The 56446-nt window shown below is 41.8% G+C and carries 64 protein-coding genes, 7 tRNA genes and 2 pseudogenes (1 of these 73 cut by a window edge); 30 read left to right on the top strand and 43 right to left on the bottom strand.

Annotated elements, in window-relative coordinates; translation table 11 throughout:
* The 16 genes from FTU90_RS10655 to FTU90_RS10580 all read right to left on the bottom strand — a co-directional run.
* On the bottom strand, positions 1–242 hold the beginning of the coding sequence (locus FTU90_RS10655) for a hypothetical protein (RefSeq protein WP_180072619.1). 391 nt of this gene lie to the left of the window's left edge; the window shows 242 of its 633 coding nt (coding positions 1–242); it begins with the start codon at positions 240–242; the stop codon falls past the left edge of the window.
* A 55-nt stretch (positions 243–297) separates the two neighbouring features.
* Positions 298–1773 (bottom strand): DUF935 family protein, encoded by a 1476-nt coding sequence (locus FTU90_RS10650; RefSeq protein ID WP_180072617.1) that lies wholly within the window; start codon positions 1771–1773, stop codon positions 298–300.
* A gap of 14 nt (positions 1774–1787) precedes the next feature.
* Positions 1788–3464, bottom strand: a complete 1677-nt coding sequence (locus FTU90_RS10645; protein ID WP_180072615.1) for a terminase — start codon at positions 3462–3464, stop codon at positions 1788–1790.
* Positions 3461–3952 carry a DUF2280 domain-containing protein gene (locus tag FTU90_RS10640; RefSeq protein ID WP_180072613.1) on the bottom strand — a complete coding sequence of 164 codons (492 nt, stop codon included), beginning with the start codon at positions 3950–3952 and terminating at the stop codon, positions 3461–3463. Before FTU90_RS10640 ends, FTU90_RS10645 begins: the two co-directional genes overlap by 4 nt.
* Before the next feature lie 45 nt (positions 3953–3997).
* On the bottom strand, positions 3998–4639 hold the full coding sequence (locus tag FTU90_RS10635; RefSeq protein WP_180072611.1) for a putative metallopeptidase: 642 nt from the start codon (positions 4637–4639) through the stop codon (positions 3998–4000).
* The gene (locus tag FTU90_RS10630) at positions 4599–5036 is read right to left on the bottom strand and encodes a hypothetical protein (RefSeq protein ID WP_180072609.1); all 438 of its coding nucleotides are present in this window, start codon (positions 5034–5036) and stop codon (positions 4599–4601) included. The genes FTU90_RS10635 and FTU90_RS10630 overlap by 41 nt, the downstream gene beginning before the upstream one ends.
* Positions 5029–5202, bottom strand: a complete 174-nt coding sequence (locus FTU90_RS10625; RefSeq protein WP_180072607.1) for a hypothetical protein — start codon at positions 5200–5202, stop codon at positions 5029–5031. The genes FTU90_RS10630 and FTU90_RS10625 overlap by 8 nt, the downstream gene beginning before the upstream one ends.
* A 5-nt stretch (positions 5203–5207) precedes the next feature.
* A complete protein-coding gene (locus FTU90_RS10620) occupies positions 5208–5375 on the bottom strand; it encodes a hypothetical protein (protein ID WP_180072605.1) in 168 nt (55 codons plus the stop codon).
* Positions 5376–6161: 786 nt separating this feature from the next.
* Entirely contained in the window at positions 6162–6398 is a 237-nt protein-coding gene (locus FTU90_RS10615) for a hypothetical protein (protein WP_180072603.1), read from the bottom strand.
* 200 nt (positions 6399–6598) lie between these two features.
* Positions 6599–7153 carry a hypothetical protein gene (locus tag FTU90_RS10610; RefSeq protein ID WP_180072601.1) on the bottom strand — a complete coding sequence of 185 codons (555 nt, stop codon included), beginning with the start codon at positions 7151–7153 and terminating at the stop codon, positions 6599–6601.
* Positions 7150–7560, bottom strand: coding sequence for a DUF559 domain-containing protein (locus FTU90_RS10605; RefSeq protein ID WP_180072599.1), 411 nt, complete (start codon positions 7558–7560; stop codon positions 7150–7152). The genes FTU90_RS10610 and FTU90_RS10605 overlap by 4 nt, the downstream gene beginning before the upstream one ends.
* Positions 7561–7630: 70 nt before the next feature.
* Positions 7631–7948 (bottom strand): hypothetical protein, encoded by a 318-nt coding sequence (locus FTU90_RS10600; RefSeq protein WP_180072597.1) that lies wholly within the window; start codon positions 7946–7948, stop codon positions 7631–7633.
* Complete coding sequence (locus tag FTU90_RS10595) at positions 7945–8688, bottom strand: ATP-binding protein (RefSeq protein ID WP_180072595.1); 744 nt, start codon at positions 8686–8688, stop codon at positions 7945–7947. The genes FTU90_RS10600 and FTU90_RS10595 overlap by 4 nt, the downstream gene beginning before the upstream one ends.
* Positions 8685–9584: a replication protein gene (locus FTU90_RS10590; protein ID WP_180072593.1), complete on the bottom strand. Its 900-nt coding sequence runs from the start codon at positions 9582–9584 to the stop codon at positions 8685–8687. The genes FTU90_RS10595 and FTU90_RS10590 overlap by 4 nt, the downstream gene beginning before the upstream one ends.
* Before the next feature lie 48 nt (positions 9585–9632).
* On the bottom strand, positions 9633–10112 hold the full coding sequence (locus FTU90_RS10585) for a phage regulatory CII family protein (protein WP_005171431.1): 480 nt from the start codon (positions 10110–10112) through the stop codon (positions 9633–9635).
* A 56-nt stretch (positions 10113–10168) separates the two neighbouring features.
* Positions 10169–10423 (bottom strand): hypothetical protein, encoded by a 255-nt coding sequence (locus FTU90_RS10580; protein ID WP_180072591.1) that lies wholly within the window; start codon positions 10421–10423, stop codon positions 10169–10171.
* A gap of 116 nt (positions 10424–10539) precedes the next feature.
* On the opposite strand from FTU90_RS10580, the gene FTU90_RS10575 reads away from it, so the two are divergent.
* The 7 genes from FTU90_RS10575 (at position 10540) to FTU90_RS10545 (ending at position 15692) form a co-directional block, all read left to right on the top strand.
* Positions 10540–11238: a LexA family transcriptional regulator gene (locus FTU90_RS10575; RefSeq protein WP_180072587.1), complete on the top strand. Its 699-nt coding sequence runs from the start codon at positions 10540–10542 to the stop codon at positions 11236–11238.
* A gap of 74 nt (positions 11239–11312) precedes the next feature.
* Positions 11313–11615, top strand: a complete 303-nt coding sequence (locus FTU90_RS10570) for a hypothetical protein (protein ID WP_180072585.1) — start codon at positions 11313–11315, stop codon at positions 11613–11615.
* Between the two features lie 183 nt (positions 11616–11798).
* Positions 11799–13517, top strand: a complete 1719-nt coding sequence (locus tag FTU90_RS10565; RefSeq protein WP_180072583.1) for an AAA family ATPase — start codon at positions 11799–11801, stop codon at positions 13515–13517.
* Between the two features lie 30 nt (positions 13518–13547).
* Positions 13548–14393: a DNA adenine methylase gene (locus tag FTU90_RS10560; protein WP_180072581.1), complete on the top strand. Its 846-nt coding sequence runs from the start codon at positions 13548–13550 to the stop codon at positions 14391–14393.
* A gap of 96 nt (positions 14394–14489) precedes the next feature.
* Positions 14490–14825, top strand: coding sequence for a hypothetical protein (locus FTU90_RS10555; protein WP_180072667.1), 336 nt, complete (start codon positions 14490–14492; stop codon positions 14823–14825).
* Between the two features lie 205 nt (positions 14826–15030).
* The gene (locus FTU90_RS10550; RefSeq protein ID WP_005104451.1) at positions 15031–15384 is read left to right on the top strand and encodes a hypothetical protein; all 354 of its coding nucleotides are present in this window, start codon (positions 15031–15033) and stop codon (positions 15382–15384) included.
* Positions 15385–15512: 128 nt separating this feature from the next.
* Positions 15513–15692, top strand: coding sequence for a hypothetical protein (locus FTU90_RS10545; protein WP_159137905.1), 180 nt, complete (start codon positions 15513–15515; stop codon positions 15690–15692).
* Here the strand turns inward: FTU90_RS10545 and FTU90_RS10540 are convergent.
* Positions 15689–15859 (bottom strand): hypothetical protein, encoded by a 171-nt coding sequence (locus tag FTU90_RS10540; protein ID WP_171509104.1) that lies wholly within the window; start codon positions 15857–15859, stop codon positions 15689–15691. The two genes, FTU90_RS10545 and FTU90_RS10540, sit on opposite strands and share 4 nt — an antisense overlap.
* A 210-nt stretch (positions 15860–16069) precedes the next feature.
* On the opposite strand from FTU90_RS10540, the gene FTU90_RS10535 reads away from it, so the two are divergent.
* The 9 genes from FTU90_RS10535 (at position 16070) to FTU90_RS10495 (ending at position 20900) form a co-directional block, all read left to right on the top strand.
* Positions 16070–16504 (top strand): hypothetical protein, encoded by a 435-nt coding sequence (locus FTU90_RS10535; RefSeq protein ID WP_180072579.1) that lies wholly within the window; start codon positions 16070–16072, stop codon positions 16502–16504.
* Complete coding sequence (locus tag FTU90_RS10530) at positions 16501–17037, top strand: hypothetical protein (protein WP_180072577.1); 537 nt, start codon at positions 16501–16503, stop codon at positions 17035–17037. The genes FTU90_RS10535 and FTU90_RS10530 overlap by 4 nt, the downstream gene beginning before the upstream one ends.
* 1 nt (position 17038) lies before the next feature.
* On the top strand, positions 17039–18160 hold the full coding sequence (locus FTU90_RS10525) for an ATP-binding protein (RefSeq protein WP_180072574.1): 1122 nt from the start codon (positions 17039–17041) through the stop codon (positions 18158–18160).
* A complete protein-coding gene (locus FTU90_RS10520; RefSeq protein WP_180072572.1) occupies positions 18157–19281 on the top strand; it encodes a hypothetical protein in 1125 nt (374 codons plus the stop codon). The genes FTU90_RS10525 and FTU90_RS10520 overlap by 4 nt, the downstream gene beginning before the upstream one ends.
* A 130-nt stretch (positions 19282–19411) precedes the next feature.
* Positions 19412–19654 carry a hypothetical protein gene (locus tag FTU90_RS10515; RefSeq protein ID WP_180072570.1) on the top strand — a complete coding sequence of 81 codons (243 nt, stop codon included), beginning with the start codon at positions 19412–19414 and terminating at the stop codon, positions 19652–19654.
* Positions 19654–19998 carry a hypothetical protein gene (locus tag FTU90_RS10510; protein ID WP_180072568.1) on the top strand — a complete coding sequence of 115 codons (345 nt, stop codon included), beginning with the start codon at positions 19654–19656 and terminating at the stop codon, positions 19996–19998. Before FTU90_RS10515 ends, FTU90_RS10510 begins: the two co-directional genes overlap by 1 nt.
* Entirely contained in the window at positions 19998–20270 is a 273-nt protein-coding gene (locus FTU90_RS10505; RefSeq protein ID WP_180072566.1) for a hypothetical protein, read from the top strand. The genes FTU90_RS10510 and FTU90_RS10505 overlap by 1 nt, the downstream gene beginning before the upstream one ends.
* Positions 20263–20616: a hypothetical protein gene (locus tag FTU90_RS10500; protein ID WP_180072550.1), complete on the top strand. Its 354-nt coding sequence runs from the start codon at positions 20263–20265 to the stop codon at positions 20614–20616. The genes FTU90_RS10505 and FTU90_RS10500 overlap by 8 nt, the downstream gene beginning before the upstream one ends.
* Positions 20616–20900 carry a pyocin activator PrtN family protein gene (locus FTU90_RS10495; RefSeq protein ID WP_074382946.1) on the top strand — a complete coding sequence of 95 codons (285 nt, stop codon included), beginning with the start codon at positions 20616–20618 and terminating at the stop codon, positions 20898–20900. The genes FTU90_RS10500 and FTU90_RS10495 overlap by 1 nt, the downstream gene beginning before the upstream one ends.
* A gap of 113 nt (positions 20901–21013) precedes the next feature.
* Here the strand turns inward: FTU90_RS10495 and FTU90_RS16305 are convergent.
* Positions 21014–21079 (bottom strand): annotated as a pseudogene (locus FTU90_RS16305) (hypothetical protein); the annotation flags it as partial.
* Between the two features lie 80 nt (positions 21080–21159).
* Here FTU90_RS16305 and FTU90_RS10490 point away from each other — a divergent pair.
* Together FTU90_RS10490 and FTU90_RS10485 are read left to right on the top strand one after the other, a co-directional pair.
* Positions 21160–22368, top strand: a complete 1209-nt coding sequence (locus FTU90_RS10490) for a DUF1615 family protein (protein WP_005096631.1) — start codon at positions 21160–21162, stop codon at positions 22366–22368.
* Positions 22335–22988 carry an HAD family hydrolase gene (locus tag FTU90_RS10485; RefSeq protein ID WP_005096629.1) on the top strand — a complete coding sequence of 218 codons (654 nt, stop codon included), beginning with the start codon at positions 22335–22337 and terminating at the stop codon, positions 22986–22988. The genes FTU90_RS10490 and FTU90_RS10485 overlap by 34 nt, the downstream gene beginning before the upstream one ends.
* A gap of 193 nt (positions 22989–23181) precedes the next feature.
* On the opposite strand, the gene FTU90_RS10480 is transcribed toward FTU90_RS10485, so the two are convergent.
* Together FTU90_RS10480 and FTU90_RS10475 are read right to left on the bottom strand one after the other, a co-directional pair.
* A complete protein-coding gene (locus FTU90_RS10480) occupies positions 23182–24276 on the bottom strand; it encodes an acyl-CoA desaturase (RefSeq protein ID WP_005096627.1) in 1095 nt (364 codons plus the stop codon).
* A gap of 14 nt (positions 24277–24290) precedes the next feature.
* Complete coding sequence (locus tag FTU90_RS10475; RefSeq protein ID WP_218945097.1) at positions 24291–25355, bottom strand: flavin reductase family protein; 1065 nt, start codon at positions 25353–25355, stop codon at positions 24291–24293.
* Positions 25356–25508: 153 nt separating this feature from the next.
* Here FTU90_RS10475 and fabR point away from each other — a divergent pair, with 153 nt between their 5' ends.
* The gene (gene fabR / locus FTU90_RS10470; protein ID WP_005096625.1) at positions 25509–26189 is read left to right on the top strand and encodes an HTH-type transcriptional repressor FabR; all 681 of its coding nucleotides are present in this window, start codon (positions 25509–25511) and stop codon (positions 26187–26189) included.
* Positions 26190–26555: 366 nt separating this feature from the next.
* Here the strand turns inward: fabR and FTU90_RS10465 are convergent, their stop codons facing one another.
* The 5 genes from FTU90_RS10465 to FTU90_RS10445 all read right to left on the bottom strand — a co-directional run bounded on the left by FTU90_RS10465 (position 26556) and on the right by FTU90_RS10445 (position 32353).
* Positions 26556–27356: an alpha/beta fold hydrolase gene (locus FTU90_RS10465; protein ID WP_005096624.1), complete on the bottom strand. Its 801-nt coding sequence runs from the start codon at positions 27354–27356 to the stop codon at positions 26556–26558.
* A 139-nt stretch (positions 27357–27495) separates the two neighbouring features.
* Positions 27496–27741 carry a PAAR domain-containing protein gene (locus tag FTU90_RS10460; RefSeq protein WP_159137914.1) on the bottom strand — a complete coding sequence of 82 codons (246 nt, stop codon included), beginning with the start codon at positions 27739–27741 and terminating at the stop codon, positions 27496–27498.
* A gap of 145 nt (positions 27742–27886) precedes the next feature.
* Positions 27887–30724: an RNA polymerase-associated protein RapA gene (gene rapA, locus FTU90_RS10455; protein ID WP_180072564.1), complete on the bottom strand. Its 2838-nt coding sequence runs from the start codon at positions 30722–30724 to the stop codon at positions 27887–27889.
* Between the two features lie 143 nt (positions 30725–30867).
* Positions 30868–31512 (bottom strand): RluA family pseudouridine synthase, encoded by a 645-nt coding sequence (locus FTU90_RS10450; RefSeq protein ID WP_159137915.1) that lies wholly within the window; start codon positions 31510–31512, stop codon positions 30868–30870.
* Between the two features lie 133 nt (positions 31513–31645).
* Positions 31646–32353 (bottom strand): phosphopantetheine-binding protein, encoded by a 708-nt coding sequence (locus FTU90_RS10445; RefSeq protein WP_159137916.1) that lies wholly within the window; start codon positions 32351–32353, stop codon positions 31646–31648.
* A gap of 248 nt (positions 32354–32601) precedes the next feature.
* Between FTU90_RS10445 and FTU90_RS10440 the strand changes: the two genes are divergently transcribed.
* From FTU90_RS10440 to FTU90_RS10430, 3 genes are read left to right on the top strand one after another with little or no spacing between them, the layout of a single operon-like run.
* Positions 32602–33204, top strand: coding sequence for a PAAR domain-containing protein (locus tag FTU90_RS10440; RefSeq protein ID WP_159138062.1), 603 nt, complete (start codon positions 32602–32604; stop codon positions 33202–33204).
* Positions 33205–33206: 2 nt separating this feature from the next.
* The gene (locus tag FTU90_RS10435; protein ID WP_005171502.1) at positions 33207–33749 is read left to right on the top strand and encodes a type VI secretion system amidase effector protein Tae4; all 543 of its coding nucleotides are present in this window, start codon (positions 33207–33209) and stop codon (positions 33747–33749) included.
* Entirely contained in the window at positions 33749–34123 is a 375-nt protein-coding gene (locus FTU90_RS10430) for a hypothetical protein (RefSeq protein ID WP_100355069.1), read from the top strand. The genes FTU90_RS10435 and FTU90_RS10430 overlap by 1 nt, the downstream gene beginning before the upstream one ends.
* A 52-nt stretch (positions 34124–34175) precedes the next feature.
* Here FTU90_RS10430 and FTU90_RS10425 read toward each other — a convergent pair whose 3' ends face one another.
* From FTU90_RS10425 to FTU90_RS10410, 4 genes are all read right to left on the bottom strand, one after another.
* On the bottom strand, positions 34176–34592 hold the full coding sequence (locus tag FTU90_RS10425) for a heme-binding protein (protein WP_005171507.1): 417 nt from the start codon (positions 34590–34592) through the stop codon (positions 34176–34178).
* A 165-nt stretch (positions 34593–34757) separates the two neighbouring features.
* On the bottom strand, positions 34758–36059 hold the full coding sequence (gene hemL / locus FTU90_RS10420) for a glutamate-1-semialdehyde 2,1-aminomutase (protein WP_159137917.1): 1302 nt from the start codon (positions 36057–36059) through the stop codon (positions 34758–34760).
* Between the two features lie 38 nt (positions 36060–36097).
* Positions 36098–36718, bottom strand: coding sequence for a thiamine phosphate synthase (gene thiE, locus FTU90_RS10415; protein ID WP_179999552.1), 621 nt, complete (start codon positions 36716–36718; stop codon positions 36098–36100).
* A 796-nt stretch (positions 36719–37514) separates the two neighbouring features.
* Positions 37515–37898: a DUF962 domain-containing protein gene (locus tag FTU90_RS10410; protein WP_005171513.1), complete on the bottom strand. Its 384-nt coding sequence runs from the start codon at positions 37896–37898 to the stop codon at positions 37515–37517.
* A 335-nt stretch (positions 37899–38233) separates the two neighbouring features.
* Between FTU90_RS10410 and FTU90_RS10405 the strand changes: the two genes are divergently transcribed.
* A complete protein-coding gene (locus FTU90_RS10405; RefSeq protein WP_180072562.1) occupies positions 38234–39691 on the top strand; it encodes a CYTH domain-containing protein in 1458 nt (485 codons plus the stop codon).
* 130 nt (positions 39692–39821) lie between these two features.
* Positions 39822–41276, top strand: a complete 1455-nt coding sequence (locus FTU90_RS10400) for a CYTH and CHAD domain-containing protein (RefSeq protein WP_180072560.1) — start codon at positions 39822–39824, stop codon at positions 41274–41276.
* A gap of 7 nt (positions 41277–41283) precedes the next feature.
* Here the strand turns inward: FTU90_RS10400 and FTU90_RS10395 are convergent, their stop codons facing one another.
* Entirely contained in the window at positions 41284–41916 is a 633-nt protein-coding gene (locus tag FTU90_RS10395; protein ID WP_005096604.1) for a hypothetical protein, read from the bottom strand.
* 112 nt (positions 41917–42028) lie between these two features.
* Here FTU90_RS10395 and FTU90_RS10390 point away from each other — a divergent pair, with 112 nt between their 5' ends.
* Both FTU90_RS10390 and FTU90_RS10385 read left to right on the top strand, forming a co-directional pair.
* Positions 42029–42430 carry a DUF3144 domain-containing protein gene (locus tag FTU90_RS10390; RefSeq protein ID WP_005096603.1) on the top strand — a complete coding sequence of 134 codons (402 nt, stop codon included), beginning with the start codon at positions 42029–42031 and terminating at the stop codon, positions 42428–42430.
* Positions 42431–42547: 117 nt separating this feature from the next.
* The gene (locus FTU90_RS10385; RefSeq protein ID WP_180072559.1) at positions 42548–43612 is read left to right on the top strand and encodes an amidohydrolase; all 1065 of its coding nucleotides are present in this window, start codon (positions 42548–42550) and stop codon (positions 43610–43612) included.
* A 371-nt stretch (positions 43613–43983) separates the two neighbouring features.
* Here FTU90_RS10385 and FTU90_RS10380 read toward each other — a convergent pair whose 3' ends face one another.
* Positions 43984–46755: a pitrilysin family protein gene (locus tag FTU90_RS10380; RefSeq protein ID WP_180072558.1), complete on the bottom strand. Its 2772-nt coding sequence runs from the start codon at positions 46753–46755 to the stop codon at positions 43984–43986.
* A gap of 142 nt (positions 46756–46897) precedes the next feature.
* Positions 46898–47719 (bottom strand): PhzF family phenazine biosynthesis protein, encoded by an 822-nt coding sequence (locus FTU90_RS10375; RefSeq protein ID WP_074382957.1) that lies wholly within the window; start codon positions 47717–47719, stop codon positions 46898–46900.
* A 154-nt stretch (positions 47720–47873) separates the two neighbouring features.
* Between FTU90_RS10375 and FTU90_RS16110 the strand changes: the two are divergent.
* Both FTU90_RS16110 and gloB read left to right on the top strand, forming a co-directional pair.
* Positions 47874–48217, top strand: a pseudogene (locus tag FTU90_RS16110) (flavin reductase); the annotation flags it as partial.
* Positions 48218–48332: 115 nt separating this feature from the next.
* Entirely contained in the window at positions 48333–49067 is a 735-nt protein-coding gene (gloB, locus tag FTU90_RS10370) for a hydroxyacylglutathione hydrolase (protein ID WP_180072556.1), read from the top strand.
* Positions 49068–49082: 15 nt separating this feature from the next.
* Here gloB and FTU90_RS10365 read toward each other — a convergent pair whose 3' ends face one another.
* The gene (locus FTU90_RS10365) at positions 49083–49355 is read right to left on the bottom strand and encodes a hypothetical protein (RefSeq protein WP_074383176.1); all 273 of its coding nucleotides are present in this window, start codon (positions 49353–49355) and stop codon (positions 49083–49085) included.
* Between the two features lie 437 nt (positions 49356–49792).
* Between FTU90_RS10365 and FTU90_RS10360 the strand changes: the two genes are divergently transcribed.
* Positions 49793–49996 carry a hypothetical protein gene (locus FTU90_RS10360; RefSeq protein ID WP_005096596.1) on the top strand — a complete coding sequence of 68 codons (204 nt, stop codon included), beginning with the start codon at positions 49793–49795 and terminating at the stop codon, positions 49994–49996.
* A 160-nt stretch (positions 49997–50156) separates the two neighbouring features.
* Here FTU90_RS10360 and FTU90_RS10355 read toward each other — a convergent pair.
* The 9 genes from FTU90_RS10355 to FTU90_RS10315 all read right to left on the bottom strand — a co-directional run bounded on the left by FTU90_RS10355 (position 50157) and on the right by FTU90_RS10315 (position 54107).
* Positions 50157–50241: transfer RNA gene (locus FTU90_RS10355), tRNA-Leu, on the bottom strand.
* A 37-nt stretch (positions 50242–50278) separates the two neighbouring features.
* Positions 50279–50352: transfer RNA gene (locus tag FTU90_RS10350), tRNA-Trp, on the bottom strand.
* 33 nt (positions 50353–50385) lie between these two features.
* Positions 50386–50470 (bottom strand) — tRNA-Leu (locus tag FTU90_RS10345).
* A gap of 405 nt (positions 50471–50875) precedes the next feature.
* Positions 50876–50961, bottom strand: a tRNA-Leu gene (locus tag FTU90_RS10340).
* Positions 50962–51363: 402 nt separating this feature from the next.
* Positions 51364–51448: transfer RNA gene (locus FTU90_RS10335), tRNA-Leu, on the bottom strand.
* A gap of 37 nt (positions 51449–51485) precedes the next feature.
* Positions 51486–51559, bottom strand: a tRNA-Trp gene (locus tag FTU90_RS10330).
* 33 nt (positions 51560–51592) lie between these two features.
* Positions 51593–51677 (bottom strand) — tRNA-Leu (locus tag FTU90_RS10325).
* 107 nt (positions 51678–51784) lie between these two features.
* Positions 51785–52609, bottom strand: coding sequence for a protein kinase (locus FTU90_RS10320; protein ID WP_005096595.1), 825 nt, complete (start codon positions 52607–52609; stop codon positions 51785–51787).
* Positions 52596–54107 (bottom strand): DUF3336 domain-containing protein, encoded by a 1512-nt coding sequence (locus FTU90_RS10315; RefSeq protein ID WP_180072554.1) that lies wholly within the window; start codon positions 54105–54107, stop codon positions 52596–52598. The genes FTU90_RS10320 and FTU90_RS10315 overlap by 14 nt, the downstream gene beginning before the upstream one ends.
* Before the next feature lie 188 nt (positions 54108–54295).
* On the opposite strand from FTU90_RS10315, the gene FTU90_RS10310 reads away from it, so the two are divergent.
* Positions 54296–55168 (top strand): ATP-binding protein, encoded by an 873-nt coding sequence (locus tag FTU90_RS10310; protein WP_100358063.1) that lies wholly within the window; start codon positions 54296–54298, stop codon positions 55166–55168.
* A gap of 61 nt (positions 55169–55229) precedes the next feature.
* Here the strand turns inward: FTU90_RS10310 and FTU90_RS10305 are convergent, their stop codons facing one another.
* Positions 55230–56276, bottom strand: coding sequence for a hypothetical protein (locus FTU90_RS10305; RefSeq protein ID WP_180072552.1), 1047 nt, complete (start codon positions 56274–56276; stop codon positions 55230–55232).
* Positions 56277–56446 lie beyond the last annotated feature (170 nt).

The raw sequence follows: 56446 nt of genomic DNA, 5'->3' as shown, positions 1-56446 counted from the left end.
GCAATGACTTCCTTTCCCTTTTGCGCATGCCATATATGATAAATGATATAGGCAATTACAAATGGCGATAATAAGGTTATTGCATCCTTGAAAGTATCATAAGCATCTTTCCCATTAAAAGAATGCTCAGCTAATGGATATTCACTTTTAAGAAAAAAAGCGAACAAAAAATAAAAAGACAAAAAAATTACCACTCCTATTACTGCATTTTTTAAACCTTTTTTTAAATTATTAGTGCTCATAAATCCCCCTTAATTTAGAGGGATATTAAGTTAAAGATCAAAGATAAACTAGCCTTCACTTCCCATTCTGCGCCGTCACATACCCCAACACATCCGCTGCATACAAAGCTTGATCTAGATTAGCCGTGAATTGCGTCTGAGTTGCATCAGGTATCAATTGCATCAAGTTATAAGCCAAGCTTTCAGGGCCATCAGACTTGAATACCAATTCCTTGACCTGATCCGGTTTTAATAGCTGCAATTCATCCTGTGCATCAGTCAGTTCTTCAACTTCTTGCTGCTCTGGTGAAAGCTTGTTTGCTGATGCCTTAAAGCTGAATGCCTGACGCGGTAAAGCGGTGAATTGAGTATTAGCTGGAATCTGCTCTGAACGCATTTTAAAGTGCTCAGGCTTGATGCCATAAGTCTCCATTACATACTGATCAGTAAAATCAACACCCAACTCTTTCAGCTTTAAGTCGCGCTCAACTACTTTTACATTCAGGTCTTGCTCACCACCCAGAATGATCGTGTGCTTTTCAAATCCATTTAGATAACAGATTGCATCGACAATATCCTGAAAGGTCGGGGTGATCATGCGTAAGTCTGAGTTACGCTTATCCATGCGTACATTTTCATGCACTTCACCCAGTGCGCGACTCCCCGTGCCATCAGTTCCCGATGTGAGCGTCTGACCCAATACAACCTTTTGAATACGGCGCGTTAAAACAGTATCAAATGCCTCAAATGCCGAACTACCGGCACCCGAGAAGTTTGTACCCACTGTATTTACATCATCTTCAGATCCAATCGAAATAACCGACTGCGAGTGAGCATTCAGTAATGCCGAGGTCATGGCATCAATATCATCTTGGGTTCGACTGTTGCCACCCACCTTGCCCACAAGTAACGGAGATCCGAATCGCTCCAAGAACTTAACCCAAAACTTAGTGGAGTTTGTTCTAAAGAACCATAACCAGTACAGCTTAGACAATAATGGATCGCCATAAGGCTGCTTGAATGAGGGCTTGCGTCGAGTCAAGAAAAACTTTAATGGCCACTTCTGAAATACACTGATTTCTGTATTGGTCTGTGGCTCACGATAAATTAGTTCGCCGTTGTTCTTTGGTTCAAACCACTCAAGCGGCTTCACCTGGATGCCATTGAGTGTGAACCTACCACCCTCAAGAATCTTGTAATTGGCCTCCATGACTGAATAGCCAAATGGACACGCTTCCCACGCACCAGTAATAATTTCATTGTGCCAGTAAGCAACCTGCTCTTTTAAGAACTCAGTTTGCTCCCCGTGATCTTCTTTGAATCGCCATGGTGCATTAATGACTGAGTCAAGGCGGGTTTCCATAGCTTGGGATATTTCATCGTCAGCCATAAGTACAGATAAACGCTGACGGGTAACACCAGCCTTGCGCAGAACCTCATCAACATCAGCCGCACGCCCCATACTGAATGCCAGTTTTTCAACAGCAACTTCGGTTAACAAGCCTGCTGCTTTTGGCTTGGTCTCTTTCTGCTTGTTTTTGGATTTTGCCATATTAAAAACCTTGATTAAAAACTACGTGAGCCACCTCCACCCGGCCTTAAGCGTTCAGGCGGCTTGATATCACTAAAGCAAATCATGACGCCGTCCGCTCGGTTTGGAGACAAGGCCCCGTCCGGTTGCTTATTGACTAGGATTTTGCCTGCACCATTTTTTGTATAAGTGGGTTGTGATAACTCTCGCTTGAGCTGTTCAAGCTCATGCTTGTTTATGTCTTTGGCAGAGAGCGAAATAAGATTGTCTGGGTCATATTGCATACCCTGTAAGGCTCGATAAGTATTCTGGAATCTGATACGCAATGACCACCACATCTGAGCTTTAAGATTGGCAAAGAAGTCTACGTTTTTACGCGCCTCCACCATTTCCTGCTCAGGGTTGTGTACCGCGCCTGAGCCACGGAATGGATTTGCTTCAATCTCCGGAATACCTTTGGATCTGTTTTGCTCATTAATGACTCGGGCATCACCACGTACACCAGCACCAAGACCATCGGCATCGTAATAAAACGAGTTCAAACGTAGATCAAGACAAGCATCAATAGCTTTCTGAGTCGTGCCAAAAATGTCATCACCAACGCCTGACCAAGTATCCAAATACTGCAGTACGATGCCATGACGTGCGGCAAAAGAGTTTTTATCCTTACCCTCATCTGCCACATCAAGCGCACCCATACGTTCGCCTGAAGGCTGAATATTCAAATTAAGATGAGCATCAACTGCAGCTTGCACCCATGCTGATGGAATCAACACACCTTCTACCGAGGCGGCATAGTCAATATCAACCTCTTGAGCTAAAACAATATCGTCTAGTGTGGCCAATTGTTTTTCATACCAGGGATGAATTAGCTTGCCATTAAATTCGACCTGCCAATTCTTATCTGGGTTATCACGCCATGCCATTGTGAATACGGCGTAACGTCCACTAAAACGATCCTGGTGAAACTTATCCCCAATACCGTTTGGAGTGGATCCCTTGATGTGTACGTTGGTGTTTTGAGAGATTGCGGCGTCTACAGCTTCTTGTCTCTCTACAAATGCCCATTCATCCAGAAAGTACATTGTGGTACGACCACCACGGCCAATGTTGTCACCAGCTTCACCAGTGACGGTTGCGCCGTTGTCCGGGTTAATGATTCGCATGTAGTTGTCATGCACTTTCTCAACAAAGCCTTTAGGCTTCATCCAGTCCGGCAACTTGGAAAACATATCCCTGAATTTGTGCAGTAACGTTTTTGGATCGCCTTTCTTATCAACCAGATCTTCTTTACGGCTACCGACGCCACCAGCAAAACCTTCAACGAATAACCACCGGTGCAAATAAAAGCCCAGGACTACATAGCTCATCCCTTCATCACGACTTTTTTCAATTAAGCCATGGGTCTGGGTACTTTCACGTTCAATCAGCCAATCAACGAGTTCGACCTGACCTGGACGCAAAACAAAAGGAATATTCGCTGGCAGTCCAAAAGGCATACCCCGTGGATCATAAGTCCATACCCAGTGATTAAACCAATGAGCCGGATCATTCTTACATCTGTAGATTTCAGCTTCTCGACTTAGTTCATTCTGCTCTATCAGCATCCGGTAGTAATAACGCCGTTTCATTTCTTCAATAATTTCAGGCAGACGCGTATTGATCGTCCACTCTTTAATTAGTGGCGCTATATCTTCGATTGCATAAGTCATAACTTGCCATTAATTGCTAAACGCGAAAGCTCTTGCGCCGTCATGCCAGCAAGCTGTTCAGGTGTATATTGAGGAAGATTTTTAGTTTCTTGCTGAATAGGTCCGCCGTCTGGACCAGTAATTTCTTGCTTTGTCACACGGCCATCTGTTTCTTGGAATGCTTGCTTGAGTAAATTCTGCTTGGCGCGTTTGTTCTTGCCAGAGTCTTCATACATCTTTTGAAGCTCCATAAGCCGAAACGCTTTATTTGCAATCGCAATATTCTCAATATTTGCTCTGAAGTCTCTGCGCGTATCCTCAAATAGCTTCTTTAAAGCCTTACTGATTCCCCTGCACGTGGCTTTGGTTGGATCATAAGAGGCTACCTGCTGACGATCAATTTCAATCCCATATCTCTCCCTTACAGCATCTACTACTTGTTGAGGTGTTTCAAAGCAGGCAAGAGACTGAACTATAAACATTTTTACAGGCTCTTTTAGGGTTGCCATAAACTCACCTTTGTAAGAGTACGTAAGGGTAACTAGGCAAAAAAATCAACCAATCACACAGTTACCACAACACGCAGCAATATTTGTTTCAGATACAAACGGCGCATTCCTGGCAATTTCCAGAAGCCGTTTTACAGATTCGTCTGCACCCCACCGTTTAGTCTCACCAAAGAACACTTCGACATCGTGGCCAGCCAGGTAATGCTTAGGCAGTCCGGTCATATCGCTATAAATGATTTCCCCATCTTCATCCCGTTCAACTCCGATGTGATATAGCTCATGTTCAATCAGTCGACAGAATTCACGATCCGAAGCCTGTTCACAGAATGCTGCATCAACCGTAATCAGGTATTGAGGCACAAAGCCAAACCAGTCCCGCATCTGCTGTTCCTGTCGTGCTTTCTTCCAGCCGCCCTGGTTAAACATGACCTTTTCACATTGCCCCAGCACCATACGTTTTTTCGCTACGGCGGCAGATGAAGCCCAGGCGAATGCAAGGAACTCTTCATTGTCATGCAGTAATTCAGCAATATGATCATGATCCGGGTTATGTAACTCACCACCTAAAGTAAGCCAGTTATTCATGACCCATTCTTTAAGCTCTGGCGCAGGTGCCAAGCGAATGGCTTCCTCTTCCTCAGCCTGATCAATCAGCTCCGTCGGCGGGAATGGTCTGAACTGTTCCATAAGATGCCTTTAAATTTCTAAGCCAGGTAGTTGCACGGCCCATGTTGATGTCACTGGTTTCAAAACGCTGATATCGATAACCCATTTCTTCAGCATGGTCATAGCGATCTATACTCCAGGCTTTTGTGGCTAATTTACCTTTTCGACCACCAGACCAAGGCCCACCAGCAATTTCAATTAATGTGAGATAGCCAACCAGGTGCAAATCGAAACGCCAGTGCCTCGTACTTTTAAAGTGAAAATATTCTTCGTATTTGATTTCCATCCGATCCAAGATTTCTTTTAATCGATCGAATGCTTCTAGGTATTTTTCACCAGCTTTGGGTAGGGGTCTGACACGCGATTTCTTTTTTGGCGGGATTTTTTGGGTGAAAAGTTTATAAGCCTTTTCATCCATACAAAGTAAACCGTAAATTATTAATACGCTCTTTCAGCTTAATCATGATGCCGTCAATTGCCAGTAACTCATTTCGAGTCAGCCCGGCCCGACTGAGATTCTGATACTTAGACAGCTCAGTACTGCAAAATTCTAAGTCTTGTTTCGCTTGTACTTTGTCTGTCATAAACATCACCAGTCTTGCTCTTCTTTATCCAGCTTCTTTACTTCAATGCATTTATAAGTTTTTTCACCAACGAAAAATCCACCAAGTCGCTCACATTCATTTGCTACGTAGATATGTGTATACCAGCTGCAAATAACCCAAGCCACGATAAAACCAAGTAAGAATTGCCACACATTCACCACCAATAAGAAAAGAAAAACCCCACTCAAATCTCCAGAATTGAGCAGGGCCTTATGTGCCGTAATCCGTCCGGCGAATTATAAATAAAAAAAACCTGCTTAACTCTCCCAAATTAAGCAGGCTCATATCAGGTCAACAATCTCTTTCATTGTTTTTATACACCTGTATCTTAGCAAATAATTTATCTAACTAAATATAATTATTTGCTTCTTTAGACCAAGGGATAATCACCCAACCTCTTTCAAGCAATCACGGCACTCTTTCTGGTTATCACTGATCTCAGTTACACCGTGTAGGCCGAATAAACATAATAAGAATCGGAGCATTGCTTTTCTCCATGCAAAAAAAAGCCCACTCATGGAAAGACGATGTGGGCTTATAAACTAAGGACCTTGGAGGATCATTCAGAAACTACAGCGGTTTCTGGTAGCTATTTTGTACACTATTCAAATAATATTCAGTGGCTAAATATACCAATAACTAAAATATTATAAACTTAATCAATATTTTAGAAAAACTTAATTAATGATTTATTAAATACTAAAAAGCCATCTTCGCGTGGCCAGACGCTACTCACAATCACACACACCTAACATGCACGGTCTGCTTTACTTGCTTTCAATCCTCTTTAGGTCGGGACGCTACTCCCTAGTCTAGATTCCCGAAGGAAGTTTACTCAAAGGCATGTTCCACTGGTCAGCACTCCAGCAGGAATGGGTTGCCTTTTTACAGGCAATAAAAAAGCCCACCATTTGGCGAGCTTTCCTTGATGCTTAAACCTATTTTTGACATTTCACTTCAAACTGGTATTCGTCTTGAGTGACCTTAATTTTAATATTTTTATATTTTCGTTTGTTTGGATCCATTGCCGAGCCAGCCACTTCCTCAAAAAAGCTACGATCATTCATTAGCTCGCCATACGCTTTATAGCCTAATAAAATCTTTTCAGGCTTTTCGCCTTCAGCCACTAATTTACCGAGAGTATCTTCTAGTTTTTTAACAGTTAAAATCGCCATTTCAATTAGAGCTCAAAAACAAAAAGGCATTATCGCTTATTTTCATGAACAAACAATGTCAAAAAAAGCCCACCTTTCGATGAGCCTTTACTAGTCTTTCCTAGCAGCCATCTTTTGACCTAACCATACTTGGTCTCGGTTGAACCGTAATACGACCAGTATAGAAAAAGAATACCTGAATCAGAAAAATATTACTAGCTTTATGCTTCAAATTCTTTGTAAGTATTTTTCTTATACTTTTTAATAGCTTTGGATGCTTCATCTATTGCGGAATCAATTGCCAATGCCATCAGTTTTTCGTACTGCTTCCATGTGCAATCATAAGCCTTCAAGCTCATCTCAGATTCTCTAACGCCAGCCGCAAGATGCAATCGCCCTTTAGCTGTGAAGTTGTCTTCAAAGGTTGGCTCTAAGGCAAACTGAATTACCATAAAGGCCACACGCTTGGCCAAATCTTTAATCTTGATTCCCTCCGGTTCACGACGTTTATCTTGGACCGCATTTAAAATCATGATATTTGCCAAATGTTCCTGTGCATGATCAAAGTCAGCTTTTGCCGCTGGGCCAAATACGATAACTGAAGCAATTGCCTTCGCCAGAGCGGTATCCATTGAAGCAATAGCCCCCAATTTATCCTGATACGTTAAAGGCTTCTCATTAGTCCCATGCACCACAGGCTCAAAGTTAGGTGACTTTGCTGTAGTACCCCGAATCAACCATTCAAACTGTTCAAATTTTTCAACCACTGCATTCATCCTAAATCCCCTACCATCTTCTCTATCTGTTGTATCGCTAAACCTGACTTCACTTGATCCGTACTAAACCGTATTACTTGAAAACCCATCATTGTTGCGGCGTTATATTTTTCCATGTCCCCAATGTAGCCTTTGCCTCTTGTATGCCTACCACCACTCCAGATCCCACCTTCCACTTCAACCAATATTTTTTTACCCACTAAATGAAAATCTGCTTTCCACTTACGCTCTGGGTGAAACTTAAATTCCTGCTCAAAATCTATTTTTAAAGCTTTTAACGCAGTGGCCAGTTTTACTTCACCTTCGCTTTGTACTTTTTCGCCTTTCACCTTAGGACGCTTGGAGCGCCCTTTCGGTTTGGTGGCTTTAACCATTTTTTTGTATTCAGCAATTGAGTAGCTGGTCATTCACCCCAAACCCTCAATACAACAGCGGCAATAGCCATGAAAATAAACATCAGCGCTTTGTTTAGATCCTTCATACGGCAATTTCACCCTTTACATTCATAATGTCTTTGGCATATGCAGTTGCACGGTAATGACTCTCTGATACACGCTCCAAATAACCACCTTTGACATGCTCCTGAAGCAGGCTGTAAATAGTGGTTCTATGGAAATCAAAAACAGCTTCTTGCAAGTCCTTCACTGAAAATGGCGTAGTGGCATAACAAGCAAAAAGCATCAAACTTATCTGATCTTCAAAGCTAACTTTCCTATGGATTTTTGACTGATCATCAGAATCAATTTGCTTAATCTCGCCACCATTTTTCAAAAATTCTTCAATTGTTGTATTCACACCCCACCCCCTACACGCTGATCTGTCCAATTGCATTCAACTACGGTTAATCCACCCTGTTGAAAACGAGACCAAAGACGATCACCCAGATCCTTTTGCAGTTCAGCCAATGTGAGATTCGAAATCAACATGGTTGGCTTCATACGGTCATAGCGTGCATATAAAACTTTGTGAACCAACTCGCGGCGTTTATCACGGTCATGCAATCCATATTCATTCAGGATCAACAGGTCATACTGGGTGAAGTCATAAATCACAGATTTCTCTGTAGCGTCCGGCTGCTCCCACGCATTCATGATTCGCTGTGCCATATCCTCACTGGTGATGTAACGCGCATACTTGCCCTTGTTGAGCAGTGTTCGAGCCGTAGCGCAACTCAGATGGGTTTTACCGGTGCCTGTAGGCCCTACCATCACAAAATTATTCTTGTGGCCATTGATCATGTTCTTGGCGAATGAAACAACATGGTTTAAAGCGTTTTGGTGTCCAGCATGTTTGACCAGGTAATTCTTAAAACCTGATGTTGCATGACGCTCTGGAAGCATTGCCCCAGCAAAGTGTTTTTCACGTACGGTACGATCAATTTCAGCCTGTGCTTGTGCGAGTTGTTCTTCATGGAACTCAACGGCGCATTGTGGGCACTTCTGAAAAGGGCCTGCTTGTACCATGGCGGTTTTGTGTTTCGAGCAGATCGCTTGTGTTTGTTTTAATCCCTGAGTCAGCATCGACATTGCGTTCATACAAAGTCCTCCGGAATATGGACTGGTGAATCAACTGGTGCGTGATATTGCGATGCTTGATCTGCCCAGGCTGTATTCACGTCAAGATTAGAATTTGGTTTTTCAGAGGATTGATACGTTTTTTGAGTGAACTTTCGCTTGATCCACTTCACGAAGTTTGAATACATCTGGGTATCTGTAATCAAGCCTGCGTTCAAACGTGGTTCGTAGTGAGCATTCACTTCAAGTAAAATCTGATTCACCAGCTCTTGGGTCATTGGGGTTTCACCTGATCGCTGTAACCAAGAATTCAGAGAATGTAAATCTGGTGTCCAGAGATTCAGAACCTGATCAACTGAATTTTCTTGCGCGTTTTTCTCTTTAAAGTTTTCTTTAAATGTTTCTTTAAGTGTTTCTTTAATAGGGTCCCGTTCAACGGTACTAGTCCCGTCACCTTTCGCGGTACTAGTCCCGTCCCGTTTGGTGGTACTAGTCCCGTCACCTTTAAGGGTACTACCTTCATTTGGTACTAGTCCCTTTTCGCGGTACTGGTCAGGAGTAAATTGATATTCACTTAGACAGCCTGTTGTTCTCTCAACTTTGATCAAGCCGAGCTCTTCCAGATCACGAATACATGACATAACCGTATCGCGTTTTTTGATACCGCAATATTTTTGAAATTGAGTGATAGCAATTGGGTGAGATGCGCGGTCAAATCCAATGGTTTGACGCATGACAAACATTAAACACTTAAACGCCTTATCGTTTAACTGGGCCATGATCTGACCATCAATTAAACCATTTGGCATCTTGGTGTAGCGCTCTTCTTTATTCGACATAGCTTTGCGCTCATTTTTTGGGAAATGAACTACTTGCCCTTGAGGTAGCGGTGGTTCATATGCTAAATTTGATTTCATATTCAATGCCCTCTAAAGTTTTGAATTGATAAAGCCTGATCTCAGAAATCAGGCTTTTTCTTTTTGTGTGAATTTATGCATTTGCTTGCTTAAAGCCATATCCGCCGCTTTAGCGTTTTCAATAATGCGATTAAGAATTTCGCTCGCTTCCGCATATTCTTGTGGCGTCACCATGCCATCTTCTAAAACCTCATAAACCTTTTGATTGGCTTTTCCAGTTTCAGAATTCATTTGAAGTAATGCCTCTACGATAGTCATCTGACGATGTGTGCCTTCTCCACCTGCCGGCATAAGAACAAAACCAAGCATATGAGCCCAAACTTTCAGAACTACCGGGTTTTGGGTCAAAAGCATGATTGCTTCAAACTTCTTAAGACTTGGATCATGGTTTTCCATATTTGGATTGCCATAGTTACAAATCGTCTTGTGAGCATCACCGGTGACTTGCGCTATGTCCTTTGGATCAAATCCTTCAGACTGATTAATCATCTGATGAATCGCTATTCTCGTTTCTTTCTTTAGAATCATGTGAATCCCTGTTTTTGTTCACGTTTATTTAAAATGATTACTGACTGATAATTGGTTTAAGCAGTTAGCGATAAGGCTTGATTTCTGATGTAGTTAAAATCAGCCTCTGGGCACAGTAAGTCGCACTTAACAGCACCATCACTTTCCTTATCGATTTTTATTGCTAATAAAGCACTGCATTTGCTATTGCCGTACATGATTTGATGCAAGTACCCAATTGAGGTTTGGCAGCGCTTTGCGAATGCTTTTCTTTCGTTTGGGGTTAATCGATTGAGAAAACTTTTTAGTTCAGCTGTGTGAGCAGAAGACATCTTAAATCTCCTAATTAGTAATATTTAGTAAATACTAATTTTTATCACTTAATAAGTCAATAAAGATTTAGTGTTTGCGAATTTACTTTTTACTAAAAACTATATGAAATACCGCTATGGACATAATTTCTTTAAGACGCGCTAATTTACGCCAGGCTATTGATGCCAAGATTAAATCTGAAGGGTTCTCTTCGGATGCTGCTTTTTGCGAGCATTACGATCTGAATCCAAGCCATATATCTCAACTTGTGAAAGGTCATGGGAGTTTTGGTGAGCGCGCAGCTCGAAATTTAGAGAAAAAGGTCGGGTGGGAAACTGGAACCTTAGATCAACAACCTCCTAAAAATTTATTTGGGGGTGAAAGCCTAGCGAACGTACCGAGAGTTAAAGCACGCATGGCCCCTGTTCTATCTTGGGTCCAGGCTGGTAGCTTTACCAATGTTGCAGCAGTTGATATGAGCGAAGTAACTGAATGGCTGCCCTTGCCAGAAGATGAGTGCTCAAACTGCTTCTTTCTTAAAGTCCAAGGCCTGAGTAACTTCCCTGATTTTATGGAAGGCGACTACATCGTTGTAGATCCAGATGCATATTATGGGGATATGCAGTCTGGTGACATTATCGTGGTCCGTCGCGGTGATGATGCTACTTTCAAAAAACTGGTTATCGAGACAAACGGTAAAAGATACCTTCAGGCTCTAAATCCAGAGTTCAAGCCAAATATTATTGAATTAGATGATCAATGCCTTTTCGTTGGCCAGGTAGTTGACTGCGTTCGCTATGTTTATCGCGCAAGACCAAGAGTTAGAAAGAATTAAAAAAGCCGCTATATGCGGCTTGGGTTCTATCAAGATGTTGAACATGATAAAAAATCCCGAAAAAGGAAAACACAATGATCGCAACACTCAACAAATCTAAAACTGCGCTAACGATTAATCGTCAAGAGTTTAAGTTGGCATTAGGCAAAATTGGCACAGGAGTTGATAAACAAATAGCCTCGCTTAAAAAAGCCAAGCAAAGCTATGACGCTTCTGAAATAGCACGCGAGGTCATTAGTGAAGCAAATATCTTTGAAGCTATTATAGAAGGCTTTAACGAAGCAGAAGAGACCAATCTAAAGCTGACTGATATAACCAATCTTGAAGTGGCACAAGGATGGATAGATGAGTTTTTAGAAAAGTATTCTGCGCTATAAACCCTAAATCAATTTTTGTCGGCTGGATAAATAAAAAAGCCGCTATATGCGGCTTTTGTTAGAACGGCAAGGTTGTTAATTCAGATTGAAGTATTTGATTAATAGCATTAAATCTAATTCAATACACAGGTTTAAATATGTTGAATTATCTCCCTTTAATAATTTTTTATAAAATGTGCTGAAATGAGTAAGAATATAACTTTGATTAAAAAACTAAATGTCCTTAAATTTAGGGCTCTCAATAACCTAGATATAAATTTAGGGCAGAGAGTCACAGTCATTTGTGGGAAAAATGGTACAGCTAAGTCCACTATCTTGGGCTTATTAGCTCAAATTTTTGGTTTTGAAAGAGATTATATTAAGCAAGTCGATTTATCTTATAGCCCACTTCACCTGAGTTCCTTTAAATCTAGATTTAGTGATCATTTTCGCCTTTCTGAAAAATTTGACTTTGCCGGGGAGCTAGAAGCATCTTATGAAATATATGATGCCTACTTTAGAGCAAATATTTCTCCAAAGTTGAAATTCTATAAATTGAAAGACAGGCCCTTGCCTCGCGCTATCGTGCGAAACAACATTACAACAGAAACCGCAACCAATGAAAGTCGTAATGTAACCCACCCAGTTATTTATTTAAGTTTAAATAGGCTTCTTCCTATAACAAGTCGAACAGACTATAAAACTAAAGATTTAGATTTTTTAAATATTAATTATCAAGAATTTATACGCACAAATAATCAACTCTTATGTAAAACAACAGGCACACAAATCACGCCAACAACTGGCTCATTGGATTCAGTTGTTGTACATGGTGATAACTATAATCATGAAGCAATTTCCGCCGGCGAGGATAATGCTGGGCAAATTATTCAAGCACTATTTTCATTTAAAAGGCTTAAAGAAGAATATCCTGATTACCATGGTGGTCTATTATTAATTGATGAGGCAGATGCTGGTCTATTTCCCGGGGCTCAATACCAATTAAAGGAAATTCTTAATCGATATGCCAAAGAGTTAAACATCCAAATTGTCGTTACTACTCACTCTCCAATCTTAATTGAGGAATACCATAAGTTAGCGAAAACTGATCCTAAAAATTTCAAAACTATTTATCTTTCTAACAAGATGAATAAAATTGAGGTTTTTGAAAACTTCTCTTGGTCTGATATATATGCAGATATTAGCGTAAGAATGAAAGAGCTTAGTCGAGAGCTAGTGTTTCCTGAGACCAATGTATATTTTGAAGACAGTGAAGCACTAGCTTACTTTAATGCTCTAATAATAAAGAAGAAAATTAGAAAGCCACTAAAAATAATGAATGGAATTTCCATGGGATGTGGAAACTACTTAGAATTAATCCGCCAAAAAGTTCCTGAATTTTCAAAACTAAGTTTATTAATATTGGATGGTGATGTACCGCACAAACAGGTGGCAGGTCATAAGAATATTATTAAGCTTCCTGGCGATATTCCCCCGGATCAACTTTTATTTGAGTTTTTATATAAATTGCCAGAAGATCACATATATTGGAATAATGAATTTAGATTTACGAAACTGGTTTTTATTGGATTGCCAAGTGTATCTAAAATATTTCAAGATTTATCTCTAGCAAGTCAGGCTGATGAGGGCTTCTGCTTAAAAACCACAATAATGGATTTCAATTACAATAGCTCAGAAGATGTCCGTATAAGAACATTATTCAAAAACTTTTTTAAATCGGATCAAATTCAAAAACTTATAAGTAACGGTGTGAAAACAAATCCTTATAGGTATATGGTTGCTCAGGCACCTGATATACAAAAGGATTTTAATGATAGGGTCATAAGTGCGACTAAGCATGTTTTAACTAAAAATAAAGGTGTTGCATCGAGTCTAGTGGAAACTTGGTATGAAAATGCTTAAACTCTTCTTACGACCTGTGGAGTCAGCATTTTGAGCATCTATCATACGCCACTCCGCTATCCTGGTGGTAAAGGCAAATTTGCACCGTTTGTTAAAGATTTAATGAAAACAAATAACCTTTCTGGTGATTACCTTGAGCCTTATGCAGGGGGAGCTGGTGTTGCTCTAGATTTATTATTTAATGGGTACTGCAAAAACATACATATCAATGACTTTGATGTAGCTATTTATAATTTTTGGAAAAGCATTACTGAAGATACTGAAAATTTTCTAAAAAAAATAGTTGATACCAATGTAACCATAGAAGAGTGGTTTAAACAAAAAGAAGTCTTGGCCAGCCCTGAAATTCATTCAACCCTTGAACATGGTTTTGCTACATTTTTTCTCAATCGAACTAATCGCTCTGGGATCTTAAAAGGTGGGGTCATTGGTGGAAAGGCTCAGTCTGGTGAGTACAAGCTTGATGCTCGTTTTAATAAAGTAGATCTTGTTAAACGAATTGAAATGATTGGCCAATTTGCTAAACATATTAATGTCTACAATAAGGATGCAGTTGAGCTATTAAATAACGTCGATAGCTTACTACCCTCAGACTCTCTTATCTATTTAGACCCCCCTTACTATGTCAAAGGCCAAGGCTTATATAGAAATTTTTATATGCATGAAGATCATGTTCAAATACGGAAGGCACTAGATTCAGTAAAAACAAACTGGATTGTTTCTTATGATAACTGTCAAGAAATTAAAGATATTTATACTGGGTATGCGCAAGATGATTATTTCTTGAATTATAGTGCATATCATAAAACCAAAGGCTCAGAAGTCATGATCTATGGTCCTTCCATTAAATCGATTGATATTCCAGTCAACAACTAGACCTTAATGTCGCATAAACAACTCACCCCAGCGGTGGGTTTTCTTTTCCCTAAACTTGCTTATAATTCAAACTCCAATAACAATAAACCTATAACTATGAAATACATCACACTTACCACCCTACTCTTATCTTTGACTTTGTCCGGCTGTCAGAAGCAACCAGATGAAGATGTAGATCCGATTGCCACCGCTACAGCTTTTGAGAACTCAGATAATATTCTTAGCAAATACCTGGAAAAGTTAGATTCAGAGTTCACCACTCAAGATGTGCGGGTAAAAATCTTATGCAGAGACTACCCGCGTGAGTATGAAAAGAACTATATGCCTAACTTGTTGAAGCTATCACCCGGTGAATACTCTGAAGTTGCACTTTTGGCTGATATGGATTTGGTTTTGGATCACTACAAAGAGAAAGATGCTATTCAGTGCTAAAGCTTTCTTACTTCTGAAATATTAAATCTTTATATTGGACTTAAGACCTCTCATGACCAGGTCTGTAATAACTAAGTAAAGCATCACTAACCCGCTATCCGCGGGTTTTCTTTATGTAAGGTAAGTGTAACCTTGTCTTTAAATGTTACATTATAACAATTAATATAAAGATACCTATGATTCATAAATAGAAAGGTAAGTATCAATGAAATATTTGTTAGGTGCAGCATTGTTAGGATTAGCAATTACTGGCTGTACTTCAAATCCAAAAAACGAAGTGGTACAAGAAAAAGTTGTGAGCAATACTCCGGCTGAAACTCAGGTAATTAACTTTACCGGTCCAATGGATCTTACAGTTGAACTGAAATCTTCGGATAATTTTGAAACTGCAGAAATGACTGATAATTCTGGCAAGGTTTATCACCTTAAACGAGCTATTTCAGGAAGTGGTATGCGTTTGGCCAATGATGACGGCGTTTCAATTCACTTCAAAGCTGGTGAAGGTATTGTAGAGTTTATGAAAGACAAACCTATCAGTATTACTGAATACAAAAAATAAGATTATTGTTGCAGGACAACCCACCCAGCGGTGGGTTTTCTTTTTAATATATTCAAATTTTCCCTGATATTATGAGCTTAAGACTTTGTGCCAACATTGATCTTAAACCATAAATATCGGAGAAAAATATGCCTTCAATTGAAGAAAAACGCTTAGCTATTGAGATGGCTAATAAAATTATACAAACACGTATCGACCTTAAAAACCCTGCTTACTATAAACAGAATAACCAAGCAGGTGATATCGCGTACTGGAAAGAGGTTTATGAAGAGTGCTTGAAGGTGGTATCACCCAACGATCAAATTTAAACTTTTAATTTTTCAATTAATTCAGCTTGTTGAATAGCCGTGTGTTGCTTGCCGTCAAAGACAAAGGATTCAGCAATGCGGATATATTCTTGTATTAGGACTGGGTCACACACACTAGAGGATACATATGTTTGATATAGATTCGCTCGAAATTCTTCTCTAGTCATCTCAATAAACTCCAAACAACCCATCCCTGTGATGGGTTTTCTTTTGTCTATTAAATCATAATATTTAGCAAATGCTTAATTTTCACTAAATAAATTTAGTAAATACTATTGACTTAATATTTAGTAAATACTAAATTATATCTCGTAGACATTAAAAAAGCACTCAAAGGATTCGAAGTCTTGAGTGCTTTACTTACAGCGAGATCAATTATGAACACAAAATTAACTCCACACAATAGCTTCAAGGTAACTCTGTTTACCGCTGCCTTAACTGTAAGCGCTTTAGCGGTCGCTTTTCATACGGACTTAAATGTTGGACAACCTGCTCCAGCGCAAAACATTCAGTCTGAATACGGCATTATTTCACTAAAAATGCATGACCAAAGTCGTGGTGAAGCAATTCTTAATCTGGATGGATTCCGTTTAAATATCTCTTCATTTGAAGTTCAGGCTTATCCAGATAGCTACGGCGTACCTGGTTCAGAGTTTACTGCAGTCGAAGTAACAGAGCTGGGTGAAATCAATGTATTTGACGCCAATGGCAATCCATATAAAGACTTCACTGATCATCAGGATCACCGCGAAATCAACTCAATGATCACTAGCTACATCATGAAGCATCGTCTGGTGGAGGTTCAGTCATGATCTTAAATTCTGCTGATCAAATCTTTGAAGCGCTTTTGAATGGTCAATCGGTCTACTGGTGTGAATGCGGCTCTGATGACTGGTCTCCTCTAAATGATCGAACTCAAATTAATTTTGTAGATCTTTACACTGGTTTCCTGCAATTCAAAGCAGATGAGCTACCTATAGTTCCAATGCCGATTGAGCTCAACTCAACTCATCGCTACTTCTCTGAATACATCAAGACCTTTGAAGGACTCGAAATATATCGAGTGGGTAAAACGCGTGTGAGCTATTTTGCTTTACGCATCAAAAGCTCTGGAACTATTGCTGACTATTTCTGTAATACGCAGATCTACTCCATTCAGCCTAATGGCTCGTTGAAGAAGATGGATAAATCTCTTACTCCGAAATGGATTTTAGATGGACTGGAAAATGCGCGTGTTGCTATGCGCAAAAACAAGCGTCATCAAGTTTTAGAAAGTACCGGCTTCTTTGCATCGGAAGACTATAAGAACTTTAAACGTAATAACCGTACTGCAGGAGCACGTTGAGATGGCGATTAATATTATTCCAGCGAATCAAGCGCTGCTAGTCCAGGCAATTATTGTTTACCTGTATGCCGATCCTGGCTTAGGTAAAACATCTATCGGCTTTACGGGTGATAAAGCTATTTCATTCGACTTTGACAAAGGTTCTCACCGTACTGGTGAACTTCGTCGCGGTGCTGTAGTTCAGGCTCACCAGTGGTCTGATGTTGCAAACCTCACAATGGCCGATCTTGAACCGTATAACACCATTGTGATTGATACCGTTGGGGCAATGCTTGAAAGCATCAAAATACATTTGATGCTCAATGCGACCAATAAACAGAAAGATGGATCGTTAAAGCTTAAAGCCCAGGGCTTGGCCAACAACATCTTTAAGCAGTACGTGAATACGCTGATCGCATCTGGAAAGGATGTGGTGTTTATCGCCCACGCCTCTGAAGATCAAAGCGGTGACCAAGTAATTTATCGCCCTGATCTGGGTGGTAAGAACCGAAATGAGTTATATCGCATTGCTGACATCATGGGCTATTTGACTACAGTCACCACTGGTGAGGGGAAAAATGCCCGTGTTATTAGCTTTAAGCCTTGCCCTACTCATCACGCTAAAAATGCAGGTGGTTTAGGTGGCGATACTGGTGAAGTATGGGTGCCGGATCTAAAGACCAGTCCTACATTTCTGGCCGATCTTATCAAACAGGCTAAAGACCATATCAACACCCTGACACCTGATCAATTGGCCGCAATCAAGGCTCAAGAAGATCTAGAAAACTGGGTACAAAGCTGTGGTGAGGCCCAATATGCGAGTGATCTAAATCAGCTCACTCAGTCTCTTGAAGACACTCATCTGTATTACAAGAATATGCGTGCTGAACTGGTTCGTCGTGCTCTGGAAATGAAATGCACATTTGATAAACAGCGCAATGCTTGGGTAGATCCACCAGAGTTCAATGGCATTTCTGATGAGCAGCTGGCCGATCTACAGGACTTTATCGATACCTGCGGGCTTGATGCAAAAACAGTGTGTGAACACTTGGGGCTTGATGCTCTCAACCAGATAGAAGCTTCCAAATTTGAAGCTGTAAAAAATGACATAGAACAATTGGCGAAGGGAGCAATGACAGCATGAAAATTTTAAATAGCAAAGAAGCTTTTGAAGCAATGATGGCTGGCCGCAATATCATGTGCCGCGCTGCTGGTGAGTTAATGGATTTTGATGATCTATCTCAATTCCCGGCTACGATTTTCGCTATGCCAGGCTATGAGTTCTGCATCAAGATTGAAACCATGGAACTGGCTGGCATTACCTTCACCAAGCCTTTAACTCTTGATGATGTCGTAGAAGATCAGGAAATCTTTATTATTCATCCTGACCATATCTCACAGGTTAAATACAGCAAACAGTGCATGGAGTATTTCAAAGCTGTCGACAATGGTTTTGCTCAGGCGGATAAAGAAAATGCCGAATTACAATTAGTGGCAATGGGTGAGCTATTTGGTCGAATGATTATCTATCCTCCCACTATAGACAATACAGGCAAACCTAAAAAGAGACGCTCAACCAAAGCTAAGAATGAGACTGAACAGGCTGGCATACCAGCTGGCCCAGGTGATGCTGTACCAGATATTGAAAAACAGCCTGAGCCAGAGCTGATTCAGCCTATTGAAGCCATAGAGCAAGAAGCCACTATTAATACTGAAACTCCAGTTACAGAAATTGAAGCGGATTCAGTTGAAACCGACCGGGTAAAGCTTGTTGAAAAGTTCACTGCACAAATTGATCAGTTTACTAAGGAGGATGACGTTCTTTCATTCCGTCACGTATTTCTGGCCAATGGACACTTAGATCAAAAAGATCAACAGCACTTGTGCAAGCTTACAGAAGATAAATTGCTTGAGCTGGATCCAGAGCAATACACGCCGAAGGTTGAACCTGAACCAATCGCAGATGAAGTCATTGAAGCTCAGCAACCAAGTATGTTTGATCAAATTGAAAATGCCGCACGCAAACAAGCATCAGTGGAAAGTGCTGAACATGGTAGTGCCCCTATTGATCTCTTCTACAAGAAGAAAAAACAGGTTCTGATCAATCGGATCTATGACATGGATTCAGTAGAAACTTTAGAACGACTGGCACCAGCAATACCTGCAGCTAAATTACTTCCAGCTGATCATCAGGAACTACTTAGCCTGTATGCACAGCGCAAAGATGCCTTGATTCAAGCTGCTGAAACTGGGGAGGCTTCATGAGTTACTCCTACTCTTCAATGACCCGCGTGCTGCTTGTGCAGCACAAAGGTCGGGTTAGAACTTACCGCAACATCAACCTATTCGGTATTGATGATTGCCTGCAAAATTTTGCGAACACTTGGGGGTACAGATGATCTTCAAAATTAAAAAGAAGCATGAAGCCGGTTTCAAGTTGTGGTTAGAAAAATTGGGCTACATCAAAAAAGAGCTTGCAGATGGTAGTTCTACGTTTTCAGGCAAAGGCACACGCAAGACGTTGAGTTATGTGCTTTTAAAGAAAGATTTAACAGGTAATGCAGCATGCCAGGTGCTATTTCATGAATATGAAGAGCATCTGGATAACCCTGATTATTTAGATGTGAAGGTGGCGTGATGGAAGTTAAACAATTAGAACCTATGGAAATTGTGCGCAGTGAAATGGGAACTTGGACACATCCAGTTTATTCAAAATACATGAATGAGCATCTGAAAAACGAAGAATACGTAAGTCGTGAAGAGTGGGAAAAATTTAAAAGCCACTTTGGCGTAGACACTGTAATGTTCTGGATGGAGAGCCTTGTTAATTCTGATGATTGGGAAATCATGATGGATGATTCCGATATCACCAAATGGGACCCGATTGCACCAAACGGCTTTTTCTTAATTGATATCAATTTTAGTGAAGATGATGCCTATGCCATTTTCGCTCGAAATAAGTATGAAAGCGAGGTGGCGTGATGGATATTCAAAGAATTAAAGAATTGGCTTTGGCAAACGGATTTTCTTTAAAGCCACAAGCAAGTGGAAACATGGACTTAAACGCATATGTTTATGACTTCGCAAATGCTGTTGAGCAGGAAGCCAAAGCCCAAGCGGTGCCGGAAGGGTTTGTTTTGGTGTCAAAGGATACGCTGAATAAAGCACTCAATCCCAATGATTATGATGAAGCTGTTTGTTCTGCAAATGAGCTTTTAGCAGTAATCGAAGCACAGGAGCTAGCCAATGACTGAAACAAAAACAGCCGTTGCAAACTTCGCTATCGGTGAGCTGCATAAAGAACTGCCTTTCGACTTACTGTTTAACAACGCCGAAGCTGAAATATTCTTTGCGTTCGTGGATGAATACAAAGGTGATATTGGCCTGCCAATCACTCACAAGAACGGCCTAATAGCAGTTCAAGTAAACAGTGGTAATGTCAGCGCGATTTACGACATGCTTGCGCGCCATGTTGAGATGTATGTGCAGCCAGTGCCGTGCATCAATACACTTATCAAGAGCGGGCAGTTTGATCGGGATTTTAAAGATGTGTTTGGGTTGTCGGAATCAGTAAAGCAAAGCTTAAAGGAGATTTCATAATGGGAGCAGCTATGAAAATTGATGATCCAGTTGATATCAGTTTTATGTTACTCATGAAGTATCGTAAACCTGTGATCAAACTTGAAGAGCTCTTGCCGGATTACTTGCCTCATCTTACAATTGAACAGGCAAATAAACGCGCAAACAAATGTACTCTTCCATTTCCTGCATTTAAGTCAGATGGACGTAACTCACCTTTTTATGTTCATCTAAGTGATGTAGCATTCTGGCTTGAAGCAATACAAAAAGAGTCTAAGAAAGACTGGGTAGCAATGAACCATTGATTGCTAAATTATTGATTAATTGCCGCATGGTTGCACCTATTTTGCACCTTGCACCATGTGGCTATTCAGTAAGATTCTAATAAATAATAATTTTTATAATGTATATGTGATTAATCTATCCCACCTGCCATCGGGGCGACAATCAAATTGTTGGACAGTTGATATGGACCAATATACATATAAATTCATCACTTTTTTGATGGGCATAGTATACTGCATCTGCCTTATTCGCTCATCTTTTCAATTAATTTACCACACCATGAATAAAACTTTTGCTGATTGTTTTTCTGTTAAGTCATTGTCTGTACTTGCACTTTCTCTGGGTCTTGCCGGCTGTGGCAATGGCTCATGGTGGTCAAAAGATGATGAACCGACACTTGAAGTTGAACATATTCGTAAAGCAATTCCGAGTCGGGTAAATCAGCGTGAGTCCTGGGCACAAGATATTTACGACATCACCGAACAGCTGGGTATTCCTCAAACCAAGGAAAATGTCTGCACGATTGTGGCCGTGGTCGATCAGGAATCCAATTTTGTGGCAGACCCTACAGTACCAGGTCTGGGAGAAAAAGCGGTTAAAGAAGTTCAGGATCGTCTTGAAGAAAAATTTAAAGATAAACTCGGACAAGCAATCGGTGGAACAGTTGCGGGATATTTCCAGGAAGTACTCAAGAACCATCCAAGCCCAGAAGATAACTATTTAAGCCAGATGCGCCGGGTAAAAACCGAACGCGAACTGGATGAGTTATATCGTGAAATATTTGACTATATGTCGAAGCATTACCATGTCAGCGCACTGACCGGTGCTGCAAAACTGGTCGGCCAGAACATTGGCGAGAAAATGAATCCGATTACCACTTTGGGTTCAATGCAAGTGCATATTAGTTATGTCAAGGAATATAAACGTCAAGGTGGCAACATCGCAGCCTTACGCTCCGATGTCTATACGCAATATGGCGGCCTATATTACGGGATTCATCGTCTGATGATGTATCCTGCAGATTATGACAAACCGATCTACCGTTTTGCAGACTATAACTCGGGCATGTATTCCAGCCGAAATGCCGCTTTTCAGAGCATGCTCAATGATTTAACTGAAGCTGAACTCGATCTGGATGGCGATTTATTACTCTATAACAAAGATGGCGCGATCCGTTCGCAGAAGAGTCAATCCGAGCGTGAGCTGATCAGTGTATTTGCGAAAAATAATTTTATTATTACCGAACGTCAAATCCGCGCCGATTTAAAGAAAGAAAAAGAGAAAGATTTTGAAGATACCATGACCTATCGTGGGATCAGCAAGCTCTATCAGGAAAAAACAGGCAAAGATCCGATGTATGCAATCATGCCGGAAGTGGTCATTTCTGGACCAAAACTGAGTCGTGATTACAATACCAACTGGTTTGCCACCCGTGTCGATGGTCGATATCAAACATGCATGCGCAAAATCAAACACCTAAAACTCTAGCCTTATTTGATTTTGATGGCACCCTGTATACAGACGACAGTTTTACCGGGTTCATTTTCTATGCCTTGAAAAAACGGCATATTTTAAGACGCGGCATTCGTCTCCTGCCCTGGATTCAGGCCTATTATCTGAAGCTGTACCCTGCCCATGCGATGCGTCCAAAATTGTATGGCAACATGTTTAAGGACAGCGATGCAGAAGAAATTTTACAACTGGCGCAGGACTATGCCCAGCAGCTGGTCTTTAAGTTTAATCCAAAACTGTTGCAGCAACTTCGGCAACATCAGCAACTGGGTCATGAGATCGCGCTGGTTTCAGCATCACTGGATTTATACTTGAAACCGGTCTGTACCTATTTAAATATCGATTTACTGTGTAGCGAAGTTGAAATCAAAGCTGGAAAAATAACAGGATTTTATCAGACTCCAGATTGTAGTAATGCGCAGAAGAAACTGAGAATTTTAGAAAAATATCGTCTGGAAGATTATGCTGAAATTTATGCCTATGGTAACAGCGAAGAAGATCAGGAAATGCTGAGTTTGGCACATCAACGCTATCTGGAAGGACAAGATCAGCAATTGCCAAAAATTAATCTACCATCCGATTCAATGACATATTAGGGCTTTAAAATTTCCGCTTTATTGATACGCCATAATAATCTTTAACAAGCACTTAAATGACAGATGAGTTGTCGCTCAATGATACTTTTAAGGCAGATCTGATGACTGAATCATCCAGACTTTTTTGTTTAAATATAAGCTTCATCCATAAAAAAACCACCTCAAATAAGGTGGTTTTTAGCTTTAAGAAATATTATTTCTTAAACGGAAATGCATATTTCACAATACGTTTGATTACGCTGCCATACTGTTTTACCAGACTGGCATTGTTGTAGTTCAAACCATATTTTTCACACACCGCCTGAACTTTTGGCGCCATTTGGCGGTAACGACGGGCAGGCACATCAGGATACAGATGATGTTCAATCTGGTGACTTAAATGACCCGTCAAGATATGGAATGCTTCAGAACCGGTCAGGTTAGATGAACCACGAATCTGGCGCATATACCAGTGACCACGGCTCTCATTTTGCAGTACCGATTTCGGGAACACCTCTACATCTTTGGTAAAGTGGCCACAGAAAATAATACTGAACGTCCAGATATTACGCAGACCATTGGCCACCATATTACCCGTCAAAACTGGCAAAGCAGCAGGACCTGCAATCAATGGAAAGAACACATAATCTTTAAACAATTGTTTACCGATTTTGTTCTGCATTGGGCGCCATTCTTCTTTGGTCTGCTCTTTGCTTTTGCGACCTTTGAAATATTTACCCAATTCAAGGTTCTGAATGGCCACGCCCCACTGGAACAGCAAACAGAATGGCACCGCATAAATCGGTTGTAATAAATAACCCGGTTTCCAGCGCTGTTCTGGGAACAGACGCAATAGACCATAACCGATATCATCATCCATACCTTTAATATTGGTATAAGTATGATGTTTAAAGTTATGGGTTTGACGCCAGTTATCCGAAGTACCTACGATATCCCATTCATAGGTCTGACCATTCATTTTAGGATCATTCATCCAGTCATACTGACCATGCATGACATTGTGACCCAGTTCCATGTTTTCCATGATTTTGGCAAAGCCTAATAGACCTGTGCCTAGCAACCATGCTGGTGGGAACCAGCCTGCAAACAATAGCGCACGACCGGCAATTGATGAATAACGGATGGTTGAATAGACACGACGGATATATTTCGCGTCTTTTTCACCTAAATCATCCAGCACTTCTTGCTTGATCGCATCAAGTTCACGTGCAAGTTCATCGAGTTCTACTTGTGATAATTCACGGTTTTTAGGATTTTTAAAATATTGAAATTTTACTGGCATATTCATAGGATAAAACTCGCTTATAGGTCGATGACTAGATCAGTCTGCGCTGAGTTAACACAAATTTTGAGCAGATTACCTGGCTCAGTATTTCGTGCGCCGTTTACCAAATTCTTGGTCGAACCTTCCACTTTATTGCAGGCGCATTTATTACAAATGCCCATACGGCAACCATGTGTCGGTTTGATATTTTGTTGTTCCAGACTCACCAAAATGGACTGGCCTTTTGGAATACTGACAATTTTTTTCGACTGAGTCAGGGTGACATTAATAAAGCCGATATCAGATTGATCCGCCAGACTCATGCTAAAGGCTTCACCCTTAAACTCTTTGGCTGAAGCAAACAGCTGCTCTGCAGTCGATACAAAACCTGACGGGCCGCAGCAATAGACCGTGCTATTTTCCAGATTTTGCAAATCTGTCAGATAAGTTTCATTCAGACGAGCTGCCGCAGCTTGTTCTTGCGTGGCATAAACATGAAATGAGAAATTTGCATGTTTCTGAGCAAGTTCTTCGAAACGTGCTTTAAATGCTGCATCTTGATGTTTTTTAACCCAGTACCACAAGCTCACTGGTGTTGATAATTCACCCTTTTTGCTCAGGCTTTCCAGCATGCTCAGCATTGGGGTAATCCCGCTGCCTGCTGCAAGCAAGATCAGTGGACTCGCCTGCTGAGGCACAGTCATATCGCCATAAGGCTGACCAAATTCGATGACATCACCCACTTGCGCCTGCTCTGCAAACCAGGTGCTGACTTTACCGGCATGGACTTTTTTCACAGTCAATAACACATGCTGGGCATCTACATGGGTCAAACTATAGCTACGTTCATAACGGATGCCCTTCACCACCACATAGACCGGATGGTGTTGCCCCGCTTTACCAAACTTAAATAAACGATTCACTTGAATTTTCAGACTCAGCATATCCTGTGCAGCATTTTCCTTGTGCACAATCTTGCCCAATGGCTGATTCAACGACCATATAGGATTGAGTTTCTGAATCCAGAAATTAATCGCATGCTGATCGATGACACTGTCAGACAGTGCATTCAGCGGCATTTTAAGTTTTTGGAGTACATGCATCGTTATCGACATCATCTTGAGGTTTTGAATTATTATACACATGTATATATATTTGTATATACATGTGTATTGTTTCCATTCATTTCACAAGCCTGTCGTGCTCGGTTATAATCAAACGATTCATGCATGAACCTATTGATGAACGAGCCTTCAATGAAAATAAGCAGTGACGCATCTCTACTACAATCGAAAAGCATTGATGAGCCGATTATCGTACGGAGTGTCGGTCGCAAGGCCACCATTACCAAAGAAGAACTGTTTCAGGCAGCATTAAACCTGATTGGTCCACAAAAAAGTATTGCATCGTTGAGCCTGCGCGAAGTCGCACGTGAGGCCGGCATTGCGCCAAACAGTTTCTATCGTCATTTTAAAGATATTGATGAGCTGGCCATTGAGCTGATTGATCGTGCCGGGATTGTATTACGTCAGATTTTGCATGAAGCACGCTTAAAAGCCTCCCGACAAAGCAGTATTATTCGTAGTTCGGTCGAAATTTTTATTGCTCAGCTGGATGCAGATGAAGGCAATTTAAGCCTGTTATTGCGTGAAGGTTATACCGGTTCAAAATCGTATAAACAGGCTGTAGAACGCCAGTTAAATTATTTTCAGCAGGAATTGCAGGATGATTTGATTCGTCTGGAACGCCTGAATAATAGAAAGTTATTACATGCCGATATTGCCGCCAAAGCCATTACTCAACTGGTGTTTAACATGGGGGCCAATGTCATTGACATGCCGGCTGAAGACCGCCAGGAAATTGCCGAACAGACCATGCTCATGATTCGGATGATTCTGGAAGGCGCTCGCCATCTGGAAGATTCGCAGCTGCGTTAATTTTCCAATTTGCGTAAAATGATATAAAAAGAGACGTACTAGACGGATTACTGTCCCAAAGTTAAAGTGATTAGCTTTAAGTTACGCGCGTGTGGCAGGGATGCCACACACTACCTATCACGACAGGACGTCGTGTATGGGTAATAAGAGACTTTTGCCTACTTTGGGGCTTTCCAAAGTAGGGTTGCGCCTGCACAAATCCATTTAAACTTTTAAAGGAAAGATGAGGCTGCGCAATATCCAAGTATAAATATCAGATATTTAAAAACACTATCGAATTGCTTTTATTACTCCATACAATTCAAACTATAGCCTAGTTAAAATTGTGCAACAGTAGTGGTACCAGTCGTCTCTTTTTTATGACGATTACAACAATACAAGTTGAGCTTTGACCGCCTTTGCAGTCGCTTCCGGATACTCAAGCGGAAACATATGTCCGCCTTCGACCACTGAATAATTGATCCGATAAATCTTGTGCATGCCTTGCGGCAAACCCTGCTGATAAAACTGGCTCTGCTCTGCAGTCATCAGATGAATCGGCACTTCAGGTGGTCGTCTTGGCGTACGCCACCACCATGCCGGTACAGTCCGGAAAATCTCCGCTTCTACCTGTTTTGGAATGCTCAAAGTCACCCCACCGCGTTCAGGTTCTGGCTGAATGCCACTCTCGATATAATCAGCAAAACATTGCTCATCAAAATTGCTAAATAAGCGGTTTGATCTGAGTGCATCAACTGCGGCCTGTTTCGATGGCCAGTGATCCTTGCGTTTTAGCGTAATTCCTGCAGGTGTATAGCGATCGATACTTTTCAGATTCAGCTTTTTAACCAGTTCAAACATGGCGCTGTTTTTTCCAATAATAAATGGCGGATCCATAATTAACAGTTTGGAAAACAGTTCCGGACGTCGATACGCTGCCATCAAAGTCACCAGACCACCAAAGGAATGTCCAAGACCCACCACCTGCTGCTGAGGAAATTGCTGCTCGATATCTGCAATGACTTCATCGACCAGATAGCGCCAGTCTGGCGTAATCGGATATTGCGACTTCATGCCAATCAAGGGAATCGCTTTGACCTCATATTCTGGCTGGAAACAGTCCAGAAATTTCTGATAGGTTGCCGCAGGGATGCCATTGGCATGGGTAAAATGTAGGGCTTGTTTCATTATTTTCCAAACGCAGCGCGTATTCATCCTGAAATCATCGGATGAGCTTACTGATCTGAAAAGTCATGTGATAGTGCCAAAACGCTCAAAGCATGACCTTGAAGTCAGCTCTATTTATTCCGTTAAATGAATTTAAGATTTATTTCTGCGATACCGTCAAATGCTGCATGGCTAGAAAAGTCGCGCCGCAACTGGTCTTATCCCCTGCGATAAGCATTGCCCGTCCTTTGACAGTAATAGATAAATTGCTGGAGATTGCGGTGACCATGGTCTGGCATTTGGGACAATAATGCGTCATGCCATTCATAATCAAAGACGGCTCACCTTCCACCACAATACCACCGTGGGTGGTTTTGGCTCCGAGACCAATAAAGGCTTTGGACATGTTTATTATTTCTGGTTATTGGTTAGAGTGATTTTAAGCACAAGAAAAATGACAGGCCAGTATTCCCCGACCAAAACAATATAAAAGCCGAATTTCGGCCATAAAAAAAGCAGCCCGAAAGCTGCATTTTTTAATTGCTTAAAACTTAAGGCTTGACGACTACCATCACCTGGATTGCTTCCGGGGTCACAGATAAACCATCCAGTAGGCCGAGACCTTCTTTCTGCAACTTCTGTAAACGTGAAATTTCATCTTCACGGATACTTGGATTAAACTGTTTCAGATAGGTCAGACGGTCAATTTCATATTGCCATTTATTACCATACACTTCTTTGGCTTGCTGCTTGAAGTTTGGCAATGCACTACGTGCCAGTTCAAGTGCTTGCTGATAACGTGCCTCAATCACATCACGACGTGCTTTCACTACTTGGCGGCAGCTGTTGCCATCTAAATGATGCAGATACGGTTTTAAAATTTCAGGCGCAATTTTTTGTGAAAGATCCTGACCTTTCTCGCTTAATAACACACGAACCAATTGTTGCGGCAGGCTTGATGGCAAGTTCAATGCTTTCGGTGCAACCACATCGACCTTGAACCAGACTTCCAGCAATACCGAACCTTGTGGCAGTGCCGCAGATTTTAATACCGCAACGTTGGTGCTACCAAAGCCTTGAGTATTGATCATTTCCATCACACTTTCAGTGAATGGATGTTCCAGGGTCAGGTATTGCGCATCTTCGCGGATTTGTGCCTGATCACGATAGAAAGTGGCAGTGATGCCTTCTTCATCCAGTGTCAAACCTTGAACCTGCATTTGATCTGTCGGCTTGATGATCACGGTACCGTTACTTTGCTCGTCAAAGTCAATATTCGTGGACGCCATAAAGCGTTTCATGAAGATCGGCAAAGTAGTATTGTCATCATAGTCTTCAAGCGCGTTGACAATTTCCTGTGCCACCACCGGACGGCAAGAGTTGTACTCTAGCAAACGGTCACGACCTTCCTGCAATTCAGCTTCCAAAGCTTCACGTTGTACGCTGACTTCTTCCAGCAGGTCTTCAAACGCTTGACCTTTGTCTGCCAATAGACAGTCTTTCAAGCGAACAATAAAGTTTTCTTGCAAGGTTTGTGCAGTTGGGGAAATATTGCCGAAAATATTCAAGGCTTCGTTATACCAGCGGAACATACGTTCTTGCGCAGTTCCCACCAGATACGGCACATGAATCTGAATCCGGTTTTCCTGACCAATACGATCCAGACGGCCAATACGCTGTTCTAAAACGTCCGGGTTGGCAGGAAGATCGAACAGAATCAGGTCAGATGCAAACTGGAAGTTACGCCCTTCTGAACCAATTTCCGAACAAAGTAAAATCTGCGCGCCATACGAATCTTCAGCAAAATAAGCGGCAGCCTGATCACGTTCTAGCAGACTCATGCCTTCATGGAACATTGCAGTACGGATACCGGCATGTAGACGAAGTACATTTTCCAGCGCTTCAACCACTGGCCCGCTACGTGCAATCAGCAAGACTTTCTTGTGTTTTAAATCAGTACGTAAACGCTCCATCAGCCACATCACGCGTGGATCGGCTTCCATCCATGCGCCATCGAGCTGGGCTTCTTCAGGCCACATCTGCTCACGCAATTTACCATCTTTCGACCAGTGTTCTGGTGCTGGTAATGGTGCCGGCTGACAGTCACGACCCGGGAAGCCCTGAATGGCTTCACGCGTATTACGAAACAGGATACGACCGGTACCATGACGGTCTAAAAGTTCGTGAATGGCACGGAAACGCTGCTCAGGATGATCTTCAATTGGATGACCCAACAAGGCCTCAATCGCAGTCAAATGTTCTGCTTCAAGTGGCAGATTTGACATCAACACTTCTGCAATTTTAGCCGTGTGCTGATATTGCGCTTCTTCATCCAGGAAACGATCCAGCGAGTTAAAGCGCTGCGGATCGAGTAAACGCAGACGTGCAAAGTGACTTTCTACACCGAGCTGTTCCGGTGTTGCCGTCAATAACAATACGCCCGGCGTATGTTCAGCCAGTTCTTCGACCAGATCATAACGGTCATTACCGCCATCTTCTTCGCTCCACATCAAATGATGTGCTTCATCGACCACCAGCAAGTCGAAACCGGCTTCGAGCGCCTGTTCACGCAGATCTTCATGGTCGACCATCAAATCGACAGAGGCAATAATTTTTTGTTCGGTCAGGAATGGGTTTTGTTCAGGATCATGCTCTTTGATTGATGCAGTACGGGTCAAATCAAATAACGAGAACTCAAGATTGAAACGACGGCGCATCTCAATCATCCACTGATATTGCAGCGAATCTGGTACTAAAATCAGGATGCGTTCAGAACGGCCAGTTTTCAGCTGTTGATGGATGATCAGGCCAGCTTCGATGGTTTTACCCAGACCGACTTCATCGGCCAGTAATACACGCGGAGCAAAACGCTGACCGACTTCATGCGCAATATACAACTGGTGCGGAATCAGGCCGACACGTGAACCGACCAAACCGCGCAGTGGACTGCTTTGCATATTGGCCTGCATCAGCAGCGCTTCAATGCGCAAGTCATACCATTCTTTATAATCGACCTGACTGGCCAGTAGACGGTCTAGAGGCTTGGACAGCTGGATGGTGGCACCAATGCGGGTTTCATTCAGCGATTTACGTTCTTCAGTCCCATCTTCCAGGGTACGAATGACGTGATAACGCACCACGCCATTGCGGTCTTCCACGGATTCTACAATCCATTTGGTTCCTTCCTGATCCTGTAATTCATCTTTCACATTAAATACGATACGAGATAAGGGTGCATTGCTACGTGCATAGACGCGAGTTTCATCGCTTTTCGGGAATAAAATGCTAACCGACCGCTCATCAACATCAATAAGAACGCCTAAACCGAGTTCTGTTTCAGTATCTGATAACCAACGTTGACCAATAGCAAATTGCTGCAATTTTTCCACCTTTATCTTAAGTACAAGATTATGAATATTAGGCTCAATCACGAAACGTCATTGGAGCAAAATTTCACACCTTCAAGCAATGTATTTTGACATAAAGCCCACTAAAAAGTGAGCATAATTCACGCCGATTCAAGAAGTATTTCCTAGAACGGCGCCGGACAATAAAATTCGACCAGCTGATCTGTTTGAGGATGATAAAAACTCAAACGTTCAGCATGTAAATGTAGACGCGAGCTGAGCTGTTGCTGTTCAGGTGTCGCATATAAGGTATCGCCGATAATCGGATGTCCCAGATATTGCATATGCACACGCAACTGATGCGAACGGCCGGTAATTGGCGTAAGTTTCACCCGAGTCACGGCTTGTCCCTGAATATTAAAGTGTTCGATCGCCTGCCAATGCGTGATGGCCGGCTTGTTATGTGCGGGATCTGCGATATGTAAGGGCGGACGGCTTGGGTCATATACCACGGGCACCTCAATGCTACCTTCACCTTCGAGTGTACCGGCAACCACGGCCTGATAGGTTTTGTCGGTCTGGCGTTCCTGAAACTGGCGGGAAATGGTTTTTTGTCCCCATTTTGTGAGACCAAACACGAGAATGCCGGAAGTATCGCGATCCAGTCGATGGATCAGTAAGGTTTTTGGTTCTATTTTTAATAATCGGTTAATCAGGCAATCTTGTAAATCTTCTGTTTTCCCGGGAACTGTGAGTAAACCTGCAGGTTTGTGGATGACCATGAAATCGTCATCACAATGTATCAGATGTTCGGTTAGAAAATTACTCAAAGTTCAATCCCAGGCTGATCGCGAAAAACAAGGCGGCCATGATAGAAAGCTTCGCCCATAATTACAATGCGCTTTTATGTAAATGCTGATGAAATTTCCGATTTAGGTCATAAAAATGCTCAATCGCAGCGTATCAACCTGAGGATTGTAAAATGAAGCCTGCCAATTCATGCAAAGATGCATGCTGTCGTACATCTTCATAACGAATATTGGCACCATGTGCACGCCATACACCGACCAAACTCACCACGGCTACAGAGTCCAATCCATAATTTCTTAAATCGACATAGGGATCAATCTCCAGAGCATCTATGTCTAGCTGTTCTGCCACAGCCAACATAATACCTTTGGTTGATAAGACATAGTCTGAGGGCGCACTTAAATCCCACAACCGGGTCAGACTATAAGTATTTAAGTGATGCACACCTTGACTGGAAATATTTTCGATCCACTGAATATGCTGTTCCTGATTGGCCAATAAGATCGCGTCATCGACCACACCAATTTGATCTGTCACACTCATCAAATGCGGTAAGATTTGCTTGAGCATCGGTGTGACCTGCCCTGTAAAAATCAGTTGTGGATGCGTGGAGGCATATTCACCAAGCTGTTGCATGCCCTGCATCAGGTCATCACCATATAAATCGACAATGGGAATATCCAGTGCTTTGGCTTTATTGGTCAGTTGAATCAAATTTGCCATGAGTGCACTTTCTTGTATGCCCTGTTGCATACGCAAGTTTTGTAATCCGACTAAGACCAAAACCGATTGGTTCGATGCAAGCTGCCATTTGGCTTGAGATGGGGCAAGTTGGATTTTTTTGGGCATTGGGTACAGCATGGGAGACTCTTTGGCTTCAGACAGTCGGCTTTTTCGTAACTGTATATGCTAACTCAGATTGAGGGTTACTCAATACTTTAAAAGTCAACAGAGCTATATTTAAAAAATTAAAAGCAAAAATGCTTGTATCTATATTCAGATACATTCAGTCATTATATACAAACTGATTAAATGAATTTTAAACTAAACCTTTCATTTTATATTGTCATGTTATTATGGTCTTTAATAAAAATAATAACCAAATAATAATGAGAGCATTAATAACAGTCGGCTGTAAAACCGATCATGGGGGAATCATTACTTTTGGCGACCCTTCCTTTCTGGTGGAAGGAAAAGCTGTGCATTTGGATGGAATGGTACATTATTGTCCTAAATGTAATGTCCTAGCGAAAGCTCTTGCTTCTAACCGAGGCTTTATAGTCGTCCTGGGTAGAAGCATTGTTGCGGCAGGAGACACATCAACTTGTGGTTCAAAATTTCTAAAAACTTCTGATTTGGCTGTCATAAGTAATGGTATTATCTCAAGTAAAATTGATCAATTAATATCAGATACAGCTACTAAATACATTGAAGAAAAAGAAGAAAAGATCATTAATAATATTTATTGGAGTTATGGAGATAACCTTATTCTTCTAAAAAGAAAATCTAGATTTTTTGATGACTTGAATTTGCATATAGAAACTTCAGGTTATGCACAAGGAGATACTATTGATATAGAAATAAAACCAGAATCTTCTGAGATAAACTCATTTCATCCATTTACGATTTCACTTGATATTGATGCTGAAGGTAAGGGAGTGCTTAAAAATATTTTTAAAGGAAAAACTATATTAATTGATACGGAATATTAAATATGGTGAGTATAACTGCAAGGGCTGGTGGTCGGTCTTCGACCATACAAGCAAAAAGACCTTTATTTTCCGAATTATGGAAATATTATCCGGTAAAAATGTCAGCAAGTGATGTGTATTCTATGGTGGGAGGTCAAGCTATGGCTTTATATCAAGAAAATCCTACAGGATACGCAAATGCTTGTGCTTTAAGATTAAGTAGATCTTTCAACTACGGCGGAATGCCAATTAAACAGTCAACCAGAGGTTATAAAGTCAGAGGCGCTGATCATAAACCTTATTTACTTAGGGTTCGCGAGATGATCAGCTTTGTTGAACAAAATTTAGGAACTGCAGATCTCTCCTTCAAGCCTCAAAATAACCAGGATTTATCATCACAATTAAAAGGGAAAAAAGGAATTATTATTTTTAAAGTCTCTGGTTGGGGAGATGCTTCTGGACATGTCACTTTATGGAATGGAAATGATTGTGGAGATAGTTGCTACTTTATTCATGATACACCGAGCCTAAGAACCACAGATATTCTGTTTTGGAATTTAAGATAATGAAAATAATTGCTGTACTTTTTAGTTGTCTAGTGATGAGTGCATGTTATGCAAAAGACTTAATTCCATCCATATCAAATGAGGATGAGCTCAATATCAAAAATTTTGGCTTTAGTTATTGTCTGACGAGGGCTCAGGATCAATCCCTCAGTTCTGAGGCTGCTCTAGCGATGGGCGGGTATTTCCAACAGGGTTCATATGAAGAACCCGCGTATAAAAATTTGAAAGAATATATAAACCAATCTATGAAAGCAAAAACTGAGGTGTATAAAAATCAAGCAAGGCCAGCCATATTAATGAGCTGTTTAGAGCTGTATAACTCGACAGAATATAATGAAATGGTTAAACAACAGCATCACTATCTTATCCGATAGTTATTTTTAACTTAGACTTGAGAAGATAAGTACATTCTCAAGCGTATAATGTTTAGCCCTGCTGCGCCAAAAACTTCTTAATCGCCACCTGCGCAATCTCAGCGTCCTCAAATGATTTCACACCTGATACACCCATCGCACCCACTAATTGCCCTTGATACAGAATCGGTTCGCCACCTTCCAGCATTCCCGAGAAACTTTCCATAGTCAGAAAGCCCATCTGCCCGCCTTTGATAATATCTTCAAACAGCTTGGATGGACGACGACTCATCGCCGAGCATCTGGCTTTTTCAATGGCCAGATTTGCAGTCATCGGTGCTGCACCATCCATACGTTTCATCGCAAGCAAATTGCCCGTTTCATCGACTAAGGCAATACTGACATTGAAGCTGTTCTGAATTGCATATTGATGGGCGTGATCCAATAGAAATTCCGCATCACTTAGAGTCAAATAATGTTTGGTTTGCATGAATGAATATCCCTAATTTTAGAATTTAATCTCCCCTAACCCTGAGTCAGATATGGCGCAAGGAAAAGAGGAGTAAATTTTATTATTTGTACAGATAAAACTCCCTCCTTTAAAAAGGTGAAAAGCACCGCTTCGCAAGAGGGAGGATTTTAAAAAAATTAAAATTTAAGCTTTCATCTCAGCAAAAGTCTCGATCGCAGCCTGAATGGTAAATTCAATATCTTCATCGCTGTGTGCAGCCGAGAAGAAGCCAGCTTCGAATGCAGAAGGTGCTAAATTCACACCCCGATTCAACATGCCATGGAAAAATTTACGAAAAGCATCGACATCACATTTCAACATCGAATCAAAGCTGGTGATGTCTTCCTGATCGGTGAAGTACAGACCAAACATCCCACCGACCTGTTGGGTTTTAAAGGGTACGCCCGCCTCGTCCGCTGCTGCTTGTAAACCTGCAAGAAGTTTTGACAACTGCGCAGATAGGTTTTCATAGAAACCTTCAGCACGAAGATGCTTGAACATCTCAATCCCGGCACGCATTGCCAATGGATTACCCGACAATGTTCCTGCTTGATACACTTTACCCAGTGGCGCAATGCATTCCATCACTTCACGTTTACCGCCAAAGGCACCGACTGGCAGACCTGCACCAATGATTTTACCCAATGTGGTTAAATCCGGAGTTACGCCATAATGTGCCTGCGCACCGCCTAAGCCAACACGGAAACCGGTCATCACTTCGTCGATGATAAAGACTGAACCATGCTCATCACAAACATCACGAATCGCTTGCAGAAAACCGTCAATTGGTTTCACCAGATTCATGTTGCCTGCCACAGGCTCCACAATCACGCCGGCAATTTCAGCACCAAACTTGGCAAAGCATTCTTTTAAAGTCGCAATGTCATTGTATGGAAGCGTGATGGTATGCTTGGCAAAATCAGCTGGCACACCCGCAGATGTCGCTTCGCCCTCACCTTTAGTTAACAAGCCCGAACCTGCTTTTACAAGAAGCGAGTCTGAGTGACCGTGATAACAGCCTTCAAATTTTACAATCTTGTCACGGCCGGTATAACCGCGCGCTAAACGAATCGCTGTCATGGTGGCTTCCGTGCCCGAGTTGGTCATACGTACCAATTCAATCGACGGCATGATCTCGCAAATAATATCGGCAAGCGTGGTTTCATGAACTGTTGGCGCACCAAAGCTTAAACCATCTACTGCGGCCTGTTGAACGGCTTGAATAATTGCAGGATGGGCGTGACCCAGAATCATCGGTCCCCATGAACCGACATAGTCCACATAACGTTTTCCGTCTACATCATACAAATATGCGCCTTGGGCTTTTTCGATAAAGACCGGTGTACCACCGACGCCGTTAAATGCGCGTACAGGTGAGTTGACGCCACCCGGAATATGTTTATTGGCTTGTTTGAACAATTGTTCTTGCTTTGGAGATAAGCTCATGAAGGCACTCGACTCAAAATTAAATCAATCAAAAAATTTTATGCTGTAGCTTGAAAAAGCGCAGACCATTCATCTAAACGTTCAGGAATGGCATTCATCGGTAAGCCCAATATATCACTAATCACGGCGCAATAATCCGCACCTGACTCAATGACTTCTTTGGAATTTTCAACCGTTAAACCGCCAATGGCACATAAAGGCACGTTCAATTTCTCTTTGGCCAGTTTTAAGGTTTCCAAGCCAATATTACCGGCTTCAGGTTTACTGTCGGTGGCATAGATGGCACCAAATGCCACATAGTTTGCACCATCGGCAATGGCCCGTTCAGCCAGCTCAAGCGAGTTATTACAGCTACGACCAATCAAGACATTTTTCGGCAAGCGTGCAACTGCCTCGACAATAGACCCGTCATCCTGACCCAAATGCACACCCACCCCGTATTTAACGGCCATTTCAAGATCATCATTAATCACAAAAAGCACACCATATTCAGCACACATGGCTTTCATATACTCGATTTCGTAAATTTGATCTTGTTTGGCGACTTTTTTACGGCGATATTGCAATACTGCAATGCCGCCATTGGCCATTGCGCCTTCCAGTTTTGCCAATAAAAGTTCTACGGGATCATCATTGGTAATTAAATATAAACCGCGCATCTTGCTCGCCACTTGCTAGGATGGCTCTATTATAGGCATAACTCGGTTTAATTGCCGCAGTCCTGCTGTTTCCGCGACCGGGTAGCAACAGATTTGCAGTTTTTTAGCGCAATTTTCCAGTTAAATCTAAAATATCACCATTTTCAGGGATATACCGACTATAAAATATGGGTTTTAATCGCTTTATAACAAAAATAATAAAGTGTTAATGCTTACGCCCTCCGACAAACGCTTTTAGGATTTTGCAGATAACTTGGTGGAGAAGTTGCAAAATTCTAAGAGCGGTTTTTTTTGCCTTTAAATTTTCAATATTGTTAAGCCTCTTTAAGATTAAACTCAAAAAGATTAAAAAATACCCAATTTCAGGGATGGCCCAATTAGCGCGAAAAGACTTAAATAGCGTTAGACACAGAAAATAACCAGAAAAATAAATACCTGTGTTGGTGACACCCGATCCTTTCTAGTTTTGAATAATACGTTTGTGGGGAGACGTTTCAAAGCTAGAAAGGATCATTTTCTTTATGTATGATCCGCATGACTTGTTCTATGAATATTTACGCAATAATGGCAACGAAGTCAGTAAATTTATTTAAAAAATAGAGATATAAAAAAAGCCCGGAGAAGGTCGCTCCAGGCTTGGAAAACTGTTTTATTCAGTAAACTATAACTTTTGATCAAATTCCATCAAACTGAATAAGCAATAACACAATTAATAGAATAATAAATGGCGACTTGCAAGTCTTTTATCGAAAGATCATGTTCCCTAGCCACACAATCCGATGAAAGTTACCTGAGTTTAACTTGAAATCTTATCGTATTTGCGATCAAGCAGACTGAGACGACCACGCAGGACATCCGCAAACATACGCCAGTCCGAAATAAAGCTATACACCGGCTGTTTAAAACTGGCCGGTTTATTGCGTTCAAAGATAAAATGGCCAATCCAGGCACAGGCATAACCCGAAAGCAAACCATAAGCAAAATATCGTGGTTTGCCTTGACGAATGGCTTGAGTAAAACAATATAGGCCGATACTGCTACCTGCGACATGTAAACGGCGACTGACCATATGCCGGTGTTCGGTCAAATAAAAGCGGTAAAACTCATGATAATTGCCAATCGGCATCTGGGGTTGATGCGCGATCACATGGGTATTCTCTGGCTGTACTTGTACATTCATTTCTCATCGTCCTGATGTTTTCTTTTACCTTAGCGTATATTTTGGCCAATTAACAGTCTCTTGATTTGCTCGAATATTCTTAGATATTTTCCAAGCAAAGCCGCAATTCCTCTCGCTTTGCAACCCTATTAACAGCTCAAAGCCAATATTTAAATTCCTGTTCAATATTTTTATATGCAGGTCAAGTCTTACATGCATTTTGATTTTGGTTACAATCTGCCACGCATACATCTAAAAATATAATTGCGGCGATTGCCCGCCGAATTTTCAGCATCTCATTAAAGCGAAAAATATCAGTACATGCTGGCGTGTACTAAACAGATAGGAAAATCATTATGGTTGAAGTTGAACTCAAGTTCCAGATTCCTGCGGCACGACGCACTGCGCTGCTCAAGGCACTTGATCCGAAAAAGTCTCAACAGATCCAGCTTCAAGCCAAATATTATGATACTGCCGACCGTCAACTGGCCCAGCACGGGGTAGCACTACGTCAGCGTCTGGAAGGTACGCGCTGGGTGCAAACCCTGAAAGCTGCCGGTAAAAGCCATATTGAACGCTTTGAACATAATCATGATCTGGGGGAATTAACTGAATCTCCTGAACTGGATTTAAGTATTTATACCCAGTTCCCAGAAGCACAGGCGATTCTGAGCCATGCGCTCGGCAATCAGTCTGATCAGCTACAACTGCAATTCGAAACCGATATTGCCCGCACCTTGCGTGTAATTGAATACCAAGACACACAAATCGAAGTCAGTCTGGATATTGGGCAGATCCGTACCCGAAATGCTGAACAAGAGGTACATGAAGTCGAGTTTGAGCTAAAAAGTGGGTTGATACACAATTTATTGGCATTCAGTTTTGAATGGGTCAAGAAATATCAGCTCTGGCTCGATGTACGCAGCAAGGCAGAAATTGGTAATTTATTGGCCACCTCACAACGCGTGAGCCCGGCCACCTTCGCCAAAGAGTTCCAGATCAGTAAAAAAGACAGCGCTGGTAAAACCCTATGCAGTCTGATTGCGCAGCAGATGCAGCATTTATTGCCAAATATCGCCGCGATTTCAGCTCAAGTTGCACAGCAGGAACATATTCAGCAGGCTCAACTGGCACTGGATCAGCTATATCTCACTTTACTGCTGTTTAAAGACTGGCATCCGCAGCTTTCGGACAAATGGGCACATCAAATGGCTGCCTTTAAGCAGCAGTTCGAGCATTTACAACATTTGCAGCATATGCAAAACAGCTTGGCCAGCTTCCTGCAAAATCCAACCACTGCGGAAAATCTGAGTAAAGATATTCTGTATGCTCAGGAAAAACTGGGGAATCTAGTCAAATCAACGCAAAATGTGCATCATTATCTGGAGTTATTGACTTTTAGTTTAACTGAAGATGAACATGCTGCTCTGGATTTAAAAACTGCGGCACAAACCACGCTGCAACAACAGTATAAAGCGCTGCAAGAACAGATGAACCAGACTGAAATTAACAATTTTGAAAGTCTGGATCAATTGGCAAGCCGGATTCAGGAACTCAAATTCAGCTTTCCGATCTTAACCACAATCTATGACGTCAAAAACTTGCAGAAGTACAGCAAAGCACTGAATGATGCACAACTTGCAGCCGGTGAATATCAAACCTTGGCTTCTTCGGCAGTGTATATTCAGCAAACTGAACTGGAAGCGAGTGACTGGTTTGTATTAGGTTGGCTGACTGCTAAACAGGAAGTCTATGCCCAGAAACTGCTTGAGGCGACAGAACAGTTCCTGGTGAGCCGTAAATTCCTCAAATAAATATCTTTAAGAATATTTTAAAGCACGCTCCCTCTACGGCGTGCTTTTTTTGTTGCAGAAGCACATCACACCATGGCTAATCTTTGAGCTATATTGATCTGTATAACCTACATCGAGAAGGAATGACCCGATGGCAGAAATAGAGCTTAAATTCCAGATTCCGTCACCGTCACGTGCACAATTTGAACAGGACTTCCAGAAGCTTCAGCCGACTCGGCATCGTTTATGTGCGCGCTACTTCGATACTGAAGCACAACAACTCCAACAACATCAAATCGCCTTGCGACAACGTCTAGAAGACCAGCAATGGATTCAAACCCTGAAAGCACCTACTGAGCAGCAATTTGAACGTTTTGAACTTGAACATACATTAAAAAGCCCACCTGAAAGCTGTGATTTTCAGTTATATCGCAAACACAAACCGGCAAAAAAGATTCTGAAACAGGCGCTTGGCGATTTGGATATACCGCTTATTCTGCAATTTGAAACAGATATCGCGCGTTATGTACTGACCGAAACACATCAAAATAGCCAGATTGAGATTGCCTTTGATGTAGGGGAAATTCGCCATAAGGATCAAGCCATTGATATTTATGAAGTCGAATTTGAGCTAAAATCCGGTCAATTGAGCGAATTGATTGATTTCATTCGGCCATGGATTCAACGTTATGATTTATGGCTGGATACGCGGAGTAAATCGGAACGCGGTTATGCCCTATTACAGGGTGAAGAAAGTCTGCCTGTGCAGCATCAGCTGCCATTAGAACTTGAGCAGAAAGATCAGATTGCTACTATTTTAAAGAAAATCGTAGCCAACTGTCTGGCTCATCTTTTTCCGAATGCAACTGCGATTGCCGCTGATCATTATAACAGCGATCATGTGCATCAGGCACGTGTCGCGATCCGGCGCTTACGCAGTGCCTTTAAAATTTTTCAGTCTGTGACTGAACATGTACAGCCAGAATGGCCGGAACAGCTGCGAGATATTTTTCAGCAACTGGGTTCTACCCGAGATCGCGATGCCCTTGCAGAAAGTCTGATTCCGCAACTGGAAAAAGCCGGCTCACCCTTATTAAAATTACCACCACACCGACAAAAACAACCAGATATTAGCGCGCTGTTCAGACAAACAGCTACAGTGGACTTGATACTGCAACTACTCAGCTTTAGTCAGGAAAAAACGCATAGCAAAGCCAAATCTTCGCATAAAATTTTGTGTAAAGGTTTGAGCAAGTTACATCAGCAAATTTGTCAGGATGCCGAAAACTATCAGGAACTGGATATTGAATCGCGGCATCGCACCCGTAAACGGGTGAAACGCTTGCGCTATAACGTAGAATTTTTACAGAGCTTATTTCCTAAAAAGGATGTGAAAACTTATCTGAAAGCCCTAAAACCCTTACAGGAAAGCTTGGGGCATTATAACGACCTGTTTGTGGCAGACGAACTGTTTAGACCGTATGTCAAGCAAAATAGCAAAGCCTGGTTTGTGCTAGGCTGGCTGACTGCTGAACAAGAACGTTTATCTGCCGAGGCAGCTGTTCGCTTACAACAGTTTGCTGAAAATACCAAACCCTTCTGGTAAAACCGGGCTAGCGATATTTACCAAACACTTTCCAGGTATTATTATCGGCCAGAGGGTCATTATAACTATCACTGCGTTGCTTACGTGGTTTATCACGGGCATCGATCAGCTCAAAATGTGGCTCGACACTCAGCACGATACCATTCACATAAAAACGGGTACGTGTATATTCACTTTGACCATGCTGAAACACATAAGTACGTAAGTCTACAAATTCGCGGTGTGCCACCAAAGCCGCGGTATCGTCACTGTCGAGCCAGTGTCGCATGGCTGCGATCTGTTCGGGTTCAAACTGCCCGCATTTTTCAATCAGGCTGGCCACACCACGAAAAGTTTTAGATTCTTTGGCCCGGGTTTTATTTAGCCTGATTCGGTCAACATGAAAATAAAACAGCGGCAAGTTTAAATGACTGGGAAGATGGATAGCATCTAGGGTTTCATCGTCCATGAAAGGTTGGAACAGATCCTGCGCCCTTTCAATCAGACCAAGCCACTGGGTGTAATATTCTTCGACCTGCGATTTGGTTCCATAATAAATCGGCAGACCTTCGACATTGGCCAGATTTGCCGGTGGCCAGATATTCTGGCGCAATAAGGCAATATCACTTTTCAGACTTTGTACCGCAATCGCATCCTGCATGGCATTCACTTTTATATGCTTAGGCTATTTTTAGATTAAGGCAAAGGTTTAGTTTCTGCAAGGCTTTGCCTATAATTAGCCATTAAGATTTTATGATGGTCAGGAAAAATTCATGGTTCAAAAGATTGAAGCAACCGATGTAACCGAAGAAGAAGCGTTAAATGCGGCATTCTTTGAACGTGCTGATGAATTTATTCAACAAGCCAACGAGTTTTGTCGCGTAGAAAAAGGCTCGCAGGAGAAACCGAGTGATAAGCGCGGTCAAGTCAGTGCAGCCATGTTATTTGGTACTGCCCGTTTCAATACCTGGGTGGCAGCGAATAACTTTAAAGATGGCAACGAAATGCGCGATGCCAAAGATCAGGTGATGTCTTATATTATGCAGCAATTCCAAATGATGCTGGAAGATAACTATGATGAATACTGTGAACAGTTCGAAAACTATTTACGTTTCCGTCACAATGAAGAGTTTCATGCCAACAAGCATAACCATGATCACAAGCACGATCATTGATTAAAATATGAAAAGCCCCGCGGGGCTTTTTTATTTGCCTTAATTTATCATCTTGACTTCGAACTGATTTTAGCCCCATATAAATTGAATAATAAATACACTAAAACAAGGCATAGCATGCAGCAACTTCCCTTCCCGATCATTGACCCACATATTCACCAATGGGATCCGTACAACACCCCACACGCGGCAGCATTTGCCGTAAAACTGTTTGGCAAATATCCTAAATTACTGGACAAAATGGTGCGGCTGCTCAAACCTAAAGATGTGATTGAGACCATTGGCCTGACCGAGCATCTGACCGCCCCTTATCTGCCTGCGAACTACAACAAAGATCTGGGGCATTATGAAGTCGAACAAATTGTGCATGTTGAAGCCAGCTGGCATGATCAGAAAGGTACAGGCGTGGTTGATGAAACCCGTTTTGTGGCCGGACTTCCTTTTGATCAGCATAATATCCAGCTCGGTGGCATTATCGCTACGGCGGATCCGCGGCAGAAAAACTTTAAACAGTTGATTCAATTGCATCAGGAAGCTTCTCCCAAATTTCGCGGCATCCGTAAAATGGCTGCGGTACATCCAGACAAAGGCATTCATGCCTGGACCGATGAGCCGCATCTCTATCGCAACAAAGATTTCCTGAAGGGCTTTGAGGAACTGGCCCAGCAAGACTTAAGTTTTGATGCCTGGGTCTATTCGAGCCAGATTGCTGATGTGACTGCACTGGCTAAAGCCTTTCCTAAAACACCCATCGCACTGGATCACCTCGGTACGCCTGCCGGCTTATTTGGCAAGGTGAGCAAAGCTACAGGCAAGACTGAACAAGAACGCGCCCAGATATTTTCAAGTTGGCAAGATCAACTGGCTGAACTGTCCGAGTGCAGAAATGTATCGACTAAAATGTCTGGCCTGTTTATGCCGGTGCTGGGTCATGATTTTCATCAGCAGAAACGGCTGGCAACTAAACAGGAATTATTGGAACGTGCAGCTCCCCTGATTCAGCATGCCTTAGATTGCTTTGGTTCTGAACGCCTGATGTTTGCCTCCAACTTTCCAATGGACAGTGTCAGCAGCTCACTCGTGAATATCATTGATGCTTTTAGCGATATTGTTCAGGACTATGATGAAAACGCATTAAAGCCGATCTTTTATGAGAATGCGAAAGCATTTTATAAATTATAAAAATAAGAGTCTGAATCCTTAAAAAAAGTAGGAAAATACATATGCTCTGGGAGGAAATAATCGCGAGTCCCCGATCAGATAGGCTTTTCTATACTTGCTGAGCAATCTTTTCTAGTTTAATCGCATCATATTATTACCAACATATTATTCACCTTCCCTTTAATAAAGATATCGCTGTTGGAGCAATATTAGTATCAGCTGGGATTTTCCTGTTTCTTTTTGCCACTTTCTGGTGGAACTTACCCAGTGCTGTGCTATCTGGCGTTTTAAGTAGAATCCTGCTTACCAGAAAAGCAACTTAAATTAGAGCTTTTAATTATATTGAAGAATAAAAAATCCCCTTAAGTAAGAGGATTTTTTATTTATTAACACTATGATGTTTTAACTTGCTTACCGTACTGATCAGCCATCACTTCGACCAACTGATCCAGCTTGATGTATTTTTTAATCACGGCATCAATATCGGCTTTCGTCAGTTGGGCAATCGCCTGATCACGTTTTTCACGGTAAATCAGCTTACGATCTTTTTCCAGTTGAGGAACCAACATACTGTGAATACGGCGATCATCTTCCAGTGCATTGACACGTTTTTTCAAAATGCTGGCTTTGGCCGCTTCCACTTCCTGTTCAGTTACACCACGTGTTAACAGCTCATTGAGTACCTGATGCACCGTTTGAGAAACCTGTGCAGATTTACCTGCGGTATAATTGGCACCCAGTGCCAAAGCACCTGAATCGGCCCATTCATTAAACTGAACATGGGCACTAAAACCGTAGACCAGCGCATTTTTTTCACGTAATTCCTGAGCCAAACGGGAAGACAGTTGAGAGTCACCAAGAATATGACGGAAGACTTGTAAAGCAGGTACATCTGCATGGTCTGCCCCCACCGGGAAGGTTAGCAATGCCTGATAACTACCGAACTCACGTTGTTCAGACAAGGCATGAATTTTTTGGGCTGGATAGCTTCGATATTCTGATTTCAGGCGTTCATAAGGCTGTGCCGCTTTCCAGTCCGCGAAACTATTTTTCAGCATTTTCTGTATAGATTTTGGCTGAAATTCCCCAGTCACTGCAATGTGTGCATGATGCGTTTTAAAGAATTGCTGATACAAAGCGACCACTTGCTCACGAGTGGCTGCTTTAAACTGCCTGGTGGCCAGTTCAGGTTCAAAATGGAAACGAATGTCACCGGGCTGATAAACTTCGATGGTTCGCGCCATAGTCAGGCTCGACACCGTATCTGGCTCGGTATAAGGACGATCCAGACTGGATAAGGTCTGACCCTTGATCAAATTAAACTGGCTTTGCTCAAATGCGGGGTTTTTCAGTACATCAACCACATATTGGAAAAATTCTGCAAACTTCTCTTTTTTGGCACTGATCTGTATGTTCAGGCCATTACTCGATGGGCTGGCAGTCGCTGAACCGCCTACTTCGATAATTTTGTCAGCAATCTGCTGCAAGCTCTGGGTTTCCGATGAGCGCAGCATTAAATACGCGGTCAGATCCAGAATCTCGCCTTTATTCATCAGGCTTTGCGCAGTCCCAAAATCCAGAGAAATTGTGGCATATACCTTGTCATCGCGAATATTGGTTTGGAATAGCGCGTATTTAATGCCATTTTTTAACTTACCACGCTGAATCTGCTTGTCCTTGGCAGATAAATACTGCTTGGATTGCGCTACATACTGCTTCACTTCCGCCTGATAAACACTGACATCCTTTAAAGGCTCTTCTGTCTCAGCCTGTTGGGCCAGTGTTTTTTTCGGTACTTCCGTCTGTGTCACTTCCTGCGCTTTTTTCTGATCTTCCGGTGTTGGCAGGATATTACCAGAAATACGATATTCAGGTTTTAGAAATCCTCTATAAACCTGATTGACCTGACTCACATTCAGGTTTTCAATCGCATTCAGATCTTTAAAATACTGGCTCCAGTCACCCGAATAAGCCACGGCATAATCACTTAAACGTGAACCTAATGCAGTCGCGCTATTTTTAATATTATCAGCCTGATTGCGGGTCAGGTTTTTAACTCGGTTTAATTCGGCCTCGGTAAATGGCTGGCTTTGCTCTACGCCTTGAACCAAGCTCTGTTCCACAGTTTTTGGCTGATGATTGGGTGCATAGATCGCGCCCATAAACACCAGATTAAAGTCTTTATCCAGCCAGGTGCTAGATTGCACCATGGTCGATTTTCCACTTTCCACCATGCTCTGATATAAATGCCCGCTCGGTTGCAAGGTATAGAGCGTCGGCGAAACAGCCAAAGCAGTCTTGATCTTTTCATCCGGACCATTCAGGTAAATATTGAATTTGGCCAGATCACTGCCCTTTTGCACAGTAAATTCACGCTGTTGAATCTGCTCAGGTTTTAAAGCCGGAACTTTCACTTGCGCCGGTACACTTCGCGATTGAATCGGACTGAAATGGCTATCAATCTGCTTTAATACTTCCGCCTTATCAAACTTGCCTGAAATCACCATAAAGGCATTATTCGGTGCATACCAGCTCCGGTAAAACTGGTTCAATTCCTGCATATTGATGGATTGCAGCTCATTCAGATCACCAATCGGTAAACGGCCCAAATACTGATTGCCATAAGCCGACTTAAACACCTGATCCATGAGTACTGAAAATGGCTGATCCAGACGAATTTCGCGTTCGCGTTTTACAATATCAATTTCGGTCGGTACATATTTTTCCTGAAGAACCAGCTGATCCATACGCTCGGCTTCAAGAAAAATCACTTCACTGAGCGCCGTTTTTTCAGGACGAATGACATTGGTATATTTGGTTGAATAATAATCGGTACTGGCATTGGTCATTAAGGTATATTGATCGAGCCGACGCTGAAATTCATCACCTTTGACATTTTTAGTGCCTTTAAAAGCCAAGTGTTCCAGCAGATGCGCCAGACCACCTTTTCCTTTAGGATCATTCAGTGAACCGGTCAAATACACCGTATTCATAAAAATTTTATTTTCTTTATCATTCGGTGCCAGGATAATTCGTAAACCATTATCAAGACGATATTCCTCCACATTCTGTTCAGTTTTCACCAAAACAGGTTGTGCAAAACTCAGCGCACTACAACCCGACAACAAAATCGCCAAGCTTAAATTCTTATAACGTACCAACATTATTCATCCAGATTTTAAATGTAAATTTTTATTCGCGCTCATTTTAGAGAATGATTCTTATTCTGAATAGTCTTTTCTAAATTGAATCATTAAAATAACATGCCGCCTTGCCTGACGACATGCATATCTATGTAATCAGAGATTAAAGATAAAGTTCAGCCTGCATATATAATTTGCCATAACCCGAAATTTCAATTCGTTCCTGATCTTGCAAAGCACAATAAAGTACACCACCGCGCGCTGATGCCTGATAAGCGACCAGTTCATTTTTACCCAGTTTGTCTGCCCAAAGCGGCGCAATTCCGGTGTGAATAGACCCTGTGACCGGGTCTTCATTGATTCCGTTACTCGGTGCAAAATAACGTGAAATACAATCATATTGTGTATCTTGCGAGGTAATCGCGACATCTAAAAAGTTATTCTGAGCAGTAATCGCGGTACGCTTGCCATTTAATTGTTTTAATAATTCAAAATCAGGTGATTCATCTAGCACATCCTGTACCGATTCATATTCGACAATATAACCTTGTGCATTCAGATAAACCTGCTTAAACGGTTTGCTCAATGCCTGTCTTAAGGCCTCAGGATATTCTGTGACGGCTACTGCACGGCGAATTGGAAAGTTCATTCTGATCTTGCCATCTGTATCCTGATCAACCACAAAGATCCCCAGATCTTTCACATGAAACTGGATCGTTTTTGCCGTACCAAATTGATTGAATAATACAAAGCTGCTGGCCAAGGTTGCATGACCACAAAAATCCACCTCCTTGGTCGGGGTAAACCAGCGAATGGCATAATTTTCTGCATCAATTATTTTCACAAAAGCTGTTTCAGACAGATTATTTTCCAAGGCGATATTTTGCATCAGGCCATCTTCGAGCCAGTCCTCCAGCACAATCACTGCAGCTGGATTTCCTTTAAACAGTTCCGTGGTAAACGCATCGACCTGGTACATTTTCATTTTCTGAAGTCCTGAATATAATAATCTCTAGTTTAAAAGCTTTTTTGCAAGAGTGAACTTGAATATGCTAATAATCTAACTAATCTAGCCACTTAAATACACCAATATAGTGAATGATGCGGTATAACCATCCCCCCATCTTCAAAGTATTCTCCTAGAAAAATCCTATCGGCTAGGTAGGCTGAGCCTGCATGATGTACCTGAAAAATTGGCACCATCTGGCCTAAGGTTATTTAAATTCTCTGGTTTTGATATTTCTCTGGGCAAGGCTGTGCTGCATGGATACTCTGCGAGCTGATTCCAGGGCCGCATAACCAGCAAATGCATGATCTGTTTATTGGCAAGATGATTGCTACCTATGCCGATGATCAGGTCTTCCGCGACAGTCACTGACATTATCATGTAGTGAGTGAAGAATGGAAAAGTACTCATCATGTGACTGGTGGACAATTTTATAGCATTGGCAAGGCGGTAAGCGTTGATGATTCGGACGTATAATTTTTTAAATGGGACATAAACAAAAATTATCCCGGATGAGCAGATAATATCTGCAAGCCCAGAGCATCTGAAATTATGCTACTTTATTCTCAATCTTCATTTGGTCTAATGCGCTATGATGCCTTTTAAAATTCACTGTATTGATGTCCAGAACTCGCTGCAAAATTATATCTGGTTGCTGGAACATACGGCTTCTCATCAGGTCGCAGTCATTGACCCGACCGAAGCAGGATTGGTGCAAGATTATTGTGCCGAACACGGTTTAATCTTAAGTCAAATCTGGTTAACGCACTGGCATAAAGACCATATTGGCGGTGTGCCCGGCTTAATTCAGGGACAAAATCTGCCTGTTTATGGCCCGCATGCAGAACTCAGTAAAATTCCGTTTATCACGCATCCACTTGAGCATGAAGAACAGTTCAGCTTTCATGGGGCAGATGTTCAAGTGATCGCAGTACCAGGCCATACATTAGGCCATATCGTTTACTTCATTGATGCGATTGATGTGCTGTTCTGTGGCGATACTTTATTTGCCATGGGCTGTGGCCGGGTTTTTGAAGGTACTTATTCACAGATGTATCATTCACTGTCACGTCTGGCAGCCTTACCGCCGCGTACGCAGGTCTATTGCACGCATGAATATACCCTGTCGAATGCCCAGTTTGCCAAACACGTCGAACCGGACAATCAGGCAATTCTGGAACGCTTCGAGCATATCGAACGCTTGCGTATGTTAGGCCAGTGCACGCTGCCAAGTAGCATTGAAGATGAATTACAAACCAATCCTTTCCTGCGTGCGGATAGTGTGGAAGAGTTTCAGCGCTTGAGAACCCTGAAAGATCAGTTCTAGAGTTAAAGATCCATGTTAAAGAATCTGGTGACTTTGCGCATAAGCATCCAGTTCGTCTTGAGTGACGACACGCACTGCCTGCATTTCGTCAACACGTACCAGCAGCAAACCAGCTAAGGCCGGTTGATAACGACGTGCACTACCAAACGGCGTATAGGCTACTTTCGATTGCACTGTAAAATTCAACCAGTCCTCATGTCCCAGCATCACAGCAACTGGATCTAAGCCCTGTTGCTGCATCCATTCAATTTTCTGATTCACATTGTGTTCAATCGTCAGTTCAGTCATGGCAATCGTATTTAATTCAAGAATTACATTTTTGATAGTATAGGGCATGCATCTCAAACGATAGCTCAGAAAACCAGCAGCTGCTAATGATCCGATTAAATAATCAATGCAAGCTTAATATGCCGATGCTTCGGCATTCCCTTATTCTTACATTTTATGGCGTTGATAAAGTTCAAATTTAGATCAATAGCAAAATAAGCCTTTGAAATTAAAGTATAATTAAGTTTATTTACATGCTATAAAAACTTAATATTTAGTTACAACCTATTCAATATGATAAAAATCATTTACTTAAGTCATAAACTGCTTCTTTAGCGAGCATACGATGTTCACTAAACATTCAAATTAGATTAAATTAATTAAATATGGGAATTTGCCCTTTAAAACAAAATTTCTCACCCTTATTTAAGATAGAACAATGATGAAGGAGTGATCTCGTGAAAAAAGTGGTTAAAGCTAAAAATCTGATTGCATTTCGACTATGGTTAGAAAAATTAGGATATTCCGTACGCACCCTGGCTGATGATCGTGGTTTCAGTTTCAGTTTCAAAAAAGAATACGGTCTGGTCACCTGTGATCTGGCCGGTAATGCACTCGCGATCCAGCTGGGTGAGGAATTTGAAGATCATTTAAAAGCCTGATTCAGGTTATTTTCAATCAGAAAAATAAATAAATTATTCCACTGATTCAGCAACTCTATTCTCCAATCTTTAGTCCGTTTCGACGGGCTTTTCTTTTTATCTTGATTAAATAAATTTCAGGCAATAAAAAAAGCAAGGCATCAGCCTTGCTTTAATATGATGGTGGGGACGGAGAGACTCGAACTCTCACACCTCGCGGCGCTGGAACCTAAATCCAGTGCGTCTACCAATTTCGCCACGTCCCCATCAGGGTACCAACTTAGCGTTGGATTTTTCAAACTTTGGCAGAGGATCAAGGACTCGAACCTTGACGAACGGTTTTGGAGACCGTCATGCTACCATTACACCAATCCTCTACTCGGCCAGTTTACTCAATTACTCAAGTAAATTGGTGGGGACGGAGAGACTCGAACTCTCACACCTCGCGGCGCTGGAACCTAAATCCAGTGCGTCTACCAATTTCGCCACGTCCCCAATGGCTGTGTATAATATAGAGATAGACCGTCATTGACAAGCGATTTTACAAGCAATCACATTCTATTCCGCTAGAAATTAAACAGTTAATTATATTTTTTTACTTTTGATAAAATTTATCAAGACAATTTGACTCTTTGAAGACGAAACCACAAATTCAGTATTTTAAAAGGTCTCAGCTTTATTTTGTGTCATAAAAACCAAAATGTATAAAAAACAAACTACAGATCAAGCCTTATATTGTATGGCCTCAGCATTCAAAATAATGCAACCATGCTTTTTATATAACTTCCGTCACACACGTTCTATCAAGCAAAATAAGGATTTAAGAATAAGATCAATGAGAATTGCTGTATAAAATTTCAGGCAATAAAAAAGCAAGGCATTAGCCTTGCTTCAATATAATGGTGGGGATAGAGAGACTCGAACTCTCACGCCCAGAAGGCGCTGCGACCTGAACACAGTGCGTCTACCAATTCCGCCATATCCCCATGGCTGTGTATATTATAGCGATCAGACCCGATTCACAAGCAATTCTGTAGCAGGAAAATACTTTTATATCAAAATTTAAACAATTAATTCAGTGTTGCGTAAATACTGACCTATTTGCACTGTTGTCGCCTAGTTTCATCGAAACAGATAAGATCAATACGCACCACAGGAGAATCACATATTCAAATTTAGACTTTAGCTGACTTGGATAATATCAATTATTGCATCTAATAAAACAAAGTTTCCTGAAGTTCTGCCCTTTCCTGAGCATTGACCCGTTTTCTAACGTTCTTTAACAGACTAAACCTATGCGTAAAAGACAGCAAAATTTTACAGCTTAAAAAAGCTGGTATAAATTTCAGGCAATAAAAAAGCAAGGCATCAGCCTTGCTTTAATATGATGGTGGGGACGGAGAGACTCGAACTCTCACACCTCGCGGCGCTGGAACCTAAATCCAGTGCGTCTACCAATTTCGCCACGTCCCCATCGGGGTACCAACTTAGCGTTGGATTTTTCAAACTTTGGCAGAGGATCAAGGACTCGAACCTTGACGAACGGTTTTGGAGACCGTCATGCTACCATTACACCAATCCTCTACTCGGCCAGTTTACTCAATTACTCAAGTAAATTGGTGGGGACGGAGAGACTCGAACTCTCACACCTCGCGGCGCTGGAACCTAAATCCAGTGCGTCTACCAATTTCGCCACGTCCCCAATGGCTGTGTATAATATAGAGATCATTTCCAGCTGACAAGCCGTTTATAAGAAAAAAACACTCGTTTGATTAAATAAGAAACAATCCCGATTTTATTGTATTTTTCTCATTCGATTTCAGTCACTAAGTAGTGTTTAACCGCTTTAAAATCTGCCAACCGATGCTGTTTTTGCTTGCCTAGCATCAGCGCTAACAACTTTTCAAAAATCTGAATTTGTTCAGGCAACTCAACTTTTAGGCGCTGACAATGTAAAAACGCCCAATCCAGATAGTCAGTTGCCTGCAAGCGCTGTCCACTCAGCCATTCATAAAAAATCACGCCCAAAGCATAAACTTCGCTCTGCAAGCTTTTGGCTTTTCCTTGGAATAATTCCGGTGCCATATAACGTGGTGTCGCATTAAGCTTATGAACTTCAAGCTGATCCAGAGGCTGGACGTGTTCAAAATCAAGTAGACATACCCTACCCTGATCATCAACAAAATGCTCCCGCTTTAAATCCGCATGCAAATAACCCAGCTGTTGCAGGCAGATTAAAGGTTCTACCGCTTGCAGCAAATGTTGTCGAATCTGCGTTACAGAAAGTTGATCTGGCATGATCTGAAAATGTGCTGGTGCATCGACCAGAATCAAAGCCTGCTCAAATTGTTCATGTTGAATGGTGAATGGCTGTTGAATGATTTGATGCGGAAGGAAAAAGTTCAGATCACTCGAACGGCTATGCGTTTGATAAAAATTCAGCTCCTGCTGCAAGCCCAGCTTTGCATGCGGAGATGATATTGAGCTGTCAGATTTAGTCGACACTTGAGTTTTTAGCCAGAATGCGGGCTGACCCGCAGCATAATACAGGCGTCGGCCAAAACTCAGACTGCGGGTTTTGGTTCTTGGTTGAAAATCGAAAGTATCAAGATGATCTAAATTAAGTGGTTGCAATATATTCAGGCTTTGGATCAGCAGTATATTGATAATTTAGCAGCTCCAGACAATGCTGAATAGTTTTCCCCACCCGTTCCTGAGTCTCAATTAAGGAAATTTTTGGCCAAGTGGCCCGTTCGCCTTCGCGCTGCAAGATTTTAAAGAGATAGGGCCGTGGATTTTGCAGCATATAGCTATAGTGGCGCAGGCTATATTTACCGACAATATTCACATCGCCATAATAACGCTGATCGACCACCCCATAGCCGTGATCGAGTATACGGCGTACAGGTGGCAAGCTTCCGGCATGTTCCCGGGCAAAATCCATCATTCCTTTGGTAATCACCGCACCCTGACGGCGTACAATCCGTTGTGGCCAGCTTAAGGTACCTTTGCGGAAACGTGCAACATCATCTTGCATAAATGGCACGATATGCGGATTGACCTGGCTGGCAATGGTGTAATTGATATTGTATAACCGGGCCATTTTTTCCTGCGGGAAATCACTGCGTACACTGCCATCGACCCAACGTGTTGCTCCCATATAAGGGGTATATTCACCATCATAACGCTTACTGGTCAGGCGTACTGGCGGAAACAGAATAGGGACTGCACAAGAGGCCAATACCGCACTCCAGACCAGCACATCCGGAGAAGTATAGGCATTTAAAATACGGGCATCCTGCGCCGAATCATAGGGGGCAACAGCAATATTGATATGCAGACCTGAGGTTTTGAGTGCTTCTTCAAAGGTCAGATCGCCTAAATTTTCGACCAGAAATTTTTTCAGGTATTTGACATCTGCCAGACCTCCATTGCCTTTCAGCAATTCACCCATGGTTCGGAAATGAAAAGCCTCATGAAAAAAATTATGCCCCTTCAAAAGATCGACATACTGCGAGGGTTTGGATACACCCAACATTGCCGTCATGATAGCACCTGCACTAGAACCTGACATGACCTTTGGCAATAAATCCTGCTCCATCATAGCCTTACAAACGCCGGTATGAAACAGACCCAAGGTCGAGCCACCGGAAAACATCAGGGCCGGCTGACCATAGGCACGCTGACAGCCTTTAAAAAATTCAATTTTTTCTTCAATATTTAAACAGCTACAGTCTGTTGAAGCGATATGTGCCAGCCCCTGACTAACCTGCTCCACATAATCTTCAATAATTCTTTTGGTGCCGACATAGGCTTCGGTGAACAATAAAGGATGGGCAATATTGGCGATATCGTAGCTTAGACCTTCGCGCAGAATATACATCAGGTCGTGGGTACGTTTCTGTTGTCTATAGCGTCTTAATTTACCCAAACGATGCGCAATAACTTCTGCATCAAAATAGGGAGAACTATTGTCGAATTTCCATTCTTGCGCCCCGGATTCTTCATCTATTTTTAGCGCAATATATTTCCATTCCTCATAGGACTCAGCTTGTTGCAGCTGCTGCTTGAGTTTTTTAATACGATAGGCCTGATGTGGATTAATGTCCTGAGTAAAATCTTTAAACAGCATCTGCCTTCTTCCCTATATTGTATTTTTCATTCATCTTGCACTGCGTAGAAAATATGCACCGATCTGTTCATAACAACAATAGCGAAAATTCTCTGCTTTAAGCAAATTATCACACTTTTCAGGCTTTGACTGTGAATTTTAGGGTGATAGTATCCTAGACATAATTTTAAATCTGTAATGCTGAGATCATGGCGAAAATTGAGTTACCTGACAATATCTTGAATACCCTTTCGACTGTTCTGCTGCAACTTCAGCAAAGCCTACCCGAGCTGAAACATGCTCCTGATTTTTCTGCACATGCCTATAAATGGCAACAGGGTGAACTCAAGCCCATTCATCAGCTTAGACAGATGGAACTGGCCGATTTAAAAGGGATTGAGCGACAAAAAGAAAAAGTCATCCAGAATACTTTACAGTTCTTAAATGGCTTGCCTGCCAATGATGTCTTGCTGACTGGTTCGCGTGGTACCGGTAAATCCTCTATCGTTCGTGCTCTGCTGACCGAATACGCAGCGCAAGGTTTACGCCTGATTGAGATTGAACGCGATGACTTGTCAGAACTTCCGGAAATTCAGAAACTGATTGCAGACCGTCCTGAAAAGTTTATTGTCTATTGTGATGATCTGGCCTTTAATGCAGAAGATGAAAATTATCGCAGTTTAAAAAGTGTATTAGATGGTTCATTGCAATCGGGTTCGAGTAATTTTGTGATTTATGCGACCAGTAACCGCCGCCATTTACTGCCAGAATTTATGCATGAAAATACGCCTGTCACCCGGGTCGATGTTCCGCAATATACTGAGCTACATCCTCAGGAAGCAATTGAAGAGAAGATTTCGCTATCTGACCGTTTCGGCTTATGGCTGTCTTTTTATCCAATGGATCAGAATTTATATCTGGAAATTGTAGAGCATTATCTTAAAAAAGCTGAGATGGAATTGACCCCGGAAACCCGAGCCGAAGCCTTGCGCTGGTGTCAGGCACGCGGTCAACGTTCGGGACGTGCCGCGTATCAGTTTTCCAAGCACTGGATTGGGTCGCAGCAGTTAAACTCTTTGTAAATTATTACTACTCAAAAAATAAAAAGCTCCGCCAGTACGGAGCTTTTTACTCACCTCAATCTTAGTTTTTATCACCAATAATCGTAGACCAGAACAAGTCATCAATCTCGCTACCATTAAAATAAACGGTGGCCTTTAACGATTCAGGCTGCTTCTGTTTCACTTCAATCACCTGATCATAACGGTCAGTAATTTTCAGTACACCCTCTTTTGACAAATGCTTATAATTATTTAATACAGTTTCATCCATCTTGAATGGTGTGGTGGTATCAAAGTCAAAACTGTAACGATAATCTGCCAGAGCAGGCTGACCGATAATCGTGCCACGACTGCTTAAGGTACGGATACCTTTGCTCTCACGACCATAATCATCGACTAGGCTATAACGATAATTTCTTACCTGCAAATACTCCTTACTCTTGCTGTTAAATTCCGTACCCGAAGCGCCGGCCTGATCCGTCTCTGCTATACGCTGAAATTCTAACTGATCGATTTGATAAAACTCGGATTGCCCTAATGCATCTTTACTTTTACGATGCACAATCGTGCCAGAAATCAGATAATCATCCTTGTGATTAAAATCTACATTTGAGCCATAGCGGACATTGGTGAAAGTTAAAGTCGTAGTATCGCCATTTACGGTCTGAGTGATGCTCGAACCTTTACGATAGGTTTTATCCAGAACCACACAATTGCCTTTATTATCTTTTAATTTCAGCGTCTTAACCGCACCATTGGTATTTACTTCCGAACAGATCAGATTTGGATATTTAATACTGTTTATACCCAGATTATAGATCTTGATGATACGGCCAGTGCGGCCATAGGGATAATCTCCAAATACCTCACCAATCATGTGACCCAAGGCAACGTTATAGTCGGTATCATTACTGCTATTTCCAGAAATTTTATCGCGAATTTTATCTAAGATTTTCTGATTTTCAAAAGGGATAAACTCTTTTGAAAGTTCAGGGGAAATGCTTTCCTTAGGAACATTTGGAGGCGTGGTCACTGCAGCACGATCTGAATCACTGCCGCTTGCGCCGCCACAGGCACTAAGTAAACCCGAGACAACAGCGAATCCGAATAGAGAAATCGGCTTTTTCATAAAATTTATTCCCTAAATTTCTATGCATTTTTATTTGATTATTACTAGGGCGTGTCCTCATTTGAAAAATTGGTTTTAAATACTTAAAATCCTCCTTTAAGCTCTTTTGATTTCTATATTTTTTCAATGGCACGTACTCTTCTCACCGATGATATCTGGCAGCAAATTCA

The sequence above is a fragment of the Acinetobacter sp. YH12200 genome, assembly GCF_013418175.1.
GTDB lineage: Bacteria > Pseudomonadota > Gammaproteobacteria > Pseudomonadales > Moraxellaceae > Acinetobacter > Acinetobacter pseudolwoffii.
Note: the sequence above shows the minus strand (reverse complement) of the source record. Positions and strands in the feature narration are given on the sequence as shown.

Bases quoted from the DNA above. Each gene is read 5' to 3' on its own strand.
- FTU90_RS10410 (WP_005171513.1), bottom strand. From the start codon at position 37,898: ATGAATGTACAAGTACAGCCAGAGAATACCCATGTGATCGCGCATCAA.
- FTU90_RS10605 (WP_180072599.1), bottom strand. From the start codon at position 7,560: ATGACCAGCTACTCAATTGCTGAATACAAAAAAATGGTTAAAGCCACC.
- FTU90_RS10365 (WP_074383176.1), bottom strand. From the start codon at position 49,355: ATGACTGAACTGACGATTGAACACAATGTGAATCAGAAAATTGAATGG.
- FTU90_RS10545 (WP_159137905.1), top strand. From the start codon at position 15,513: ATGCCTTCAATTGAAGAAAAACGCTTAGCTATTGAGATGGCTAATAAA.
- FTU90_RS10490 (WP_005096631.1), top strand. From the start codon at position 21,160: ATGAATAAAACTTTTGCTGATTGTTTTTCTGTTAAGTCATTGTCTGTA.
- FTU90_RS10535 (WP_180072579.1), top strand. From the start codon at position 16,070: ATGAACACAAAATTAACTCCACACAATAGCTTCAAGGTAACTCTGTTT.
- FTU90_RS10315 (WP_180072554.1), bottom strand. From the start codon at position 54,107: ATGCTGTTTAAAGATTTTACTCAGGACATTAATCCACATCAGGCCTAT.
- FTU90_RS10530 (WP_180072577.1), top strand. From the start codon at position 16,501: ATGATCTTAAATTCTGCTGATCAAATCTTTGAAGCGCTTTTGAATGGT.
- FTU90_RS10575 (WP_180072587.1), top strand. From the start codon at position 10,540: ATGGACATAATTTCTTTAAGACGCGCTAATTTACGCCAGGCTATTGAT.
- FTU90_RS10525 (WP_180072574.1), top strand. From the start codon at position 17,039: ATGGCGATTAATATTATTCCAGCGAATCAAGCGCTGCTAGTCCAGGCA.
- FTU90_RS10630 (WP_180072609.1), bottom strand. From the start codon at position 5,036: ATGGATGAAAAGGCTTATAAACTTTTCACCCAAAAAATCCCGCCAAAA.
- FTU90_RS10520 (WP_180072572.1), top strand. From the start codon at position 18,157: ATGAAAATTTTAAATAGCAAAGAAGCTTTTGAAGCAATGATGGCTGGC.
- FTU90_RS10570 (WP_180072585.1), top strand. From the start codon at position 11,313: ATGATCGCAACACTCAACAAATCTAAAACTGCGCTAACGATTAATCGT.
- FTU90_RS10585 (WP_005171431.1), bottom strand. From the start codon at position 10,112: ATGATTCTAAAGAAAGAAACGAGAATAGCGATTCATCAGATGATTAAT.
- FTU90_RS10515 (WP_180072570.1), top strand. From the start codon at position 19,412: ATGATCTTCAAAATTAAAAAGAAGCATGAAGCCGGTTTCAAGTTGTGG.
- hemL (WP_159137917.1), bottom strand. From the start codon at position 36,059: ATGAGCTTATCTCCAAAGCAAGAACAATTGTTCAAACAAGCCAATAAA.
- FTU90_RS10650 (WP_180072617.1), bottom strand. From the start codon at position 1,773: ATGGCAAAATCCAAAAACAAGCAGAAAGAGACCAAGCCAAAAGCAGCA.
- FTU90_RS10475 (WP_218945097.1), bottom strand. From the start codon at position 25,355: ATGCATGTACTCCAAAAACTTAAAATGCCGCTGAATGCACTGTCTGAC.
- FTU90_RS10305 (WP_180072552.1), bottom strand. From the start codon at position 56,276: ATGAAAAAGCCGATTTCTCTATTCGGATTCGCTGTTGTCTCGGGTTTA.
- FTU90_RS10610 (WP_180072601.1), bottom strand. From the start codon at position 7,153: ATGAATGCAGTGGTTGAAAAATTTGAACAGTTTGAATGGTTGATTCGG.
- FTU90_RS10380 (WP_180072558.1), bottom strand. From the start codon at position 46,755: ATGTTGGTACGTTATAAGAATTTAAGCTTGGCGATTTTGTTGTCGGGT.
- FTU90_RS10540 (WP_171509104.1), bottom strand. From the start codon at position 15,859: ATGACTAGAGAAGAATTTCGAGCGAATCTATATCAAACATATGTATCC.
- FTU90_RS10595 (WP_180072595.1), bottom strand. From the start codon at position 8,688: ATGAACGCAATGTCGATGCTGACTCAGGGATTAAAACAAACACAAGCG.
- FTU90_RS10640 (WP_180072613.1), bottom strand. From the start codon at position 3,952: ATGGCAACCCTAAAAGAGCCTGTAAAAATGTTTATAGTTCAGTCTCTT.
- FTU90_RS10505 (WP_180072566.1), top strand. From the start codon at position 19,998: ATGGATATTCAAAGAATTAAAGAATTGGCTTTGGCAAACGGATTTTCT.
- FTU90_RS10615 (WP_180072603.1), bottom strand. From the start codon at position 6,398: ATGGCGATTTTAACTGTTAAAAAACTAGAAGATACTCTCGGTAAATTA.
- FTU90_RS10485 (WP_005096629.1), top strand. From the start codon at position 22,335: ATGCATGCGCAAAATCAAACACCTAAAACTCTAGCCTTATTTGATTTT.
- FTU90_RS10500 (WP_180072550.1), top strand. From the start codon at position 20,263: ATGACTGAAACAAAAACAGCCGTTGCAAACTTCGCTATCGGTGAGCTG.
- FTU90_RS10625 (WP_180072607.1), bottom strand. From the start codon at position 5,202: ATGACAGACAAAGTACAAGCGAAACAAGACTTAGAATTTTGCAGTACT.
- FTU90_RS10445 (WP_159137916.1), bottom strand. From the start codon at position 32,353: ATGCTGTACCCAATGCCCAAAAAAATCCAACTTGCCCCATCTCAAGCC.
- FTU90_RS10465 (WP_005096624.1), bottom strand. From the start codon at position 27,356: ATGAAACAAGCCCTACATTTTACCCATGCCAATGGCATCCCTGCGGCA.
- FTU90_RS10400 (WP_180072560.1), top strand. From the start codon at position 39,822: ATGGCAGAAATAGAGCTTAAATTCCAGATTCCGTCACCGTCACGTGCA.
- FTU90_RS10385 (WP_180072559.1), top strand. From the start codon at position 42,548: ATGCAGCAACTTCCCTTCCCGATCATTGACCCACATATTCACCAATGG.
- FTU90_RS10580 (WP_180072591.1), bottom strand. From the start codon at position 10,423: ATGTCTTCTGCTCACACAGCTGAACTAAAAAGTTTTCTCAATCGATTA.
- FTU90_RS10390 (WP_005096603.1), top strand. From the start codon at position 42,029: ATGGTTCAAAAGATTGAAGCAACCGATGTAACCGAAGAAGAAGCGTTA.
- FTU90_RS10590 (WP_180072593.1), bottom strand. From the start codon at position 9,584: ATGAAATCAAATTTAGCATATGAACCACCGCTACCTCAAGGGCAAGTA.
- FTU90_RS10425 (WP_005171507.1), bottom strand. From the start codon at position 34,592: ATGCAAACCAAACATTATTTGACTCTAAGTGATGCGGAATTTCTATTG.
- FTU90_RS10460 (WP_159137914.1), bottom strand. From the start codon at position 27,741: ATGTCCAAAGCCTTTATTGGTCTCGGAGCCAAAACCACCCACGGTGGT.
- FTU90_RS10405 (WP_180072562.1), top strand. From the start codon at position 38,234: ATGGTTGAAGTTGAACTCAAGTTCCAGATTCCTGCGGCACGACGCACT.
- FTU90_RS10430 (WP_100355069.1), top strand. From the start codon at position 33,749: ATGAAAATAATTGCTGTACTTTTTAGTTGTCTAGTGATGAGTGCATGT.
- FTU90_RS10435 (WP_005171502.1), top strand. From the start codon at position 33,207: ATGGTGAGTATAACTGCAAGGGCTGGTGGTCGGTCTTCGACCATACAA.
- FTU90_RS10635 (WP_180072611.1), bottom strand. From the start codon at position 4,639: ATGGAACAGTTCAGACCATTCCCGCCGACGGAGCTGATTGATCAGGCT.
- FTU90_RS10510 (WP_180072568.1), top strand. From the start codon at position 19,654: ATGGAAGTTAAACAATTAGAACCTATGGAAATTGTGCGCAGTGAAATG.
- FTU90_RS10440 (WP_159138062.1), top strand. From the start codon at position 32,602: ATGAGAGCATTAATAACAGTCGGCTGTAAAACCGATCATGGGGGAATC.
- thiE (WP_179999552.1), bottom strand. From the start codon at position 36,718: ATGCGCGGTTTATATTTAATTACCAATGATGATCCCGTAGAACTTTTA.
- fabR (WP_005096625.1), top strand. From the start codon at position 25,509: ATGAAAATAAGCAGTGACGCATCTCTACTACAATCGAAAAGCATTGAT.
- FTU90_RS10550 (WP_005104451.1), top strand. From the start codon at position 15,031: ATGAAATATTTGTTAGGTGCAGCATTGTTAGGATTAGCAATTACTGGC.
- FTU90_RS10645 (WP_180072615.1), bottom strand. From the start codon at position 3,464: ATGACTTATGCAATCGAAGATATAGCGCCACTAATTAAAGAGTGGACG.
- FTU90_RS10395 (WP_005096604.1), bottom strand. From the start codon at position 41,916: ATGCAGGATGCGATTGCGGTACAAAGTCTGAAAAGTGATATTGCCTTA.
- FTU90_RS10495 (WP_074382946.1), top strand. From the start codon at position 20,616: ATGGGAGCAGCTATGAAAATTGATGATCCAGTTGATATCAGTTTTATG.
- FTU90_RS10310 (WP_100358063.1), top strand. From the start codon at position 54,296: ATGGCGAAAATTGAGTTACCTGACAATATCTTGAATACCCTTTCGACT.
- FTU90_RS10565 (WP_180072583.1), top strand. From the start codon at position 11,799: ATGAGTAAGAATATAACTTTGATTAAAAAACTAAATGTCCTTAAATTT.
- FTU90_RS10375 (WP_074382957.1), bottom strand. From the start codon at position 47,719: ATGAAAATGTACCAGGTCGATGCGTTTACCACGGAACTGTTTAAAGGA.
- FTU90_RS10480 (WP_005096627.1), bottom strand. From the start codon at position 24,276: ATGAATATGCCAGTAAAATTTCAATATTTTAAAAATCCTAAAAACCGT.
- gloB (WP_180072556.1), top strand. From the start codon at position 48,333: ATGATGCCTTTTAAAATTCACTGTATTGATGTCCAGAACTCGCTGCAA.
- FTU90_RS10555 (WP_180072667.1), top strand. From the start codon at position 14,490: ATGAAATACATCACACTTACCACCCTACTCTTATCTTTGACTTTGTCC.